General features: G+C 67.5%; 63 protein-coding genes (2 of these 63 running past the window's edge). 33 read left to right on the forward strand and 30 right to left on the reverse strand.

The window, feature by feature from the left end:
• From HQ314_RS18465 to HQ314_RS18505, 9 genes are all read left to right on the forward strand, one after another.
• Positions 1–168: the end of a molybdopterin-dependent oxidoreductase gene (locus tag HQ314_RS18465; RefSeq protein WP_222650877.1), read on the forward strand. Its footprint begins 1104 nt before the window's first position; 168 of the gene's 1272 nt are visible here — the last part of the coding sequence; its start codon lies beyond the left edge, outside the window; it ends in the stop codon at positions 166–168.
• On the forward strand, positions 165–677 hold the full coding sequence (locus tag HQ314_RS18470; RefSeq protein ID WP_307095905.1) for a hypothetical protein: 513 nt from the start codon (positions 165–167) through the stop codon (positions 675–677). The genes HQ314_RS18465 and HQ314_RS18470 overlap by 4 nt, the downstream gene beginning before the upstream one ends.
• A 164-nt stretch (positions 678–841) precedes the next feature.
• Positions 842–1531 carry a hypothetical protein gene (locus HQ314_RS18475; RefSeq protein ID WP_222650878.1) on the forward strand — a complete coding sequence of 230 codons (690 nt, stop codon included), beginning with the start codon at positions 842–844 and terminating at the stop codon, positions 1529–1531.
• 189 nt (positions 1532–1720) lie between these two features.
• Positions 1721–2422: a class I SAM-dependent methyltransferase gene (locus HQ314_RS18480; protein ID WP_197027722.1), complete on the forward strand. Its 702-nt coding sequence runs from the start codon at positions 1721–1723 to the stop codon at positions 2420–2422.
• Positions 2419–3798 carry a hypothetical protein gene (locus tag HQ314_RS18485; RefSeq protein ID WP_374197853.1) on the forward strand — a complete coding sequence of 460 codons (1380 nt, stop codon included), beginning with the start codon at positions 2419–2421 and terminating at the stop codon, positions 3796–3798. Before HQ314_RS18480 ends, HQ314_RS18485 begins: the two co-directional genes overlap by 4 nt.
• A 42-nt stretch (positions 3799–3840) precedes the next feature.
• Entirely contained in the window at positions 3841–4902 is a 1062-nt protein-coding gene (locus HQ314_RS18490) for an NAD(P)-dependent oxidoreductase (protein WP_222650879.1), read from the forward strand.
• A gap of 2 nt (positions 4903–4904) precedes the next feature.
• Positions 4905–5561 carry a glycosyltransferase family 2 protein gene (locus HQ314_RS18495; RefSeq protein WP_222650880.1) on the forward strand — a complete coding sequence of 219 codons (657 nt, stop codon included), beginning with the start codon at positions 4905–4907 and terminating at the stop codon, positions 5559–5561.
• Positions 5558–6238 carry a DUF2064 domain-containing protein gene (locus HQ314_RS18500; RefSeq protein WP_222650881.1) on the forward strand — a complete coding sequence of 227 codons (681 nt, stop codon included), beginning with the start codon at positions 5558–5560 and terminating at the stop codon, positions 6236–6238. Before HQ314_RS18495 ends, HQ314_RS18500 begins: the two co-directional genes overlap by 4 nt.
• A gap of 23 nt (positions 6239–6261) precedes the next feature.
• Positions 6262–6642, forward strand: coding sequence for a GtrA family protein (locus HQ314_RS18505; RefSeq protein ID WP_027504477.1), 381 nt, complete (start codon positions 6262–6264; stop codon positions 6640–6642).
• 18 nt (positions 6643–6660) lie between these two features.
• Here HQ314_RS18505 and HQ314_RS18510 read toward each other — a convergent pair whose 3' ends face one another.
• Positions 6661–7686: a YncE family protein gene (locus tag HQ314_RS18510; protein WP_222650882.1), complete on the reverse strand. Its 1026-nt coding sequence runs from the start codon at positions 7684–7686 to the stop codon at positions 6661–6663.
• 209 nt (positions 7687–7895) lie between these two features.
• Between HQ314_RS18510 and HQ314_RS18515 the strand changes: the two genes are divergently transcribed.
• Together HQ314_RS18515 and HQ314_RS18520 are read left to right on the forward strand one after the other, a co-directional pair.
• Entirely contained in the window at positions 7896–8837 is a 942-nt protein-coding gene (locus HQ314_RS18515) for an alpha/beta hydrolase (RefSeq protein WP_222650883.1), read from the forward strand.
• 144 nt (positions 8838–8981) lie between these two features.
• Positions 8982–9785, forward strand: coding sequence for an alpha/beta fold hydrolase (locus HQ314_RS18520; RefSeq protein WP_222650884.1), 804 nt, complete (start codon positions 8982–8984; stop codon positions 9783–9785).
• A gap of 34 nt (positions 9786–9819) precedes the next feature.
• On the opposite strand, the gene HQ314_RS18525 is transcribed toward HQ314_RS18520, so the two are convergent.
• Positions 9820–10683 carry an NAD(P)H-binding protein gene (locus HQ314_RS18525; protein WP_222650885.1) on the reverse strand — a complete coding sequence of 288 codons (864 nt, stop codon included), beginning with the start codon at positions 10681–10683 and terminating at the stop codon, positions 9820–9822.
• A 31-nt stretch (positions 10684–10714) separates the two neighbouring features.
• Between HQ314_RS18525 and HQ314_RS18530 the strand changes: the two genes are divergently transcribed.
• Positions 10715–11686, forward strand: a complete 972-nt coding sequence (locus tag HQ314_RS18530; RefSeq protein WP_374197854.1) for a cupin domain-containing protein — start codon at positions 10715–10717, stop codon at positions 11684–11686.
• A 358-nt stretch (positions 11687–12044) separates the two neighbouring features.
• Here HQ314_RS18530 and HQ314_RS18535 read toward each other — a convergent pair whose 3' ends face one another.
• On the reverse strand, positions 12045–12893 hold the full coding sequence (locus HQ314_RS18535; RefSeq protein WP_222650886.1) for an NAD(P)H-binding protein: 849 nt from the start codon (positions 12891–12893) through the stop codon (positions 12045–12047).
• A gap of 80 nt (positions 12894–12973) precedes the next feature.
• Here HQ314_RS18535 and HQ314_RS18540 point away from each other — a divergent pair, with 80 nt between their 5' ends.
• The 4 genes from HQ314_RS18540 (at position 12974) to HQ314_RS18555 (ending at position 15606) form a co-directional block, all read left to right on the forward strand.
• A complete protein-coding gene (locus HQ314_RS18540; protein WP_222650887.1) occupies positions 12974–13690 on the forward strand; it encodes a TetR/AcrR family transcriptional regulator in 717 nt (238 codons plus the stop codon).
• A 156-nt stretch (positions 13691–13846) separates the two neighbouring features.
• Positions 13847–14158 (forward strand): hypothetical protein, encoded by a 312-nt coding sequence (locus HQ314_RS18545; RefSeq protein ID WP_222650888.1) that lies wholly within the window; start codon positions 13847–13849, stop codon positions 14156–14158.
• Positions 14159–14263: 105 nt separating this feature from the next.
• Positions 14264–14416: a hypothetical protein gene (locus tag HQ314_RS18550; RefSeq protein ID WP_222640080.1), complete on the forward strand. Its 153-nt coding sequence runs from the start codon at positions 14264–14266 to the stop codon at positions 14414–14416.
• Positions 14413–15606 carry a PrsW family intramembrane metalloprotease gene (locus HQ314_RS18555; protein WP_222650889.1) on the forward strand — a complete coding sequence of 398 codons (1194 nt, stop codon included), beginning with the start codon at positions 14413–14415 and terminating at the stop codon, positions 15604–15606. Before HQ314_RS18550 ends, HQ314_RS18555 begins: the two co-directional genes overlap by 4 nt.
• A 128-nt stretch (positions 15607–15734) precedes the next feature.
• On the opposite strand, the gene HQ314_RS18560 is transcribed toward HQ314_RS18555, so the two are convergent.
• The 4 genes from HQ314_RS18560 to HQ314_RS18575 all read right to left on the reverse strand — a co-directional run bounded on the left by HQ314_RS18560 (position 15735) and on the right by HQ314_RS18575 (position 19209).
• Complete coding sequence (locus HQ314_RS18560; protein WP_222647870.1) at positions 15735–16460, reverse strand: TetR family transcriptional regulator; 726 nt, start codon at positions 16458–16460, stop codon at positions 15735–15737.
• Between the two features lie 52 nt (positions 16461–16512).
• The gene (locus tag HQ314_RS18565) at positions 16513–17298 is read right to left on the reverse strand and encodes an SDR family oxidoreductase (protein ID WP_222647872.1); all 786 of its coding nucleotides are present in this window, start codon (positions 17296–17298) and stop codon (positions 16513–16515) included.
• Complete coding sequence (locus HQ314_RS18570) at positions 17295–18287, reverse strand: NmrA family NAD(P)-binding protein (RefSeq protein WP_222650890.1); 993 nt, start codon at positions 18285–18287, stop codon at positions 17295–17297. Before HQ314_RS18570 ends, HQ314_RS18565 begins: the two co-directional genes overlap by 4 nt.
• 187 nt (positions 18288–18474) lie before the next feature.
• Positions 18475–19209, reverse strand: coding sequence for a GAF and ANTAR domain-containing protein (locus HQ314_RS18575; RefSeq protein ID WP_222647875.1), 735 nt, complete (start codon positions 19207–19209; stop codon positions 18475–18477).
• A 361-nt stretch (positions 19210–19570) separates the two neighbouring features.
• Between HQ314_RS18575 and HQ314_RS18580 the strand changes: the two genes are divergently transcribed.
• Both HQ314_RS18580 and HQ314_RS18585 read left to right on the forward strand, forming a co-directional pair.
• Positions 19571–19945: an Lsr2 family protein gene (locus HQ314_RS18580; protein ID WP_081821111.1), complete on the forward strand. Its 375-nt coding sequence runs from the start codon at positions 19571–19573 to the stop codon at positions 19943–19945.
• 49 nt (positions 19946–19994) lie between these two features.
• On the forward strand, positions 19995–20678 hold the full coding sequence (locus tag HQ314_RS18585; RefSeq protein WP_222640011.1) for a hypothetical protein: 684 nt from the start codon (positions 19995–19997) through the stop codon (positions 20676–20678).
• 39 nt (positions 20679–20717) lie between these two features.
• Here HQ314_RS18585 and HQ314_RS18590 read toward each other — a convergent pair whose 3' ends face one another.
• A complete protein-coding gene (locus HQ314_RS18590; protein WP_222628075.1) occupies positions 20718–22040 on the reverse strand; it encodes an FAD-binding protein in 1323 nt (440 codons plus the stop codon).
• Between the two features lie 37 nt (positions 22041–22077).
• Positions 22078–23079 (reverse strand): phosphotransferase family protein, encoded by a 1002-nt coding sequence (locus tag HQ314_RS18595; protein ID WP_222650891.1) that lies wholly within the window; start codon positions 23077–23079, stop codon positions 22078–22080.
• Positions 23080–23091: 12 nt separating this feature from the next.
• On the opposite strand from HQ314_RS18595, the gene HQ314_RS18600 reads away from it, so the two are divergent.
• Both HQ314_RS18600 and HQ314_RS18605 read left to right on the forward strand, forming a co-directional pair.
• Complete coding sequence (locus HQ314_RS18600) at positions 23092–23895, forward strand: MFS transporter (RefSeq protein ID WP_308119486.1); 804 nt, start codon at positions 23092–23094, stop codon at positions 23893–23895.
• 14 nt (positions 23896–23909) lie between these two features.
• Complete coding sequence (locus HQ314_RS18605; protein ID WP_222650893.1) at positions 23910–24794, forward strand: LysR family transcriptional regulator; 885 nt, start codon at positions 23910–23912, stop codon at positions 24792–24794.
• Positions 24795–24813: 19 nt separating this feature from the next.
• Here HQ314_RS18605 and HQ314_RS18610 read toward each other — a convergent pair whose 3' ends face one another.
• The gene (locus HQ314_RS18610) at positions 24814–25641 is read right to left on the reverse strand and encodes a helix-turn-helix transcriptional regulator (RefSeq protein ID WP_261781852.1); all 828 of its coding nucleotides are present in this window, start codon (positions 25639–25641) and stop codon (positions 24814–24816) included.
• Positions 25642–25727: 86 nt separating this feature from the next.
• On the opposite strand from HQ314_RS18610, the gene HQ314_RS18615 reads away from it, so the two are divergent.
• A complete protein-coding gene (locus HQ314_RS18615) occupies positions 25728–26408 on the forward strand; it encodes an SDR family NAD(P)-dependent oxidoreductase (protein ID WP_222650894.1) in 681 nt (226 codons plus the stop codon).
• A 53-nt stretch (positions 26409–26461) separates the two neighbouring features.
• On the opposite strand, the gene HQ314_RS18620 is transcribed toward HQ314_RS18615, so the two are convergent.
• Positions 26462–27316 (reverse strand): helix-turn-helix transcriptional regulator, encoded by an 855-nt coding sequence (locus tag HQ314_RS18620; protein ID WP_027504415.1) that lies wholly within the window; start codon positions 27314–27316, stop codon positions 26462–26464.
• A gap of 175 nt (positions 27317–27491) precedes the next feature.
• Between HQ314_RS18620 and HQ314_RS18625 the strand changes: the two genes are divergently transcribed.
• The 3 genes from HQ314_RS18625 to HQ314_RS18635 all read left to right on the forward strand — a co-directional run bounded on the left by HQ314_RS18625 (position 27492) and on the right by HQ314_RS18635 (position 30984).
• Positions 27492–28430 carry an SDR family oxidoreductase gene (locus HQ314_RS18625; RefSeq protein ID WP_222650895.1) on the forward strand — a complete coding sequence of 313 codons (939 nt, stop codon included), beginning with the start codon at positions 27492–27494 and terminating at the stop codon, positions 28428–28430.
• A gap of 80 nt (positions 28431–28510) precedes the next feature.
• A complete protein-coding gene (locus HQ314_RS18630) occupies positions 28511–28975 on the forward strand; it encodes a hypothetical protein (RefSeq protein ID WP_027504413.1) in 465 nt (154 codons plus the stop codon).
• Between the two features lie 113 nt (positions 28976–29088).
• Positions 29089–30984 (forward strand): bifunctional diguanylate cyclase/phosphodiesterase, encoded by a 1896-nt coding sequence (locus HQ314_RS18635; protein WP_222650896.1) that lies wholly within the window; start codon positions 29089–29091, stop codon positions 30982–30984.
• 5 nt (positions 30985–30989) lie between these two features.
• Here HQ314_RS18635 and HQ314_RS18640 read toward each other — a convergent pair whose 3' ends face one another.
• From HQ314_RS18640 to HQ314_RS18655, 4 genes are all read right to left on the reverse strand, one after another.
• Entirely contained in the window at positions 30990–32348 is a 1359-nt protein-coding gene (locus HQ314_RS18640) for an MFS transporter (RefSeq protein WP_222650897.1), read from the reverse strand.
• Between the two features lie 87 nt (positions 32349–32435).
• Positions 32436–33239, reverse strand: coding sequence for an alpha/beta fold hydrolase (locus HQ314_RS18645; RefSeq protein WP_222650898.1), 804 nt, complete (start codon positions 33237–33239; stop codon positions 32436–32438).
• A 22-nt stretch (positions 33240–33261) separates the two neighbouring features.
• Positions 33262–33846, reverse strand: a complete 585-nt coding sequence (locus tag HQ314_RS18650) for a dihydrofolate reductase family protein (RefSeq protein ID WP_222650899.1) — start codon at positions 33844–33846, stop codon at positions 33262–33264.
• Between the two features lie 68 nt (positions 33847–33914).
• The gene (locus tag HQ314_RS18655; RefSeq protein ID WP_261781853.1) at positions 33915–34319 is read right to left on the reverse strand and encodes a DUF6157 family protein; all 405 of its coding nucleotides are present in this window, start codon (positions 34317–34319) and stop codon (positions 33915–33917) included.
• A gap of 49 nt (positions 34320–34368) precedes the next feature.
• Between HQ314_RS18655 and HQ314_RS18660 the strand changes: the two genes are divergently transcribed.
• Positions 34369–35202, forward strand: a complete 834-nt coding sequence (locus tag HQ314_RS18660) for a helix-turn-helix transcriptional regulator (RefSeq protein WP_222650900.1) — start codon at positions 34369–34371, stop codon at positions 35200–35202.
• Positions 35199–35615, forward strand: coding sequence for a hypothetical protein (locus HQ314_RS18665; protein ID WP_222650901.1), 417 nt, complete (start codon positions 35199–35201; stop codon positions 35613–35615). Before HQ314_RS18660 ends, HQ314_RS18665 begins: the two co-directional genes overlap by 4 nt.
• 36 nt (positions 35616–35651) lie before the next feature.
• Here HQ314_RS18665 and HQ314_RS18670 read toward each other — a convergent pair whose 3' ends face one another.
• On the reverse strand, positions 35652–36002 hold the full coding sequence (locus tag HQ314_RS18670; protein ID WP_222646528.1) for a VOC family protein: 351 nt from the start codon (positions 36000–36002) through the stop codon (positions 35652–35654).
• Between the two features lie 226 nt (positions 36003–36228).
• Here HQ314_RS18670 and HQ314_RS18675 point away from each other — a divergent pair, with 226 nt between their 5' ends.
• Both HQ314_RS18675 and HQ314_RS18680 read left to right on the forward strand, forming a co-directional pair.
• A complete protein-coding gene (locus tag HQ314_RS18675) occupies positions 36229–36465 on the forward strand; it encodes a hypothetical protein (protein ID WP_037184052.1) in 237 nt (78 codons plus the stop codon).
• Between the two features lie 323 nt (positions 36466–36788).
• Complete coding sequence (locus HQ314_RS18680; protein ID WP_222650902.1) at positions 36789–37742, forward strand: ABC transporter substrate-binding protein; 954 nt, start codon at positions 36789–36791, stop codon at positions 37740–37742.
• A 52-nt stretch (positions 37743–37794) separates the two neighbouring features.
• Here the strand turns inward: HQ314_RS18680 and HQ314_RS18685 are convergent, their stop codons facing one another.
• The gene (locus HQ314_RS18685) at positions 37795–38754 is read right to left on the reverse strand and encodes a phosphoglycerate dehydrogenase (protein WP_222650903.1); all 960 of its coding nucleotides are present in this window, start codon (positions 38752–38754) and stop codon (positions 37795–37797) included.
• Between the two features lie 38 nt (positions 38755–38792).
• Positions 38793–39629 carry a helix-turn-helix transcriptional regulator gene (locus tag HQ314_RS18690; RefSeq protein ID WP_222650904.1) on the reverse strand — a complete coding sequence of 279 codons (837 nt, stop codon included), beginning with the start codon at positions 39627–39629 and terminating at the stop codon, positions 38793–38795.
• A 99-nt stretch (positions 39630–39728) separates the two neighbouring features.
• Here HQ314_RS18690 and ilvD point away from each other — a divergent pair, with 99 nt between their 5' ends.
• The gene (ilvD, locus tag HQ314_RS18695) at positions 39729–41567 is read left to right on the forward strand and encodes a dihydroxy-acid dehydratase (protein WP_222650905.1); all 1839 of its coding nucleotides are present in this window, start codon (positions 39729–39731) and stop codon (positions 41565–41567) included.
• A 13-nt stretch (positions 41568–41580) separates the two neighbouring features.
• On the opposite strand, the gene HQ314_RS18700 is transcribed toward ilvD, so the two are convergent.
• From HQ314_RS18700 to HQ314_RS18730, 7 genes are all read right to left on the reverse strand, one after another.
• Positions 41581–42630, reverse strand: coding sequence for an ABC transporter substrate-binding protein (locus tag HQ314_RS18700; RefSeq protein WP_261781856.1), 1050 nt, complete (start codon positions 42628–42630; stop codon positions 41581–41583).
• Positions 42631–42676: 46 nt separating this feature from the next.
• Positions 42677–43342, reverse strand: coding sequence for a hypothetical protein (locus HQ314_RS18705; protein ID WP_222650906.1), 666 nt, complete (start codon positions 43340–43342; stop codon positions 42677–42679).
• A gap of 105 nt (positions 43343–43447) precedes the next feature.
• Positions 43448–44632, reverse strand: coding sequence for an SGNH/GDSL hydrolase family protein (locus HQ314_RS18710; protein ID WP_222650907.1), 1185 nt, complete (start codon positions 44630–44632; stop codon positions 43448–43450).
• 53 nt (positions 44633–44685) lie between these two features.
• Positions 44686–45609: a class A beta-lactamase gene (bla, locus tag HQ314_RS18715; protein WP_222650908.1), complete on the reverse strand. Its 924-nt coding sequence runs from the start codon at positions 45607–45609 to the stop codon at positions 44686–44688.
• A complete protein-coding gene (locus HQ314_RS18720; protein WP_027504397.1) occupies positions 45606–45875 on the reverse strand; it encodes a metal-sensitive transcriptional regulator in 270 nt (89 codons plus the stop codon). Before HQ314_RS18720 ends, bla begins: the two co-directional genes overlap by 4 nt.
• Positions 45876–45935: 60 nt before the next feature.
• The gene (locus HQ314_RS18725; protein WP_222650909.1) at positions 45936–46355 is read right to left on the reverse strand and encodes a DUF302 domain-containing protein; all 420 of its coding nucleotides are present in this window, start codon (positions 46353–46355) and stop codon (positions 45936–45938) included.
• Positions 46356–46384: 29 nt separating this feature from the next.
• Entirely contained in the window at positions 46385–48451 is a 2067-nt protein-coding gene (locus HQ314_RS18730; RefSeq protein WP_222651020.1) for an MMPL family transporter, read from the reverse strand.
• A gap of 355 nt (positions 48452–48806) precedes the next feature.
• Between HQ314_RS18730 and HQ314_RS18735 the strand changes: the two genes are divergently transcribed.
• Together HQ314_RS18735 and HQ314_RS18740 are read left to right on the forward strand one after the other, a co-directional pair.
• Positions 48807–49238, forward strand: a complete 432-nt coding sequence (locus HQ314_RS18735; RefSeq protein WP_222650910.1) for a DUF6153 family protein — start codon at positions 48807–48809, stop codon at positions 49236–49238.
• Between the two features lie 85 nt (positions 49239–49323).
• A complete protein-coding gene (locus HQ314_RS18740) occupies positions 49324–49950 on the forward strand; it encodes a DUF305 domain-containing protein (protein WP_027504393.1) in 627 nt (208 codons plus the stop codon).
• A 57-nt stretch (positions 49951–50007) separates the two neighbouring features.
• Here the strand turns inward: HQ314_RS18740 and HQ314_RS18745 are convergent, their stop codons facing one another.
• Genes HQ314_RS18745 through HQ314_RS18755 form a run of 3 tightly spaced genes read right to left on the reverse strand, consistent with a single transcriptional unit; the run spans position 50008 to position 51865 of the window.
• Positions 50008–50418, reverse strand: coding sequence for a low molecular weight phosphatase family protein (locus HQ314_RS18745; RefSeq protein WP_222650911.1), 411 nt, complete (start codon positions 50416–50418; stop codon positions 50008–50010).
• Positions 50418–51506 carry an ACR3 family arsenite efflux transporter gene (gene arsB, locus HQ314_RS18750; protein WP_222628042.1) on the reverse strand — a complete coding sequence of 363 codons (1089 nt, stop codon included), beginning with the start codon at positions 51504–51506 and terminating at the stop codon, positions 50418–50420. Before arsB ends, HQ314_RS18745 begins: the two co-directional genes overlap by 1 nt.
• On the reverse strand, positions 51503–51865 hold the full coding sequence (locus HQ314_RS18755) for a helix-turn-helix transcriptional regulator (RefSeq protein ID WP_056446484.1): 363 nt from the start codon (positions 51863–51865) through the stop codon (positions 51503–51505). The genes arsB and HQ314_RS18755 overlap by 4 nt, the downstream gene beginning before the upstream one ends.
• 129 nt (positions 51866–51994) lie before the next feature.
• Between HQ314_RS18755 and HQ314_RS18760 the strand changes: the two genes are divergently transcribed.
• Both HQ314_RS18760 and HQ314_RS18765 read left to right on the forward strand, forming a co-directional pair.
• Positions 51995–53500: a SulP family inorganic anion transporter gene (locus tag HQ314_RS18760; protein ID WP_222646538.1), complete on the forward strand. Its 1506-nt coding sequence runs from the start codon at positions 51995–51997 to the stop codon at positions 53498–53500.
• A 79-nt stretch (positions 53501–53579) separates the two neighbouring features.
• On the forward strand, positions 53580–53963 hold the full coding sequence (locus HQ314_RS18765) for a MerR family transcriptional regulator (RefSeq protein WP_222646663.1): 384 nt from the start codon (positions 53580–53582) through the stop codon (positions 53961–53963).
• Between the two features lies 1 nt (position 53964).
• On the opposite strand, the gene nhaA is transcribed toward HQ314_RS18765, so the two are convergent.
• Both nhaA and HQ314_RS18775 read right to left on the reverse strand, forming a co-directional pair.
• On the reverse strand, positions 53965–55287 hold the full coding sequence (gene nhaA, locus HQ314_RS18770; protein ID WP_027504387.1) for a Na+/H+ antiporter NhaA: 1323 nt from the start codon (positions 55285–55287) through the stop codon (positions 53965–53967).
• Between the two features lie 25 nt (positions 55288–55312).
• Positions 55313–55356: the 3' end of a BCCT family transporter gene (locus HQ314_RS18775; RefSeq protein WP_235578789.1), read on the reverse strand. 1744 nt of this gene lie beyond the right edge of the window; only the last 44 of its 1788 coding nucleotides appear in the window; its start codon lies beyond the right edge, outside the window; its stop codon occupies positions 55313–55315.

A 55356-nucleotide genomic window follows, 5' to 3' on the forward strand; every position in this document is an offset into this window, starting at 1 on the left:
CAGAATCAGGTGTGGCATCCGGACTCGCTTCTCGCGTTGACCGTCAACGGTGAGGCGCTGTCGCTCGACCACGGCTATCCCGCGCGGGTGATCGTTCCCGGCCTTCCCGGTGTCCACAACACCAAGTGGGTGTCGCGTATCGACTTCGCACGCGGGGCCGATCGGTGAGGCGGCTCTACGGGGCGGGCGCCGCTCATGCGGCCGTCATGGTCGTGTCCTTCGTCCTCGCGGGTGCCGCCGTCCTGACTCTCGGGGTGGACGCACTGTGGAACCCGGACAGGTGGTGGCAGTCGATCGCCGTGTGGTTCATCGGCGCGGCGATCCTGCACGACCTCGTTCTGTACCCGCTGTACTCGCTGGCGGATCGGGCGACGCGCCCGACTCGCAACTGGACGGTTCGACAGGTTTCGGTGCGCCAGCACATCCGGGTGCCGGCTCTCGGCGCCGCGCTGACGCTGCTGGTCTTCTTCCCGGGCGTCCTGAACACCGACGACACTGCCATCGTCGCGGCCACGGGCCTGAACCGTGACCCGTATCTCGAGCGGTGGCTGTGGCTCGTGGCGGTCATGGTCGCGATCAGCGTCGCCGTGTTCCTGGTGCGGGTGCTCGCGGCGGTGAGGCGGCCGTCACCTGCGATGCCACGCGTCCACGACCGGACGGATACACAGGGCGCGTAGATGTGGCGCGAAAATGGCTGTGCTACAACGTTCTACGTCCGATCGGGTGAGGTTCCACCATCGCTGCCACGCAGGTGGCCGCGGGAACGATTGCGGTCGAACACCATCCATGGGCCGTGTCGCGGCGAATGTGGAGTAACCATTACCGACGACAAGGAGCTGATATGTTCACCATCCGTAAATCCGTGGCCGCTACTGCGATCGGCGTGATGTCCCTGATTCCGCTGGCCGCCTGCTCGTCCAGTGACGACGGCGGATCGGCAGCGACGACGTCCAGTTCGTCCTCCGCCGCCGCATCGACGTCCACTCAGCCCGAACCTGCCGCGCAGGTCGATGCTTTGACCGGCGTGGACACCGCCGTTGCGCTCGATACCGGCTTCACGGACGCTCTGACCACGCTCGGGTTGACCCCGGGAACCGTGGGCACGGCGACCCTCGCGGATGGATCACTTCGATTCCCGATCACCGGCGGCAACGTCAAGTACTGGACGCCGGGCACGGTCGATCCGTACGTGCAGGGCTCCATCGACCACGAAGGCAGCGGATTGTCCCTGACCGCCGGCGGCACCACGGTGGAGCTGACCAACTTCGTCATCGATCCGGGCACCTCACTGCTCATGGGTGATGTGACCGTCAACGGAGAGAGCGCCGCCACCGACGCCGTGCTGTTCGATCTCGACGGCCGCACCCTCGAGCCGCTGGCCACCGGCCCGAACAACACCGCGATTCTGCAGGGCACGACCGTGCATATCTCCGAGACCGCCGCCGGCCTGCTGAACGAGACGTTCAAGACCGACGCCGTCACCCCGGGACTGCTCGTGGGAGTCGCCACGATCACCGTCAACACGCAGTAACGAGGCACAGCCTCTTACCCGGCCCACATCGACACCGATGTGGGCCGGATCGTGTCGACGAGTCGGGCGATGGCCCCTGAACGTGGAAAACGACTGAACGCGACGTTTGTCGCCGACGTCCACCGGGAATGGACAATCATCCACATCGAGGAAGTGCCGGACCAGTCGGGGTCTGTAGAAGGGACAAGCGTGACAGCGACTTCGGCGGGCGAGGCCCCTGACAATTTCGATGTTCTGTTCGACACTGCCTCCACCGGTACCGCGTGGTGGGTGCGGCACCGGGACGGCCGACGGAACTTGTTGCCGGTCGGGCGTTGGCTCGGCGGCGAGCACGCAGACGCCGATGACCGCGCAGTGGACGAGACGTTGCTCGCCCTCTGCCGGGGGCGCACGATCGATCTCGCGTGCGGGCCGGGCCGGTTGGTCGAGGAACTGCGGCGACGGGGAGTATCGGCGATGGGTGTGGACACGTCCCCGGCAGCTGTCGCGCTGGTCCGCGAACGTGGTGCCAAAGCCGAGCTGGCCGACATCTTCGACATCGTTCCACACGAAGGGCATTGGGACACAGTGCTTCTCGTCGACGGGAACATCGGAATCGGTGGTGATCCCGGCCGTGTCATCGGTCGTGCGCACGACATCGCGTGCGAGAGCGGGACGGTGCACGTCGAAGTGGCAACGCCCGGAACGGGATTCGTCGCCGAATGTCTGCGTATCGAGAACGACGAGACTGCGGGGCCCTGGTACGACTGGGCGCGAATCGATGCGGACACGCTGGCGCCACTCGCCGCGGCACGAGGGCTGGTACCGGTCGGTGTGACCGCGATCGCCGGTCGGCACTTCGCTCACTTCGTCAAACCCCCGTACGGTTCGGCCCCCGAGACTTCCGAGTGAGCGGCCCGACCGCGACCGATCGGCGGCGCGGGTGGGTTCCTCGAGTTCACGAACTGATCGGCGCACTACTTGCGGCTGCATTGGTCGTCGCGGCAGTGGTCGTGGCGCGGCGGGAGAATGCCGTCGTCACTCCGCTGATCGACGGCATGGGCTTCGACTTCGACGATTTCGCGTCGCTCGCGCCGCTGTTCGGGCGGGTGGGCGCTCATGTGGGCCCGGGTACCCCGGTCGCGGTGATCGTCGGCGTCCTGGTGGTGATTTTCGGCCCGTCCGTGGCGGCACGCATGTCGTGGCGGCTCCTGCTCCTCGTGACCTGGGCGACGACCCTTGTCTGGACCGTCGGACTGGCTGCGGTCGACGGCTGGCAGAGAGGGTTCGTCGACAAGTTGACGTCCCGCGACGAGTATCTGTCCGAAGTCGGCGGGATCGACGACATCGGGGCCACGCTGCGTGGGTTTTCCGACCGGATCGTCGACGGCCAGGCGGACTCGTGGGCCACGCACGTCTCCGGCCATCCCCCCGGCGCCATCCTGACGTTCGTGTGGTTGGACCGCATCGGACTCGGGGGAGGCGCGGCCGCCGCATGGTTGTGTGTGATCGTCGGGTCATCGGCCGCCGTCGCCACCGCTGTCGCCGTGGCAGCGCTCGTCGGCCGCGACACCGCCCGACGGTTGATCCCGTTCTCCGTGATCGCGCCCAGCGCGATCTGGATCGGTGTCTCCGCGGACGGATTCTTCACCGGTGTGTCCGCCTGGGGCATCGCCCTCCTGACCGTCGCAGCAGCCGGTCGACGAGCGCGACACGACGTCGCGGCCGTCGCGGCGGGTCTCCTGCTCGGGTTCTCGGTCTACCTCAACTACGGCCTCGCCCTAATGGGACTGCCGGCCCTGGCGGTCCTGATCGCCTCTCGCCGCGTGCGGCCACTGGTACCGGCGATCGGCGGCGCCCTCGTCGTCGCCGGCCTCTTCACCGCGTCGGGCTTCTGGTGGTTCGACGGGTACGTCGCGGTCCAGGAACGGTATTGGCAGGGCATCGCGTCAGCGCGCCCGTTCCAGTACTGGAGTTGGGGCAACATCGCGGCTCTGGTGTGTGCGGTGGGACTCGCGGTGCCCGCTGCGCTGTCCCGCGTGGTGTCACTGCCGCGTGTGCGACGTGCCGAGCCTGTGACTCTGCTCGTGGTGGCCGCTCTGCTGGCGGTGGCTTTCGCGGACCTGAGCAGGCTGAGCAAGGCGGAGACGGAACGCATCTGGCTGCCGTTCCAAGTGTGGATGACGGTTGCCACTGTCGCGATCGGGGACCGCTCGGTGCGCTTCTGGCTGGCAGCGCAAGTCGTGCTGGCACTCGCGATCAACCATCTGACGTACACGAACTGGTGAGCGACCCGTCCCCCCCTCGATCGACACGACAAGGAGAAAACGATGCACGTGTTACTCACCGGCGCGGCCGGTTTCATCGGTGAACACATTCACGAAGCACTACTGGCGGCCGACCACGACGTGACGGCTGTCGACGCGTTCCTACCCTCGGCGCACGGCTCGACGCCACTGCACGCGCCGAACGTCACGACGGTCGACGTCCGCGACCCCGGCGCTCTGGACGATGTCATGGCGGGGGTCGACGTGGTGTGTCACCAGGCCGCCGTCGTCGGAGCCGGCGTCAGCACTGCGGACGCACCCGCATACGCCAGCCACAACGACCTGGGTACTGCCGAAGTACTTGCTGCGATGGCCCGAGCCGAGTGTCGGAAGCTGGTTCTCGCGTCATCGATGGTCGTCTACGGCGAAGGTCGCTACCGCTGCCCCGTGCACGGTGTCGTCCGTCCGCGCCCCCGGAACCCGTCGGATCTGCGGAACGGGGTCTTCGATGCGAAGTGCCCGGAGGGTGACGAGCCGGTGACGTGGGAGACGGTGGACGAGGACGCTCCGCTCGAGCCCCGAAGTCTCTATGCAGCAAGCAAACTCGCGCAGGAGAACTATGCACTCGCCTGGTCGCTGGCGACGGGCGGATCGGTCACGGCGCTGCGCTACCACAACGTCTACGGTGACCGAATGCCGCGTGACACACCGTATTCCGGTGTCGCCGCGATGTTCCGCTCATCGCTCGAGGGCGGTGAATCACCGACTGTGTACGAGGACGGTGGGCAGATGCGAGATTTCGTCGATGTCCGGGACGTCGCCGCCGCCAACCTTGCCGCCGTCGAGCACGACGGAGCGGGGTTCGTGGCCTGCAACGTCTGTTCGGGACACCCGATCTCGATCGGTGAGGTGGCCCGCATTCTGTGTCGTGCACACGGCGGCGGCATCGAGCCGAAGGTGACGGGTCAGTTCCGTCCCGGCGACGTGCGGCACATCGTTGCCGGTGCCGATCGGGCCGACAGAATTCTCGGATTCCGAGCTGCCGTCGGTCCGGACGAGGGCCTGACGCGGTTCGCGTCGGCACCGCTTCGGGCGGCATCCGATGGCTCGGCCCCGGTGGTGTGACGATGATCGATCCTTCCGATGTCACGGTCGTACTCCCGTGCCGCAACGAGGCGCAATCTCTTCCCGATGTTCTCGACGCCGTGCCCGACGGCTATCACCGTCTGGTCGTCGACAACGGCTCCACCGACGGCACTGCGGACGTGGCCCGCGCGCACGGGGCGCACGTGGTCATCGAGGCGATACCCGGATACGGCTCCGCCGTGCACGCCGGAATCACCGCTGCCCGAACGACCGTCGTGGCTGTCATGGACGGGGACGGGTCGATGGACCCGCGCGAGCTGCCCGGTCTCGTCGCAGCGTTGGACTCCGCCCAACTCGTCGTCGGTCGGCGCCGCCCGGTGCACCGCAGTGGCTCGCCGTGGCACGCCCGCCTCGGCAACAAGGCCATTGCCTGGCGTCTGCGCAGACGGCTGAAGATCGACGTCCACGACATCGGCGCTCTTCGGGTGGCACGCCGCGAGGATCTGCTCTCGCTCGACGTCCCGGACCGACGCTCCGGTTACCCGCTGCAGCTGCTGGTTCTCGCCGCTCGGGCAGGGTGGACAGTTGTCGAGCGCGACATCACCTACCGCCCGCGTACCGGGGGAGTGTCGAAGGTGTCGGGGTCGGTTCGCGGCACGGTGGTGGCCGTCTGGGATTTTGCGAAGGTGATTCCATGATCGACGCGACGCTGCTCGTCATCGCGAAAGCGCCGGTACCCGGCTTCGCCAAGACTCGATTGATGGCCGCCATGACCGCCGAGGACGCCGCGTCGGTGGCGGCCGCGGCGCTGCTCGACACACTCGCCGCGGCGAGGCAGGCTCCTTTCGCCCGGCGGGTGGTCGCGATGACCGGCGACCTGGCCGAGGCGATGCGCAGCGACGAGATCCGAGAGTCCCTGGCAAATTTTCTGGTAATCGACCAACGCGGGGGCGGATTTGCGGAACGCCTGATTCATGCGCATCACGACGCCGCCGGATCCGGTTCCGTCGTGCAGATAGGCATGGACACACCGCAGGTCGACCCCGCGATGCTCACCGACATCGGTGAGGCTCTGGCACCGTCGTCGGCGATCCTGGGCCGTGCCGAGGACGGAGGGTGGTGGGTGCTCGGACTGCACGACGCATCCGATGCAAACGCCCTGCGGGCAGTGGAGATGTCCACCGACCGCACCGGGGACGACACCCGGGACGCCCTGCAGCGCTGCAGCCTCGTCGTCGGTGCAGCACCGACTCTGCGTGACGCCGACGAACTCGTCGATCTCGACCCGATCGCACGACAGTGCCACCCGGACAGCGAGTTCGCTCGATGCGTGGCTGCACTCCCTGTTTCGAGGCCGACGGGGGAGACACTCTGACCGCGACTTCCGGCACCCGGAGTGTGCTGTTCCGCTTCTATCTGGTCGGCGGTGCGAGCGCCGCCGCGTACGTTCTGTTGTTTCTGGTGTTCCGAGTCGTCATGTCGTCCCAGGCCGCGAACGTGCTCGCGCTCCTGGTCTCTGCGCTCGCCAACACCGCGATCAACCGCCGGTTCACCTTCGGAATCCGTGGAACCGATGCGATCGTTCGCCAGTACGTGCAAGGGCTCGTCGTCTTCGCCCTCGGGCTGGCGGTCACCAGCGGCTCGTTGGTACTCCTCCACAGGTGGGTACCCGATGCATCGCGAGCAATCGAGGTGTCCGTCCTGGTGGCCGCGAACCTCGTGGCCACGGTCGTGCGCTTCGTCGGGTTGCGCCGGGTGTTCACTGAACACCGATCGTGAACGCCGCACGAGCACGTGTCACGACACGTCGACACTGTCGGCCGGGATGATCTGCAGGCTCGAGTCCGCGCCGGGATCACTGCCTGTCACCAACACGTTTCCCGTTCGTGGATCCACGGCAACGGAATTGGCCTGACGAACCGTCGGCAAGTCGACCACGATCCGCGGCGATGCCGGCTCGGCCACATCGACGACACGAAGGATGTTGCTCTCGGTCAGCGTGATCAGAAGGAGCTTCCGATCGGCGTCGTAGGCGAGCCCGTAAGGATTACCGGGTGCGTCGATGCGAGCGACCTCGCTGATGTCGGGAGTGATGCGTTCGAGGTATACCGCGCCACCGTCTGTGTCGGCGAAGGCAGCGAGGTCGGCGCCGAGGGATGTCGCATGCGTCAGTTTGGTTCCCAGTGGGGCCTGTGCAACCAGCTTCTGGTCCGGCCCGCTGTAGATCCAGATCCCGTTGCCCTGCACATCTGCGACAGCTGCGTAACTGCCGACGGCCGCAACGCCGCCCGGCTGTACGGGGCCGGCGGGGAGAGATGCTGTCACGACACCGTTGCGGACGAAGACGGCTCCGCCGCCCATCTCGTTGGTCACGACGGTCGTGCCGTCGGCCGTCACCACGGCATCGTGCGGTTGCCGTCCGACGCCCCGGGTGGTGGAGAGCGTCGCTCCGTTCGCCGGATCGACCAGGAGCAGTTCGTCACTGGACTCCAGGGGCGCGAGTACCGGTCCGTCCGGGCCGGCGAGGGAGAGGTGCCGCGGGGCGCCGACCGTCGGCACGAACGATCGCTCGACTCCGGTCGCCGCGTCGAGCAGCCTCAGGCCATCGGGTTCACGCACTGCGGCGACGGCGATGCCGGACGACGTGACGACGATTCCCTCGGGTGCGCCCGGAAGCGGAACGACGGTGCCGATCGGATCCTGCGCTGCGGGCGCCCTAGCCGGTTCGGCGGCGGGTGTCTGCGTCGGCGCAGGTGCAGTGTCGTCGGTGGAACAGCCGGCGACGAGAGCCAGTACCGACAGGGCGACGACGATGCGTTTCACGGTGAACCACCGAGCTTCTCTAGTGCGTCCAGGCACGTTCTGCGTCCAGGCACGTTCGTCGTATACGTACCCAGCACGTTCACGCGGGAAACCCGAGTCGAGCTCCCACGAGCACAACCGAGCTCGAGTCTGTCGGAATCGGTGCACGGAGCCGGGCTGATAGCGTCGATCGTCTCCACGCTTTATCGCACGAGGGGAACGACGAGACGATGACGGGCACACTCACCTGGCACGACGACGTCAGTCCGCAGGCACGCGTCCTGTCGGCGGCGATGAAGGCGGTCCTCAAGCCGACCCTGAGTATGTGGCCGCTCACCGACGGCGGCATCAAGGCCATCGGGCACCTCGATCGCGTCGTCGACCGACTGCCGAAGCCGCCTCGCGTCACCATCGACCAGGTGGTTCTCGGTGGTGTGCCCTGCGAGAAGACGACACATCCTCGGACGGCCACCGGCTCTCTGGCCGGTGCGACGGTTCTCTACTTTCACGGCGGCGGCTTCGTCTTCTGCGGACTGGCGACCCACCGCGGTGCATGTGCCATGATCGCCGCCCGTGCGGGTGTTCCGGTGTACTCCGTGGAGTACCGGCAGATTCCGTACGGCGGCATCGGTACGTCGATCTTCGATGCCATGGCCGCCTACCGCGCCGCGTCGGCGACGGTGGCCGATCCGTCGAAGATCATCGTGGCGGGAGACTCGGCCGGCGGTTACCTCGCGATGAAGGTCGCCGAACTGGCTGCGCTGGAAGGGTTGACACCACCCGCGGCCGTTCTGGGGTTCTCGCCGTTGCTCAATCTGGACCTGAGGAGCCATTCCCGTGCGTTCATGAAGCGGGACGCGTATCTGCCGATGAAACAGGTTCTCGCGCTGGAGGATCGTTGGATGAACGGGCCGGACGCCATCCCGGGCGCAGCGTCTCCGATCGATGCCGATCCATCGGTGTATCCGCCGGTGTTTCTCTCCTCGGCGCAGTACGAGTTGATGCGCCCGGACGTGGAGGCGATGACGCGGAAGCTCGAGGATGCCGGCCGGATCGTCGAGACCCATGTGTGGCGGGGTCAGGTGCACGCATTTCCCGTGTTGGCAGGCGTACTTCCGGAAGGCCGCGAGACGCTGCGGAGCGCGGTGGACTTCGCTGCGCGCCACCTCTGAGCCGTTCAGACGATTCCACCCGAGCTGGTCGTCGCTCCCGCGTGGTGCACGCGCACGGCTCGGTTGTCGAATGTCCCGACCCATCGCACGGATACTGTCCACACTCCACATCGGTGGTGCCCGTCTCGGACCGATACTTGTCCCGTGACCGACATCGATGTCTCCGCACTGCTTCGCTACAGCAGGACCGGCCGGGGAGCGCCCATGCTCCTGATTCACGGGATCGGGCATCGACATCAGGTGTGGGACCCCGTGATTCCGGCACTGGCAGATCACTTCGACACCGTCGCGATCGATCTCCCGGGCTTGAAAGAGAGCGATCCCCTCGGCGACGGTGACGCACCCACGCCGGCGCGACTGGCGGACCGGGTGGAGCTGGTGATGGACGAACTGGGCTGGGACAGTGCGCACCTCGTGGGCAATTCGCTCGGCGGGTGGCTCTCGTTGGAGCTCGCGCGCCGTGGCCGGGCGACGTCCGTGTGTGCACTCATGCCCGCCGGGCTGTGGCGCTCGACGGGCGGCACAGCCCGTGTGCGTCGGCAGGTGCTCTTCTCCGTGTGGGTGCACGGGTCTCGCGTTCCGGGTGCGGGGTTCCTTCTGCGCCGGCCACTGCCGCGGACCGTCGCCTTGTTCGGGCTGTTCGGCCGTCCGTGGCGCATCCCGTCGGTGGTGGCAGCCGACGATGCACGCAACCTCGCCACGTGCGACTTCGACCGCACGATGTCAGCCCTCGAAGGCACTCGCTTCGGCGGCGGAGCCGAGATCGATGTCCCGATCACCGTGGTCTACGGGGGCAGAGACCCGCTCATCCGTGCAGCGGAGACGGACCTCGACGGGCTGCCGTCCCTCGCCGCCGTCATCGTGCACGAGCATCTGGGGCACGTTCCCACGTGGGACGATCCTGATCTCGTGGCGGCTGTGATCCGGGGTTCGACCACGGCGTCGTGAGCAGACGTGGGAACGCCACGCTTTCGGTAGACGCTCACGCCCGCGACGCCAGGTAGTCGTCCACCGTCGTCGGGGCGCGGGGGTCGTCCCCCGTCGCGGCGACGCGTCCTGCAGAGAATGCATGGTGCATCTCGACCTGCAATCTCGCTGCATCGTCGGAGAATCCGACCTGGAGTAGCTGGGTCATCGTCTCCTCGTCGGGGAGCTGCTGGTAGGGGAGCTGGCCGATGCCCTGTGCTCGGCCGACCGCAGCGGCGAGGTCTGTCAGGGTGAGATCGACTGCGGTCCTGATCTCGCGGATGGTGGTGCCCTGGTGCTCGGGTTCCTCGACTGCCGCGGCCGCGGCTGCGCCGACGTCGCCGGCCGCCACCATCGGCAGGGGCACGTCGGGGGCGATGGAGTCCTGGAGTGCCCCGATGCGGCGGAGGTGGGGCAGGACGGGGTCGAGATTGTCGAAGAAGTAGCCGGGTCGGAGAAGGACGAGATCGGTCTCGAGGGCGGTTAGTCGCTGCTCCTGAGCGTGCAGTGCGGTGAGGAATCCGGTCCCGTGCTCGAGTTCGGCGCCCAGAGAACTGAGTGCGACGACGCGTGGCACCCGTGCTCGTCGGAGTGCGTCGGTGATGGAGGACCCGATGTCGTTCATGTGTGCTCGGACGTCGGGTGCTGTGGGGTCGAACGGGACGAGGACGTAGGCCGCGTCCACGCCGGTGAACGCGGTGGTGAGGAAGTCGGTGTCGGTCAGGTCGCCCGTGTGCGTGGTGGCAGCCGGGTGTGGGTGGGGCCGTGCGGTGCGCGCGACACGGCGTACTTTCCATCCGCGGCCGAGGAGCGTGTCGGTGAGGCGTCGTCCGGTTCGGCCGGTGGCGCCGAGAACAGTGATGGTTCGTTGTGTGGTCACGATGGTCACGGTGCCGGGTTCGTGGTGGACAATGAATACCGTGGAGTCCACCGTTGATGATCGATCGTCCAGGATGTGGCGCGGTGACGACGCGCTCGGCGACGCCCTGCACTCGCTGCGGATGCGTGGGGTGTTCTACGTTCGATCGGAACTGACGGCTCCCTGGGGTCTCGACATCCCCGCGATGGAGGACTGCCTGTGGTTTCACGCACCGGTGGTGGGATCGTGCCTGCTCGACCTGCCAGGGACGAAACCTCGGCTGGTGGGCGAGGGTGAGTGCGTGCTGGTCCCGCACGGTCGAGGCCACCGGGTGGTGGACGATCCGTCCTCCCTGTCGGTGTCGATGTACGACCCGCAGCCCGAGTGGATCTCGGACCGCTTCATCGTTCTGGAGCACGGCGGCGGGGGCGAGCGGGCCGTGTTGATCTGTGGCGCCGTGAAGTTCGATCATCCGATTTCCCGCTCACTCCTCGACGTGCTGCCCGACGTGCTGGTGGGTGATCGCGGGTCTGCGGTCTCGGCCGCGGTACTGGAACTGCTCGCGAACGAGGCCGCTGCCCGCCGGCCGGGTGGGGAGGCCGTGGTGACGCGGCTTGCCGACATCCTGATCATCGATCTCGTCCGAGCGTGGCTCCGAGAGGAGGGCGCTGAGATCGGCGGCTGGCTGGGGGCGTTGCGCGACAGACAGATCGGTGCCGCGGTCATCGCGATGCACCGGCATCCGGAGCGGCCGTGGACGGTGGCGGATCTGGCTCGGACGGCGGCGATGTCTCGATCCGCCTTCGCCGCGCGGTTCACCGCGCTGGTGGGTGAGGCCCCGCTGGTCCACCTGACCCGTCGGCGCATGCAGCTCGCGGCGGCGGAGCTCATGAGATCGAACGCCACCATCTCCTCGGTCGCGGCCTCGTTCGGATACGGGTCCGACGCGGCGTTCTCACGAGCATTCACCCGCATCATGGGTCGGTCCCCGTCGTCGATGCGGCACTCAGGGTCGGCGTCGTAGGGGCATCCTGTTGTCCGACAACCCCTCACATCGGACGAAGACTCGGAGCGGGACGAACGGAGGCTATGCCTCAGCCTTCCGCGCTGCCACACGGTGGGCGGCATCCTGCACGAACCAGTAGGCCACCAGGCCGACGTACACGCCGACGAGCCCGCCGGTCACCCGTACGCCGCGCCGACGAGACAGAGACTCCCACGACACAGACATCGCACACCCTCTCACCGAACACGTCACCGATCCGGTGATTGTCCTCCGAACATGCCGATCAGCACAACGGCTGCGGGTGACGGCGGAACGACCGGTCTGAGTCTCGCTGTCCTGGAGTGCCACCCTCGGGTTCTGACGGGCGCCGTGGAGGCTACGCGAGAGTGAGCGCGTCGCGCACGGTCGCGGGCGACCTGCCGAGCAACTGTCCCAGCAGTGGATCGACGCCGGCGAACCAACCGCCGGCTGCAGCGTCGAACATCCCGAGTGTGAAGCGAGCTGCGAATTCCGGCTGCCCCGAAGCGACCCGGGCTGCGATCCAGTCCTCGGGGTCCATCAGGACTCGCCGTACCGTCCGCCCGGCCACGTCGGAAGCGATCGCCGCCACCTCCTCGAAGGTGGGCGCGGACTCGGCGGTCACCGTGACCGGTCCGTCGTACGCGCCGTTCGATGCGATGATCGCCGCCGCAGCCTCCGCCGAATCCGCTCGGGACGTCCACGACACCGGACCGTCGGCCGGAACGGTGATGACGCCGGACTCGCGCCAGGGGCCCGTCGACCAGGCCAGGCTGTGGGCGTAGAAGCCGTTGCGCAGCGAGGTCCACGGCAGGCCGGAACCCGCCAGCAGCCGCTCCGTCGCCGCGTGGTCTCGACCCGGACCGAATGGCGTGTCGTCCGCGGCCCCCTGATGACTCGTGTACAGGATTCGCCCCACGCCCGCGGTGACGGCCGCGTCGATCGCGTTGCGGTGCAGGGAGACTGCGTCGGCCCTCGGATCACTGGACGAGACGAGCAGCAGCTGATCGGCATTCGCGAACGCGTCCGGCAGCGATGCCGGGTCTGCGTAGTCGCCGTGGCGCACCTCGATGCCGAGATCGGCGAAGCGTCGGGCCCTGGACGCGTCTCTGACCGCCACCGCGATCTCCGAAGCGGGGCGATGTCTGAGCAGGTGGTCGACAGTGGCGCCGTTCAGCGCGCCGGTGGCGCCGGTGATGACGATCATGAGTGCCTCAGTTTCGTTGGTATCGCACCGGTGTTATCGATGGAAACACAACGGTATCACGAGACTGTTATCGTTGGAACGTGATCAAGCCGACCAGCACTCGAGACGACGTCCGGGCGCGGATCATCGAGGTCGCGGCCGCCCTGCTGCGCGATCACGGCGTGGCCGCAGTGACCACTCGTGGGGTTGCCGAGGGTGCCGACGTACAGCCCCCGACGATCTATCGACTGTTCGGCGACAAGGACGGTCTCCTGGAGTCCGTCGCAGAACATGTTCTGGCCGAGCATGTCTCGATGAAGAGACGCATCACCGAGAAGGCCGCGTCGCAGGGCGTGGATCCCCTCGTGGACCTGCGCGACGGGTGGCTGACGCAGGTCGAGTTCGGCATCGCCAACCCGGAACTGTTCCGGATGATGAACGGCCCGCAGCACCTGACACGATCTCGCGCGGCGCAGGCCGGCATGGACGTCCTCCGGGCTCGGATACACAGGGTCGCCGAGACGGGCAGACTGCGGGTGAGCGAACAACGGGCGCTCGGACTCGTCCAGGCAGCGGGTGTGGGCACGATCTCGGTGCTTCTCGCGACTCCGGCCGAGGACCGCGACGACGAGTTGGCCGACGCGATGTTCGATGCCGTCATGCGGCAGATCCTCACCGACCCGCCCGACCGCCAGCAGGACGACCACGCCGCCGCCGCGGTCGCTTTTCGTGCGATCACGCCGGCGTTGGACACGTTGAGCGCCGCCGAGCGCGCGGTCATGGTCGAGTGGCTCGATCGGGTGATCGCCGGACTCTGACACTCGACTCGCCGTTCTCGTCGAGGTCGTTCACAGCGGACTGCACGGACCGCGTGGTTTGTGACAAAGTACGAACAACGACGAGTTCGAGGGGTATCCGTGACACCACTGTTGAACGCTCCTGCACATCGACATCGAGTACCGGTCGAACATCGTGTGCTGGGTCTCGACCGTCGAACGTGGCCACCGGCGCTCGTCGTGCTCGCTGTGTTCCTGGTCTTCACCGTGGTGGTTCCGCGCATCGACGCTGCCCTCGACTGGGACGACCCCGTTCTGGCAGGGCAGCAGCTTGCACTCACCGACACCCTCGTCTTCACCCCCGTCGCCGGTTACGACGTCGAGTCCGGCTTCCGTGTCGGAGACGGAGGCACGTTCGGCGATGCCACCCTCGCCGGGGCCGGCATCACCTTCCAGGTGTCGTCAGACTCGTACGACGGCACTCCCGATCAGCTGCTCGACCAGGTGTAGAAGGTCACGTCCCGGACGGACGACCCCACCTTCCGGGTCGACTGGAACAGGGCCACTCTCACCACGGCGGCCGGCGAGACCGGAGTCGCGCAGCCCTACAACAGCGTGCGAAGCGACGGGGTGATCGCGGCCTTCGTTCTCGGCGGCACAGGGGTCGACATCACTGCCTACGGGCCACCCACCCAGATGACCGCAGCCCTCGACGACGTCCGAGCGATGATCGCGAGCATCCGTACCGTGGATGGGGACGACGCATGAGCACTGTCGACCCCCGCACGTCTCCCGAGACGGTCGGCACGGAAGCTGGTCAGCGCCGAGCGGAAGCAGTCGAGATCTCCGGGTGGGGTGCGATATTCCACTTCGTGCAGCCTCACAACCTCTCCTTCTGGGTCTACCTGGCGCTGACCGTCATAGGTGCGTTCCAGGCGTGGGCGTTCTTCGCACCCGACGCCGGGTTCTACGCCGAAGGGTTCGCGGTCGCAGCGGTGCTGTGCGGGTTGTGCGGACTCGCGTGGCTCGCCTGGTTCCATCACATCGACCGGTGGGAGCGGCAACCAGGCGGGCTCGTGGTCGCTGCCCTCGTGTGGGGCGCTGTCCCGGCAACGTTTGCCTTCGCGATGACCGTCAATACGGCGATGCTCGGCATCTACCCCAAGCTGTTCGGTCAGGAATGGAGCGCGAACTGGGCGGCAGGTGCGACGGCACCGTTCACCGAGGAGGCGGCCAAACTCTGTGGTTTCCTGCTCCTGATGAGCCTTGCCCCGCGTCTCATCCGCACCGCGAACGACGGCCTCATCGTCGGAGCGTTCATCGGGCTCGGATTTGCCGTGTTCGAGGACTTCCTCTACGCGGCGAGTTCCACTGCTCGGGCATTCGGCACCGATTCCGTGGGCAACGCGGTGCACATGTCCGTCGTACGCATCGCCGTCAGTTTCGCCTCCCACCCTCTGTTCAGTGCCCTCGTCTGCACCGGAGCCGTCTATCTGATCGGGACGGCAGCGCAACCCCGGCGGGTCGGGCGTGGTGCGGCCTTCGTCGTCGCCGGCATGTTCCTCCACTTCACATGGGACGACGCCGGCGGTCTCGGTGGCGGCGGTCTGGGAAACTTCGTGGTCCTCCTGGCGTCGGTCGTCATCGGGTTCACGGTGCTGACCATCGCGTTCCGACGGGCCGCACCGCGTGAGTATCAGTTCGTGCGAGACATCCTCGCCCCGGAAGTCGATGCTGGTGCGGTGACCGAGGCGGAGGTCGACGGTGTGCTGGACACGAAGGCACGCAAGGCATTCGTGAAGTCCGCACCCACTCGGAATGCCCGACGAGCCCGCACACATCTGCGTCGTGCCGTTCTGGACCTGGCGCACGATGTCGCCCGCGAGAAGGGCGAGGACACCGAGTCCGTACGCCACTCTCGCAGCGAGATCGAGCGGTTACGGGCAGCGGCCGGCTGATCGGCTCGGGCCGGGTGAGATCGGTCGAGTCACCGCAGCGAGCTGGTGAAGCGTCCGTCGAGGCCTGCACGTTTCATGGCGCGTCTGTGCAGAGCATGCGGTGTGGAGGTCTATGTCACCGCTGCGAATCACGCTCGCCGGGGGCCGGGTATCAGCAGGGGAACGCGGTCCACCAGGTCGAGTGCGACATCGGGAGAGGCGCCGTCGAACACGGCGGTGTGGATCCCGCGCATGGCGCCGGTCACGAGTTGCGCTGCCGCGGCCACGTCGGTGTGGCGTTCGATCTGACCGGCATCGGCCGCTCTGTGCAGCAGTTGTTCGATCGCGACGACGAAGTCGGTGTGCCACCCCTCGGCGGTTCCTTCGCTGCGGGGAACACCGATGTTGCGGAACAGCACGTGGGTCGCCGGAGTGTCGTAGATGGTGGCCGCGGCGATGTGCAGGAACGATCGCAGCTGTCCCAGAGGATCGTCCGGCCACGTCGCCTGCTCGGAACGCGTTGCCATGCGGTCGATCAGCGTGGTGGCGGCATCGTTGACGGCTGCGTGGAACAGGTCGCGTTTGGTGGGGAAGTGGTGGAATGCGGTCCGGGCCGCGAGTCCGCAGTGCTGCGCCACGGCCTCCACGGTGATGTCGCCGTAGTCGGAGTGTTCGAGCAGCGTCTGGGTGGCGTGGACGAGCCGAGTCGGCGCCGGCCCCGGGTCGTCCGCCGTGTCGGACGCGGCCCACCGATAGAGAGTGGTCGGGTGGACACCCAGATCAGATGCGACGGCGGTGGGACTCTCTGTTCCCTCGAAGGCACGCTCCACAGCGGCGCGACGGTCGGCCGCAGTGAACTTCGAGGCCCTGGCCATGATCGTGACACTACAGTCCGTGTCGGCCGAGCGGGGACGGCAACTCGGGAGATCAGCGCAGCAGCCGCGCCACCGCCGGAAGCAGTACCCGAGGTGGCGTCAGCGCTGCCGTGGCGGCCGCGATGGCGTTCCTCCGTCCTGAGATGACTTGTGGACGTGAGATTCTGGCGTCGAGGGCGCGCATCGCGGTGGCGACGACCTCGGCGGGTGACTGGTACGAGCCGGTCGTCGCGGCGGACTCGCCGATGACATCGAAGAACTCGGTGCGCGTCGGACCCGGGGCGAGTGCGAACACTCGGACACCGTGGCGCCTGGACTCGTACCACAGCGACTGCGTGAAGCTCAGGACGAAGGCCTTGGCTGCGGCGTAGACGGCGAGGGTGGGAACGGGTTGGAACGCCGTCGTGCTGGCGACGTTGACGACGGATCCGGTGCCGCGGGAGATCATGTCGGGGAGGAAGGCAGAGCAGATGTCCACCACGGCAGCGACATCGACTGCCAGGAGCCGCGCGAGGTCGTCGGCATCGTTGTCGACGAACGGGCCCTGTACTGCGAAGCCGGCATTGTTGACGACGAGGTCCAGTCTCTCGGGAACCAGGGTCCGCAGTCGACGTCCGGCTGCGGGTTCCGACAGATCATGGGAGACCGTACGGCAGTGGATGCCGTGTGCACGTTCGAGTTCGGCCGCGAGAGCGGTCGACCGGTCCTCCCGTCGTGCCACCAACACCAGGTCGGAGCCGCGCGCGGCCAGGGCTCGGGCGAACTCGGCCCCGATGCCGGAACTCGCTCCGGTCACCATGGACCGCGCCGGTCGGAATGGATCCTGCGAGCGACTCATCCTCGGGAGTCCTTCGACCGATGCCCACGCTCGGAGGCGGACCGTCGGGCGAAATCCTCGTATGAGGTGGGTTCGCGTCCGAGCAGTGCGGGAAGCACGGTCAGATCACCGGCGGGAAGTCCGTGCCGGTCGTAGTGCGACATCATCGTGCGGTACGCCTCGCGCGCATCGTGCGGCCAGTCGTTCATGCCGCGGGGATTGGCGGCCGCGCCGACTCCCCGCACGAGGTGGCTCGCGGAGTGCATTCCGGTCGCCCGGACGGCCTCGACGAGGATCGGTCCCAGCGCGGGCAGGGCGGCTGTCCTGTGTCTGAGCGATGACGGCGGGATGCGAAGAGCAGTCACGCGATGGCCCAACACCGTCGACCAGATCGCCGCCATCTGGTGGCGAGTCAGTTCGACGGTGGACAGGTCGTAGGTACGCCCGGTGTGTGAGGCCGGATCGAGTGCGATGGTGGCGGCCACCTCGGCGGCATCGGCGACGTCGACCACTCCCATGACGCTGTCCGGTGAGACCGGGTACGGCATGACGCCCGCGTGCAGAAGGTCCCATACCTCGAGGTAGTTCTGCATGTAGTGCGACGGTCTCAGGACGGTGGTGGGGATCGCGCTGTCGAACAGCATCCCCTCCGCGATGTCCTTCTGCCGATGATGTGGCAGCTGGTGCAGTTCGGGATGGATCACCGAGTGGAACACGATGTGCTGCAGACCATGTGATGGTCCTGAAGCGATGAGGTGATCGATGATGGGTCGCTCGTCGATGATCTGGGTCGGAGCCGCGTGGTACAGGACGGTCGTGCCGGCGAGGGCCGTGTCGAGTGTCTGCGGGGCTCTCAGATCGCCCACGACGGCCTCGGTGGCCCCGTCCCGCCGAGTCGTACGGGCCTGGTCGTCATTCTTCACCACCGCTCGTATCGGAACACCCCGTGATGCCAGCTGTCGGACGAGCAGCCGTCCGACACCGCCTGCGGCACTGGTCACCGTGATCATGGAACCCCCTCCGGTCTTCGCACCCGGCCCGCCCACGTGCGTACTGCGAATATTGCATATGCAATGCATATTCTGCAAGAAGTGTGGGCTGATCACGCGTCGCGAGCAACTCCGCTGCTGCTCTCGCTCGGACGTCGGGGCGGTCCCACCGACTCTGTCTGCACCGCGACGGCGCCTCCGCCGACGGTCAGAGATCGCCGGTCGGCGCGGCGGCGCTGACGGACTCGACGAACTCGGTGGCGATGTCGCGCACCTTGCGATTGAGATGTTGGGAGCGGGTCGACAGCACAGTGAAGGCCGCATCCTCGTCGATGCCACGCAGTGCCATCAGAATGCCCTTGGCCTGTTCGATGGGAGCCCTGTGCACCAGCGCGTCCCGTAGTCCGGCGATGGTTCCGTGTAGTTCGCGGCGACGTCGAGCCCTCTCGAGAGCATCCGCTGTCACTCCCGCGAGCAGCTCGACGAGGCGGTGATCGAGATCGTCGAAACCCTGTGGTGCACGGGCGAACAGGGTCAGCGATCCGACCGGCCGATCGTCGCAGACGATCGGCGCACACAGCATGGTGTTGATGCCGACGCGGCGAGCAGCGGGTCCGAGATGCGGCCATCGATCGTCGTCGACCGTGCAATCGACGACGATGGTGGCGGCCGTGCGAGCCGCGTGCAGACAGGGACCGTCGTCGGCGGAGTACTGCTGGTCGTTGATCGGCGCGATCTCCGTGCTCGAGGCTGCGGCGGTGAAGGTGACATCGCCGATCGACAGCGTGATGCCGCAGTGGTCGGCGGCATCGACGAGGGTGCAGGCGACGTCGGTCAGTCGATCGAGCAGCTCGGCGACGTGGTCGTCGTCGGCGAGTGCGGCAAATGCCCGGACGGCCAGAGCGAGCCGCAGCTCGGGCGGTGTGGGGTCCGACGTGGTCACGGCGCTCTTTCCATCACTGTCTCAGGTCGCGCCGACCGGTGACGGGCCTCGCGAACACGGGAAGTCGGTGCCGACCGCCGTCGGTTCGACAGTCGAGCACCGAACTCCGGGTGCAGCGGGGCACCTGCGGAGAATTGTGCCCGGTGGGGGACCACCCTGAAACACCGCTCGAAGATCACCATGGAGTCGAGAGAAAATATCCCCTCACGGAAGGTTGAGTGGCACCGGACAGGGTATGGACACGCACAGACAGCGGCGTCCAGAGTGTGGCGGCTTCCTACTACCTACAGATACAACGTCAGATCGGCCCGTGCGGGGTCACCCTGCGTGGTCGTTCGTACGCGTGTCCGAGGAGCTCCGCGTGGTTCGCAAGGTTGACGTGACGCTGATCGACGACCTGGACGGGATGTCCGCGGACGACACCGTCGTGTTCGGTTACCGGGGAACATGGTTCGAGATCGACCTGTCGTCCGAGAACGCAGCGCAGATCCACGGCCTGCTCACGGAGTGGAGCACCCGAGGACGTCGGTCGGAGGACATCTCGACGGTGCGGCGTCGGACGGCAGCGGACCGCGCGGAGACCGCGGCGATCCGCACGTGGGCGCGTGGACATGGTTTCGCCATCGCCGACCGCGGGCGCATCGCCGATTCTGTCGTGGCGGCGTATCGGACGCGAGCACGTCCGCCGTCTCGTGAGGATGCGACCTGCCCCCGTCGTCGCGGACGGGAAAGCTGAACGAGGCGTGCGCGAGTCGATCTGCGAACGCCTGGTGGAGGGATGGACCATGAACGACCCCGGTGACGCGACCGCGTCCGACGGGCCTCGACTCGGCCCGGGGGAGCGGTTGTCGGATTTCGTCGACGTGTGCGTCGGGGTCGCCGGCGCGGACGGTGGCGCGGTGGTCGTGTCGTCCCCGCGTCACCCCGATACGCGACGCGTGCTGCACACCACCGACTCGTCGGCGGAGAGGATCGCCGACCTGCTGTACCTGCACGGCGCGGATGTCGATCTCGTGTCGAGTGACCGTGCGGTGGGCCGGACGATCATCGTGGACGACCGCCACGACGGGGCGCGGTGGCCGTTGCTGATCGACGACCTGGTGGCATTGGATGTCGGGTGGGTGAGGGTGCTCCCACTGGGCGCGGTGGACGCCCCCCTCGGGTGCGTGCAACTGCACCGGCGCTCGGTGTGGAGCGGGCCGTTGCCGGCAGGAACGGACGTCTTGATCGGACACCTGGTGCGGGTCATCGGGCCCGTGGTCGCAGGCGACGCCGCGCTGGCGACCGTGGACGGGGACGAGGCAACCGATCTCACGAGCGTGGCCATCGGCATCCTGGTCGCGCGGCATGCCGTGGCGGTCGATGTCGCGTCGGCGATGTTGCGGGCCGGAGCGGTCACTCGGGAGCATTCGTCGGTGGAGGAGGCGCAGCGCATCATCGCCACCCTCCACGGCCGCGAGGGGCCGTGACACGCGCAGCGCGGCGGCGGCATCATCCTTCCCGAGGGGTCACCCGGCAGTCTCCGCGGCGACGAGTCCGAGCACCAGAGCGGCCGCCAGACCGCCTGCGTACGCGCGGTTCCACAGGCCGCCCGTGTCGGAACCGGCTGCCAGCAGGCCCGGAATCGGCTCGCCGTTCGGTGTCAGAACACGGGCGTCGCCGTCGACTCTGACGCCGTGAAACGGGAAAGTGACGGCCGGGACGGCTTCGATGACGTAGTAAGGCGGTTCGTTCAGCGGGCTCGCATCCAGCGCTCGGCCCGGCACAGGGCCCTCCGCCGACGTGGTGGACTCGTTGAAGTCGGCGATCGCGGCCGCGATGGCGGCTCCGTCGTATCCCCAGTCCTCCGGTAGGTATTCGAGCTCCTCGAGCGTGTCTGCTCGTCCGACCCGACCCCCGCGCTTGCTCGCCAGTGCGAACTTGTCGACGGCCACGGCGCCCTCGACGTACGACGCCAGGACCCAGTCCCGGTGCACGCGAGCGTCCGCCACGAGAAGCCCGCGTGCCTCGCGCCGGTCGAGCAGAGCCATCGTCGTCAGGTGATCACCGAGTGTCTCGTCGACGAAGCGCGTCCCGTCGAGATCGAACAGGAGCGCGTGTTCGCTGTAGTACAGCGACATGTCGACGAAATCGGACGGGTCCGTCAGGGTCACCCCGCTGGGAATCAGGTGCCCGTAGAAGCCGGCGTTCATCGCACCGGCGGCAGCGCCGACGCTCTCGGCGAGTGTCAGGCCCACGCCCGTGCTGTGGGGGTTCGAGCGCAGTTGCATGCGCCCTGCATTCGGATGAACGTGCTTCTCGAGCAGCGCTGCGGACCCTTGGAAACCGCCCGTGGCGAGCACGGTGTGCGCCGCCCGCACGTCCTGTGGTTCCGCGGTGCCGGTCCGGATCACCGCGCCGGTGACGACGCCGTTCTCGAACGTAAGGCTCTCGGTGCACGTGTTCAGAAGGACCGATCCGCCGGACTCGAGGACGATCCGCCTGCACAGATCGACGTACTGGTTGGTGTCGAACTTGTGTCCTCGCCCGAAGGACAGGATTCGCTGCGCATCGCCCACCTCCACACCGGTGTCACGTAACCACTGCACGCCGTCCTGGAACCGGTCCACCAGCAGTCGCCTCAGGGCAGGGTTGCCGTGCGGGTTCTGTGCGTCCATGACGGTGTGATCCGGTGCCGTCCAGACGTATCCGGCATAGCGCGCGGATCCGCCGACATCCGCACCGACCTCCACCACGACGACGGATCTGCCTGCGGACGCGGCGCGGGCTCCGGCGGTCAGACCGGCCATCCCGCCGCCGATGACCAGTACGTCGCACTCGATGTCGTTCATTGCTGTCGGCCTCTCGATCAGAAGTGGTGTCTGCGGGTCACCGTGAGAACGCGCGCAGCCCGGCTGCGGCGAATTCGGCTGTGGCGTGGGCGGCTGCTGCGGCGGTGCCGTCCGTGTCGTCGGAGGTGGCGGCGCGGTGTGCGATGCCTTCGGCGATGACGGCGATCTTGAAGTCGGCGAGGGCGCGGTAGAAGTTCCAGTGGGCGAGGTCGCGTCCGGATACGGCGGCGTAGTGCTGGGCGAGGTCGTCGGCGTCGGGGTAGCGGGGGGAGGTCCAGGCGGCGTCGACGCCGAGGACGGTGTCGAACATGGGTTGCCGGTAGGCGCACATGAGGGCGATGTCGGTGAGGGGGTCGCCGAGGGTGGACATCTCCCAGTCGACGAGTGCGGCAACGGTTCCGGGTTCGCCGTGGGTGAGGATGGTGTTGTCGACGCGGTAGTCGCCGTGCACGATGGCGGCGGCGCAGTGGGTGGGGACGGCGTCGGTGAGGGCCCGGTGGAGTCGGTCGATGTCGTTGAGGTCGCGGGTCTTGACGCGGTGCCATTGCCGTCCCCAGGTGGCGACCTGTCGGGCGGTGAATCCGTCGGGTCTGCCGAAGTCGGCGAGTCCGACCTCGTGGTGGTCGACGGCGTGCAGCGCGGCGAGGACACGGACGAGTTCGCTGGTGTTGGCGGCGATGTCGTCGTCGGTGAGGGCGTCGAGGTCGGTGCGGGTGCGCACGACCTGTCCGGGGACGAACTCGACGACGGTCATCGGCGCTCCGAGGGTGGCGCCGTCGGCGTCGAAGGCGACAGCGGTGGCGACGGGGACGTCGGTGCCGGCCAGGGCGCGGGTGACGGTCCACTCGCGGGCCATGTCGTGGGCGGAGGGGGTCAGTCCGCTGACCGGGGGGCGCCGCACGATCCAGGATGTGGTGTCGTCGTGGGCGCGGTAGGTGAGGTTGGACCGGCCTCCTGCGATGCGGTCGACGCACAGTTTTCCGGTGATGTCGATGCCGTAGTCGCGCAGGAACGTCTCCGGGAGTCGCGCGCTCGCCACCCGATGCTGGACGTGCGGCTGTTCACGAACATGCGCTTCACGGCTGCCAGTGGGGCGGTCACCAGTGCGTTCTTCGCGCTGTTCGGGTTCATTTTCCTCGTCACCCAGTACTTCCAGTCCGTGCGCGGCTTCGGTGCCCTCGATACCGGCGTGCGCATGCTGCCCGTCGCGGGATCGCTGGCAGTGTTCTCGCTGGTGGGTCCTCGCCTGGCGGTACTGGTCGGTTCCAAGATCGTGGTGGCCGCCGGCCTGGCATCGTTGACGGCTGCGTTCCTGTGGATCTCGCAGATCGACACGGGCACGTCCTACCTGCAGATCGCGGGTCAGATGGTGCTGCTGGGCGCGGGCCTGGGTCTGACGAGTGCCCCTGCGACGGAGGCGATCATGGGAGTCGTTCCGACCGACAAGGCCGGGATGGGATCAGCGGTCAACGATGCCACCCGCGAGCTCGGCGGAACACTGGGTGTCGCCGTGATCGGGTCGGTCGCACTGTCGGTGTACCGGGACGGGCTGGACACGACCGAATTGCCCACCGTCCTGATGGAACCCGCGCAGGAGTCGGTGGGCGCCGCGCTCGAAGCCGCACGCCAGGCGGCGGACTCGCTGGGTGCCACCGGGGCACTGCTCGGGTCGCAACTGTCCGATCTCGCACGCGAACGCTTCGTCGACGGCTTCACCACCGGCAGTCTCGTCGCCGGGATGGTCACCGCCGTGGCGGGTGTGCTGACGCTGGTCTTTCTCCCCTCGCATCCCCTCCCGTCGCATACCGACGACGACGAGTCGCACGATCGCCCCGACGTGAGCGTGCGCCGCTGACATACGCTCCATCGGTGCCGACTCTGCGAGCCCTGGAATGCTTCGTGGCCGTCGTCGACGCCGGCTCTGTCACCGCGGGAGCAGCCCAGCTGCATCTGTCGCAACCCGCGCTCTCCCATCACCTCGCGTCGTTGGAGACGGAGATCGGGAGTCCTGTGCTGGAGCGGCTTCCGCGAGGCGTGCGTCCCACGCCCATCGGCCGTGCCGTTCTCGTCGATGCGCGGATCGCGTTGGCAGCGGCCGAGCGCGTTCTGCGAACCGGACACGCTGCGGCACAGGGTGATGCGGGCCGGCTACGCCTGGGGTGTGCGGAGAGCATGACCGTCCAGACCCTGGCACCGACGTTGCGCACCTGGACCCGGAAGCACCCGGACATCGGTCTGGATCTGACCGAGTACACCAGCGCCGACGCGATGGCGACGGCGATCACGGACGGCGACCTCGACATCGCAGTGGGGCCGGCGCCGTCGCGCGGGTCCGCAGCGATGACCGAGATCGGGACCGAGGAGATCCTGGTCGTGATTCCGGAAGGTCTCGATCTCGCCGACGAGGACGCCGTCTCCTGGCCGAACCTCGCCGGCAGGCCGATCGTGCACTACCACCCGTCGAACGGCCTTCGTGGATGGTTCGACACCGTGGCTGCGACGCACGGAGTCCAGCTCGACGCTGTCACGCACACTCGACATGCCACGACGGCAGCACAACTCGCTCACGCAGGGTTGGGGGTCGCGCTCGTGCCGGCCACCGCCGTTCCCGCTCGCTTCGCCGGGATCGTCAAGTCGATGACACCTCCACTGACGAGGGCGGTCGTCGTGATGGTCGGGGCGGAATCGGACGCGCTGACACAGAGGTTCGTGGCCGATCTCGTGTCGCGGGGCATCGGTACTCGCCGCTCCTGACCCGCTCCCCGCGACCGGCTCACACCAGAGTCTGCGTGCCGACGACGCGCAGCAACTCCAGACGTTGCTCGTCCTCGGAGCCGGGAACGGTGGTGTAGACCACGATGCGCAGATCGCTGCCCGGTGCCGTGAGCACATCGCAGTCGACGGCGATCGGTCCCACCGGCGTCGTCATCACCTTGCGGCTTGCCTTGTGCACCGACATGGTGGCGCGACCCCAGCGAGCGTCGAAGTCCGCACTCCTCGCCCGGAGTCGGGTGACGAGGGTGGTCAGATACGGGTCGTCGGGATAGCGGGCGTGTGCCGCTCGAAGATCGGCGACGAGGTCCTCGCCGAATTCCTCGTGATGGCGGTCGTCGTACCCGACGCCGGTGAAGTCGTCGGTGAAATGGCGCCACACCACATTGCGGTCGACACCGTGTCGCAGTGCGGGGTCCCCGCTGATGGCTGCCCAGAGGCCGTTGTGATGGACGATGTCCCACGCTGCCGTGAAGACCGCCAGTGGCACGTCGTCCAGGCGGTCGACCATGCGCCGCACGCCGGGCCCGATGTGGTGCGGGACGAGGCGCCCGTTCGGTGATGCCAGTCCGGCCACTCGATACAGGTGATCCACTTCCTCGTCGTTCAGTCGCAGCGCTCGCGCCAACGCGGCGATGGTCTGCGCCGACGGGTGCCGCGCCCGCCCCTGCTCGAGGCGGACGATGTAGTCGACGCTGATGGACGCCAACGTGGCGAGTTCCTCACGGCGCAGTCCGGGTGCTCGTCTGCCGGGGACGGCGGGCAGGCCGACCTCCTCCGGTCGAGTCCGGTCCCGCCAAGCCCGGAGCACCGTCGACAGTTCACTCATGCACACCATCGTGCACCGCGTCGCCGGAGCGCGGGTGGTACCGGCAGTACCTGGACCTGCACGCCACCGGGCCACAGGATCGAGACATGACAACAGCACTCATCACGGGAGCGAACAAGGGCCTCGGACTCGAGACGGCGCGACGACTCGTCGACTCCGGTGTCGACGTGTACGCCGGCGTCCGCGACCCCGGCAGGGCAGACGACGTCCGCGCACTCGGTGCACACGTGGTACGGCTGGACGTGACGGACACCGACTCGGTCACCGCGGCGGTGTCGTCACTTCCCCGACTGGACGTCCTGATCAACAACGCCGGCGTCATCGGACACGGCGGCGGTGTCGACGACCTGGACGCCGACTCCATGGCGGACACCCTCGACACCAACGTCGTCGGCATCGTCCGGGTGACGCAAGCAGCGCTGCCGCTGCTGCGGCAGTCGTCGAATCCGGTGATCGTCAACGTGGCCTCGGGTGCGGGAATGGGCCGATTCCTCCAGGATCCCGGCCGGGACGAGTTCCCTGTCGCCGCCATCCCGTACGCCGCCTCGAAGGCGGCCGTCATCACTCTCACCGTGCAGTACGCCAAGAACCTCCCCGAGATACGAATCAACGCCTCCGACCCCGGCTACACGGCCACCGACCTCAACGGGAACACCGGGCATCAGACTGTCGCGGAGGGAACCGACGCCACCGTTCGCCTGGCCCTGCTCGGCAGCGACGGACCCACGGGGGAGTTCCACGACCGCACCGGGCGGATCGAGTTGTGAGCAGGCGGTCGTTCGGCTGATGGCATCGATTCCTCGACGTGACTGTGTGTTCGTCACGGGCCCGGTGTCGTGGACGTTCGTGTTCCCAGTGCGGGGAGCAGCTGAAGCTTCTCGTGACTCGGGCTGCCGGGAACTGCGGTGTAGACCAGAAGGAAATGGGACTGCAGCGGATCGACGAGCGTCTGGCAGGACAGTTCGAGGCGGCCGAGATCCGGGTGGACGAATCGCTTCGTCTCGGCCGGCCGCACTCCCACTTCGTGCCGCTCCCAGACGGTGCGGAACTCGTCGCTCTCCTGAAGCAGCGTCGCCGCGAGACGCGCAGCGCGCGAGTCGGGTCCGCGAAGAGTGGCGACCTCGCGTAGGCCGGACACCCATGTTCGGGTGAGGTGCGCGTGATCCTCGGGGGCGTACAGGTTCCTGCTCGCCGGGTCGGCGAACCACCGATACCCGATGCTGCGTGAGGGCCCGGTCCGGCCGGACTGATCACCGGTGAGCGCGACACCGAGTGCCGTCTGCCGCAGCGTCTCTCCCAACTCTGTGACGATCTCGGCGGGAGTGTCGTGCAGTCGGTCGAATATGCGCAGCAGGCCCGGACCGATGTGATCGCCGACGGCCCCGCGTGTCGGTGGGGTGTGGCCGGCGAGCCGGAACAAGTGGTCGCGTTCGGGTAGCGAGAGATGCAGTCCCTGTGCGATCGAGGCGACCATCTGTTCGGACGGTTGGGGTCCTCGCTCCCGCTCGATACGGGCGTAGTAGTCGGTCGACATGTGGCTCAGTGCCGCGACCTCTTCGCGCCTCAACCCGTCGGTCCGACGTCGCAGCCCTCGTGGAAGACCCACGTCCTCGGGTTGCAGTGCGCTGCGGCGACCCCGGAGAAACTGGGCCAGCCCTGCTCTGTCGATCTCCATTGCATCTTCCTATCGCGTGGCGCGTGCGCCGACCAGGGTCTGTCGATCCCCCTCTCACTCGCAAGGGGTGACCCGCCATCGGGGGATCGACGAGTCCTGGTTGTCGGGGGAGGACCCCGGCACGGTGAGGTCACACGTCGTCGACACGACACCTCACACCCATCAGGAGCGACCCATGAGACACACCATCGACATCGCCGTCCCCGATCTCTCCGGTATCCGAGCTGTCGTCACCGGCGGCAGTGACGGCATCGGCCTCGTCCTCTCCCGTCGCCTCGCGGCAGCAGGGGCGGAGGTGGTCCTGCCCGTTCGCTCGCAGAGCAAGGGGGAGGCGGCGATCGACGCGATCAGGCAGGCTCATCCCAGCGCCGACGTCTCACTCCGGCGCCTCGATCTCTCGTCGCTCGACTCCGTGTCCGCACTCGCGGACACGCTGTCGTCGGAGGGCAGACCGATCGGCATCCTCGTGAACAATGCCGGCGTGATGACTCCACCGTCGCGACGGACGACGTCGGACGGATTCGAGCTGCAGTTCGGCACGAACCACCTCGGCCACGTCGCGCTCGTGGGCCGTCTGCTTCCCCTGCTGCGAGCAGGGCGCGCCCGCGTCGTCTCACAGATCAGCATTGCCGCGAACAGCGGATCGATCAACTGGGACGACCTGAACTGGGAACGGTCGTACGACGGAATGCGCGCCTACAGCCAGTCGAAGATCGCCTTCGGACTGTTCGGCCTCGAACTGGGACGGCTCAGCGCGCAGCGTGGCTGGGGTATCTCGAGTCATCTGTCGCACCCCGGAATCGCGCCGACAGGTCTGCTCGCCGCGCGACCCGAGCTCGACCGGACCTCGCAGACCACGAGCCGTCGCGTGATCGCGGCCCTGTCCCGTCGCGGAATACTGGTCGGCACCACCGAGACCGCTGCGCTGCCGGCTCTGTACGCGGCGACCGCCGTCGATATGACGTCCGGAAGTTTCCACGGGCCGGCGGGACCCGGGCACCTCGGTGGGCGTCCCGGACCGCAGAAGCTGTACTCGCGGCTGCGCGATCGTGCGGAGGCGCGACGGGTCTGGGAACTGTCGACCGAGCTCGCCGGAGTCGGGTTCCCGGACTGACTACCGGGGCGCCGGACCCTCACCACGCGTGGTGAGGAAGAGCACGCATCCCGATCGGCGATCGTGTGCGAATGTGTTTCATGGTTCATCGCACTCAACCGACGCCGCGCTCGTGTGACTTCCTCGAGGTGATGGGCACGTCCGACATCGAACCCTCGAGTCGGTTCCTGGTGTGGTTGATCGACGACCGCGACACCGTGGTGGTGCGGGCAGCGGCCGACGTGTCGTCGGCGGTGCGGACGGCTCGCGCGTACTGCGCGGCCTGGGGAGCACGGGTGCAGTACATCGAGGGTCCGGACGGCCGGATAGTCGACCGCGCGGACTGGGAACCATCGATGACCGGCCCCCATCCGTTGCCGTACGTGTACACGGTGGAACTGCGATCGCCGCGCGCGACGGGACGTGACGAACTGGTGTCGGCTCTGTGGACCAGTACCGACCTCGACGAGGCGCTGCGATGGCGTGACATGCTCCCCGACGACCTTCGGGGTCGCAGCCTGGTGGTCAGCAACGCACCCGACGGTCACTATCCGACCGCCCCCTGACACGAGTGCATTCGGCTCCGTCGGCGTTCGCACGGCCACGGAACGATCGACGTGCGATGCTGGACGGGTCATAAGCCGTGAATGTCGGGGTTTGTCGCTCGTGACGTGTGCCCGTGGTCGAACCGACCATCGACTCACAGACGCCGAACGGAGTGATGGTGACGATCCCCGCCCGTGTCCTCGCGGACGTTCGTGCATCCCGACGCTTCGCGCTGGCGCAGACCGCGCTCGCCAGGCTCAGTGGGCTCGCCGTCTCCGCCGACCTGGACGAGGTGTCCGCCGCAGCGACTTCCACCGCGGCGACCCTGGTGGGGGTGGCGTCCGCGGCGCTCGCTCGGCACGAGAGTCCGGAGGATCCGTTTCTGCGCATCGACGCGGTCACCCATGTGCTGCGCACCGATGTCGAGGTGCGGTCCGGCGCCGGCTCCCTGGCCGGATTCGCTCTGGCGCACGGTCGATTGACCGTCTGCTCGGACGGCGAGACAGAGACACGGTTCGACACGTCCACCATGTCGTCGGTCGGCTTTCGCAGCGGCGCCGCTGTGCCGATCACGACGAGCGCCGGGGTGTGGGGCGCGCTGATCGTGTTCGGGGCGGAACCGAATCTGTTCGACGACACGGACATCGCGTTCCTGTCGGCGGTGGCCGGAGTGTTCTCCGCAGCGCTCGAACGCGTCGACCTCTCGCGGCTTCTCCGGGAACAGACCGATCACGATCCACTCACGGGACTTCCGGACCGCACGCGGGCCTACTCGGCGGTGGGCGATGCGTTGACTCGCGCGCGTGCGCAGGGCGACGAGGTGGCGTTGCTCCTCCTCGACGTCGACGATTTCGCGATCATCAACGACAGCCTCGGACACGACACCGGCGACCGCGCGTTGGTCCGGTTCGCCGAGCGTCTCGTCGCTGCGGTCCGAACGCGGGACGCGGTGTATCGCTTCGGAGGTGACGAGTTTCTCGTCGTCTGCGGGGGCTTCGACGACGCCCGGAACGCCGAGGATCTCGCGTTCCGTGTCACCGCTGCGCTGGCCGCGCCGCCGTCCGCGGCCGATGCCCCCATTCCGATGAGTGCCTCGATAGGTATCGCGGTGTCCGAGCCCGGCGTCACGGTGCGGGAGTTGCTACGGCGCGTCGATCTGGCGCTGCACCGCGCCAAGGACGGCGGCGGCGGAGCGCATGCCGTCTTCGACGCCGAGGACGATCACTACGACGCCGACCGCGTCCGCTCCCTGTCGGTCGACCTGCGGGCTGCCCTGGCCGAGGACGAGTTGACCCTCGCGTACCAACCCTTGGTGCACATCGCGACAGGGGAGGTGGTGTCCGTCGAAGCACTCGCACGCTGGAATCACCCGACGCTCGGGCAGATCGAGCCGTCCGAGTTCGTAGCGGTGGCCGAGCGCACCGGTCTGGCTGCGGTACTGGGGGATTGGGCGCTACGCACTGCGTGCCGCCAGGCGGCGAGATGGCGCAGGGACTTCTCGATCACCGTGCGGGTGAACGTCAGCGCGCTCCAGTTGCGAGACCCTGCGTTCCCCGAGCGGGTGTCGTCGGTGCTTCGGGAGACAGGTCTGCCGCCACAGGCTCTGGGACTGGAGGTGACCGAGACGGTGTGGCTCGCCGACACCGGTCGCGTCGCTCGAAACGTCGCAGCGGTGAACGAGATGGGCGTCGCCCTGGTCCTCGACGATGTCGGCGCGGGCCACAGCAGTCTCGCCTACCTCGAGCGGTTCTCGGTGTTCGAGTGCTTCAAGATCGACAAGGGGTACATCGACGCTGTCGAGACCAGGCGGGGGCGGGCGGTCGTGTCGGCCATCGTCGCACTGGCCAAGGCGTACGAGATGACCGTCGTGGGGGAAGGTGTCGAGACCCGGGCGCAACTCGATGCACTCGCCGAGACGGGATGCGATCTGGCGCAGGGGTTCCTGCTCGGCAGACCCGTCGATGCCGAGCAGACCACCGCCGTGTTGGAGCTCCGTGCATCACCGGCCGAGGCGGTCGGCGGCATCTGACGGGTCTACGTCAGTGCGCTCGCTGTCTCCGTGTCGGAGCGCGGGTGTGACAGATGCAGATCGTCGTCGCGAATCAGCGCCGTGGCGACGACACTGACCACCGAGGTGCCGACGAGGAAGCCGCACGCGAGCCAGGGTGACCCGCTCGCCGCAGCGATCAGTGCGGTGAGAATCAGTGGTGTCACGCCGGAGGCGTAGATGCCGGAGAACTGGTAGACCACGGACAGGCCGGTGTAGCGGATCTCGGTCGGATACAGGCTCGCGTACAGCGTGCCCTGTGCTCCGTAGAAGGTGGCGTGAACGATGCCGAACACCAGGACTAGTCCGAGTCCGAAGAGCCACAGGCTGCCCGTGTCGAAGAGGGCGAACACGGGAAACACGGCCAGCCCAAAGGCCGCGATGCCGGTGATGTACACACGCTTGACGCCCACCCTGTCCACGAGCACCCCGGACACCGGGATGAGCACCGCCATCACCACTGCCGCCACGGTGACCACGAGCAGGACCGAGACCTTGTCGAACTTCAGTTGTGTTGTCGCGTAGGTGATGGCGAAGACACCCCACGTGTTGAAGGCGGCACCCTCACCCCATCGCGACAGCAGTCCGAGGACGGTGCTTCGCGCATGGCGCCGTGCGAACACCTCCTTGATCGGTGCGCTCGATCGCTGCTGGAGTTCCGACACCTCGCGGAACGCCGGCGTCTCCTCCACCTTCAGGCGCACGACCAGACCGACGATCACCAGAACGAGACTGACGAGGAACGCGATGCGCCAGCCGTAGGAGAGGAATTGCTCTTCGTCGAAGATCACCTGCAGCAGGGCGAACATTCCGGTGCCCAACGCGAGGCCGAGCGCGAGACCCACCTGCGGGATGCTTCCGAACAATCCACGCCGACGCGCCGGGCTGTGCTCGACGGCCAGAAGCACGGCACCGGCCCACTCGCCGCCGAGAGCGAAACCCTGTGCGATGCGCAACAGCAACAACAGAATCGGAGCCAGCAGACCGACGTCCTCGGTCGTCGGCAGGACGCCCATCAGGGTGGTCGCCACACCCATGATCAGCATCGACAACGCCAGTGTCTTCTTGCGGCCGATACGGTCTCCGAAGTATCCGAAGACGACTCCACCGATGGGGCGCACCACGAATCCGACGGCGAAGGTGGCGAAAGACAGCATGGTGCCGACGAAGGACGACTGATCCGGGAAGAACAGGCGATTGAACACCACACTCGCCGCCGTGGCGTAGAGGAAGAAGTCGTACCACTCGACGGTGGTGCCGAGGAGGCTCGACGCCACGACCGTGCGAAGGCGCTTGCGCCGGTCGGCATCGGGTTCGAACGAGGCCGAGTCGGTGAGGGCAGTCATGTACTCCGACACTGGCGTACGAGCTGTCCCGCGGTCACCCGTTGTGCTCGAGCTGATCCGAACGTCTCGCCCGCGTGGCGAGTTGGTTCACTCCGTGAAGAACCGACGGAGGACTCGGGCAAGCGCTTCGGCATCTGCCACATGTCCACCGACCTCGAGGGTGACCCGTCGGGCATCGGGCAGAGCGTCGGCTGCGGCGTCGGCCGCCCCTCCGAAGAAGTCGACGGGCAGTCCGGCCATCTGTGGGTCGATGCCGACAGTCGTCGTCAGCAGTACCGGTTGCCGAACGAGGGCGAGACGGTGGACTGGCGGAGGTCCGTCGCCGAGGCATTCCGCGTCGTATCGCAGTGTCGGCGCGAGCTCACGCAATGCAGACCACACAGGGGAGGCCTCGGCGCCCGCGATGTCGTCCTCCGAGGATCCGGCGAGTCGCATGAACAGGCGCAGTACGAGGTCGGGGTCGTCGGCGTCGAGTGCTGACTCGAGCTCACGCCTGTACGTATGCCAGGCGGAGATCATCGGGGCCTCCACCTGGTACGGCACCTCGTGAACGGCGACGCGGTCGACGGGAAGCCCTGCTGCGGCGGCTTCCAGCGCCAACGCACCTCCGGACGACGCACCGAACAGATGCGCGTGCCCTCCGGCAGTGTCGATCACGGCCGCGAGATCCTCGACCTCCCGCCCCACGGAATACGACGGAGCGTCACCGCTGTCACCTCTGCCGCGGCGCTGGTAGTTCACCACCGCGAAGTGATCGGCCAGGTGCGTGCCCAGCGGGTGGTTCTCGGCGCCGTCGTCCAGACCGCCCCCGACGAGCACCACCGCCGGCCCGTGAGTGCTCAGGCGGTCACAGGAGATCGGTGTGCCGTCGGCGGAACGGACATGCGGCATCAGACCCACGCTCCCTGCCGCGTCATCGACGGGCCACGTAGTGAGCGATGATCACACCCGTGGTCGTCGGAACGGACCTGACCAGCTCGAGATCGACCCGGTCGGCCGTCCCGAACAGTTGCGTGCCCGATCCCAACACGATCGGATGAATCTGCAGCACGTACTCGTCGATCAGGTTCGCCGCGTGCAGGCTACGCACCAGCTCGCCGCTTCCCATGATGGTCAGCGGCACGCTCGTGCGTTCTTTGAGTCTGCGCACCTCGTCCACCGCGTCACCGGCGACGAGGTGGGAGTCGGGAAACTCGAGAGTGGTGTCGGTGGACCTCGACACGACGTATTTCGTCGTTCGGACCAGCACATCGGTGAAGGGATTCGGCTCGGACGTCGTTGTCCAGAAGCCGAGTAGATCCTCGTACGTCCTCCGGCCGAACAGAAGCGCACCCTCGTCGCTCATGCCATCCGCCGCGAACGACATGGAGATCTCGTCCTGGTATCCCTGGCCCCAACCGCCGTGGACGAACCCTCCTCGGTCGTCCTCGTCGGGCCGTCCGAGGCCCTGTATGACTCCACCGGTGCTGATGCTCTGAAACGCGGTGATCGTCGCCATCGCTGCCAATCCTCGAATAGGTGGGCTGTCAGTCGTATCGACCCGGCGGGTGGCCGGAACTCATCGCGTCACCGCCGGGACCGCATCGCGCTCTTCTGCGTGATGCGGGGGTCCGAGCTGAGCGCGTCGTATTCCGCGGTGCCGACGGCGAGGAGCGCGACACGTTCGTTCTCGTCGTGGTGAATGCCCCAGCCGTACCGTTTCCCCAACGGAGACGCGCGCAAGCATGCCCGATCGGCGGCGAAGAAGCTCACACGATCAGTTGTGGGGCGGGTCTGTTCGAGCCCGGACCGCTCCACGTGTACGGCGTACAACACGTCGTCCGATGTGAGTGTGTAGGGGGCGTCGGCGATCATTCTGTACTGCAGTTCGGCAATGGTCGGCTTGTCGTTCTTCGTCGGTGGTTTCTCGCCCGAGGTGGCAGGGCAGTCGGGCGCCACTCCGATGAAGACGTTGCGGTAGTTGGTGGTCATGAGTACATGATGTCCGTCGTTCGAGGCGGTCGTATTGCACAATTACGACATGGGCGAACGGCCGATCGACGTGACGGAAAGGTCGGGCGTTCTGGTGCCGTCGAATCTCGAACGGTTCGCAGCACGGTGGTCGCCACCGGCCGGGTCGATCGCGGACGTGGTGGACACATACTGGGCTGTCGAGTGGAACTTGGCTTCGAACGAGCAAGTCACGCAAAGGATACTGGAATTCCCGGCCGTCACGGTGAGCATCGAGTCGGGTGATGTCCCGGCTCCGGTCATGGTCACCGGCGTGCAGCGATCCGCGTGGGTGCGCACGATCCGAGGCGCCGGAACGGTGTTCGCGATTCGTTTGCGGCCCGCGGGTCTGGCCGCGATATCGAGCCTCACGCCGTCGAAATTGTCTGCACAGACGCCACTCGAGCGCGGTATGGACGCGACTCTCTTCGACATGATGACCGAGATCGCACAAGCTGAGGATCCCGCGGCGCGCGCCGATGAGGTGATCGCGGAGGCCCGGGCCACCACACCGCCCTCGCACGAGCATCTTCTGGCCAACGCTGTGGTGGACACGCTGTCGCGGACGGTGCGTTCCCGAACCGGCTCGCGGCTGGCAGCCGAAGTGGGTGCGAGTGAGAGAGCCGTGCAACGGGCCCTGCAGTCCACGCTGGGTATGGGACCGAAAGCGGTGGCTCGCCGTATCCGGCTGCAGGAGGTCGTGCGACAACTGTCCATTCCTGGTGTCGATGTCTCCGACATCGCGGTATGCCTCGGCTACGCAGACCAGGCGCACCTCATCCGGGACTTTCGCGGCGTTGCCGGGGTGACGCCGGGGCAGTACGTACGTGAGAACAGCTCGTCGGAACGAGAGGATCGATCGTGAATGCACTCGGACCGTTGCTCCCCATTCTGGGGACCTGGAACACGAACGGGCGAGTTGTCGGAGACGGTGTCACCGTCGTCGGCACGGACACCTATCGAAGACTGCCTGGCGAATCCTGGATCGCCCACGACGTCGACGTCGTCATGGGCACCGACCACGTCGTCGCACATGAGCTGATCGGTGGAGAGCACTCTTCGGGTGGGTGGGCCATGTACGCGTTCGACAGCGCCGCGCAACCGACGCTCATGCGGTTGACCTTGCAGGACGACACCACACTTCTGCTCGAGGGCGACGGCGTGCGGAGCCGGCTGGACCTCCGCGCCGGTACCGGACGAATGCGTGCCGAGTGGGAACGTGTGGACGACGGGGCGTGGGCACCGTGGATGACTCTGACTTTCGATCGCATCGTGTGACTCGGCTGCACACATTCGTCCCGATCGTCGGGTCGGTCAGTACACCGTCCGGAAACCGCCTATCAGGGTGATGACGTTGCCGTCGGGATCGGTGATCGGCGCGAGCCGAACTCCGTTGGTGGCGTCCGTGGTGTCGCCGACGGCGAGTCCGCGGCCCGCGAGCTCGGTGGTGTGAGCGTCGAGGTCGTCGACGGCGAGGTTCGACCGCGTCCGGCCGGCCCGGTCGGCATCGAGGAACACCTGCATCCACGCCCCCGGCACGATCTGCCACTCGATCAGACCCGGCATGGGGTTGTTGTCGGGTTCGCGTCCCAGCAGGCGCGTGTACCACTCGCGTGCGACATCGATGTCGCGCACGGGTACGACGGTCAGTACGTGGTCGATCATGGGCTCGTCCTCTCGTCGGATGTCACTGATGTGGACCGGCGCGAGGTCGGCAACTCATCGACCACGCGACCGCTGTGCGTGATCCGGTGCAGCTGACCGTGCTGTACACGGTTCACTGCACCGGATCGTCCGGCACACGGGAGTGGTGAGGGGTGTGGCAGCAGGGGCGGCTCGCTATCGTGAGTGACTGGACCGGCACGGTCGATGACGATGGAGGCGAACCGGGGTGGCGGACGATTCGGACGTGGCGCAGGCGCGGGTGTTTCTCGCGGCGCTGGACGACGAGATCGCGACCGTATCGGTTCAACTCGAGGACGCGCGTCGGCTCGCCGCAGAAGCTCGGGCCAGGGGGAACGCGCCCACCGGTACGTGGCACGAGCAGCAGGCCGCGACACACAAGCGGACTCTGCGAGAGCTGCACCGGCAGACGCAGAATTTGCGCACCCGGTTCGCGCTGGCCTGAGATCCGCACTCTGGAACCTCCGCGAACGGGAACTCGATCCGGAGCGGTGGACTCGACGTCGTAGGGTCGACGTGTGAGGACACGACTCGGCGCTCTGGACCGTCGCACCCGCACAGCGCTCGGCGGCCCGGGCTCGGGGTGGTCGCGCTTGCTGCGCTCGTCGTTCTCGGTGCCGTGATCCTCGTCCACGCGGTGGCCCCGGATGGGTGGGTCGTGGCGGTAGTGCTGGCGCTCGTTGCGCTGGTCGTCAATCTCGGAGGCGCCCGCCGTTCACGCAGACGGTGACTCACTGAAGTGAGGTAAGCCTGCGCTAACATTCGGACATGTCGACCATCTCCGCCGGGCGCGCCGGCGCTCTCCTCGCTGCCCTGGCTCTGGCTGTCGCCGGGTGTTCCACCGAGTCCGGGAGCAGTTCCGGTGGGGAAGGGTGGTCTCACACCACTGCCTTCGGCAACACCGTGGCGCTGGACGCACCGCCGGACACGGTGGTCGTCGATGCGTATTCGGCTGCCGCACTGTGGGACTACGGTGTTCGCCCTGCCGGGGTCTACGGCTACGGCATCACCAACGGGCTGGGTCTCGGTGACGCGGACCTCGATTCCATGACCGTCGTGGGTACGGATGCGGTGTTCGAGACGGAGGTGGCGGCGAATATGGGCGCCGACCTCGTCGTCGGCTATTCCGCCGAGACCGATCCCACGTCCTGGATCTGGTGGGAGGCAGCGCAGGCCGAGCAGATCAACGTCGTCGCTCCCTTCCTTGGCATCGACCCGTCCTCGTCGCTCGACGGAACGCTGGATCAATACCGTTCGCTCGCAGCATCACTGGGCGCCGACGTGGACTCCCCGGAGATCGCATCCGACCGTGCGGACTACGACGCGGCGAAACAGCGGGTGCGCGATGCTGTCGCCGCGAATCCCGGCGTGACGGTGCTGCCCGTCAACGCGGCCGCCGACGCCGTGTACATCGGAACGGAACAGTTGTCGGTGCTGGGACTGCTCTCGGACCTCGGTGTGAGTCTCGCGGGTCCGGGATTCGACGGACCGTGGGCGACGGTGAGCTGGGAGAACGTGGCTCAGTACCCTGCCGACATCGTTCTCGAGTACCCCGCGAGCCGTGAGGTGCTGGACGCCTCACCCGTCTACGGTTCCATTCCTGCGATCACCTCGGGCGATGTTCTGGACTGGGACGACAAGCGTCCCAACACCTATGCCGAGTACGCGGACTGGCTCGACCGCCTTGCGGACGCCGTCGACCGCTCGAGCTCGTCGACCTGACGCCGACCGGGGGGTACTCCTGCATGATCCAGGGGCTCCGGCCGGCGGCGGCTCAGGGTCGTCTCGTCGCCACCGCCGACTCGTTGATCGCACCCGCAGCTGGCCGACCGGCCAGTGCTGCGATGACGGACTCGGCGGCGGCGGTACCCGCATCGGTGCGCGCCTCCCGGGTCTGACCGGCCAGGTGGGAGGTGGCGACGACCGTGGGCATGGCCAGGAGCGGATTGTCCGGGTCCGGTGGTTCGATGGCGAAGACGTCGAGTGCCGCCCCAGCGATGGTGTGGTCGCGGAGCGCGTCGACGAGGGCATCCTCGTCGACCATCGATCCGCGGGCCGTGTTGACCAGGTAGGCAGAGGGTTTCATCTCGGCGAGTGCCGCGGCGTCGATGACGGGTGCGCCGCCGGCACGGGCGTGGAGACTGACGAAGTCGGACCCGCGGAGCAGAGTGGTTCTGTCGACGTAGGTGACGTCGAGTGCGGGGTCGGGATGGCCGGTGGAGATCAGGACGGTCATGCCGAATGCGTGAGCGAGGTCCGCGACGGCCCGTCCGCTCGGCCCGAGACCGATGATGCCGAGAGTCGCGCCCCGTAGCTGCCGGGTGTCGTGGCGTGGCCACTCTCCGCGCCGCACGCCGTCGGTGGTCTCACCGATCCGCCTCGCGCACATCAGGAGCAGAGCGAGGGTCATCTCGGCCACCGCATGGCGGTTGGCTCCGGGGGTGTTACAGACGAGGACGCCGTGAGCGGTGGCGGCCTCGATGTCGATCGAGTCGTATCCGACTCCGCTACGCGCGATCACCCTGAGGGACGGGGCCGCGGCGAGCATGGCGGCGGTGACGGGTTCGCTGGCGATGACGGCAGCGTCACACCCGGCGAGGAGCGCGGCCATCTCACCGTCGGGACGGGGCCCGGCGGCGGGGGAGTGGACGGTCTCGTGACCGTGCGCCCGGAGCAGGGTGTCGACGTCGTCGCCGGGGTGGAGGTAGTCGGTGGTGATGAGGACGGTAGCCATGTGTCCCTCTTTCGTGTCCGTGCCGATCCGGGTCGGCGTCATTCGCCGATCAGGCGCTGCACCTTCTCGCGAGTGTCGGTCCCCGCGACAGGAAGGTAGACGACGATGTTCAGGTCCTTGTGATCGGTCGGCGCCAACTGGTGGTGCTCGAAGCGCAGCTCTCCGACGACAGGGTGCCGGAAGACGCGCTCACGTGAGGCGAATCCCTCGATGTCGCGGTTGTCCCACCCGTCGGCGAACGTGTCACTCGTCCTGCGGAGCCGATCGACCAGATCGGTGAAGGCGGCGGTGCCGAGGGCGGCGCCTCCGTCCGCCCGGAACTCCGCGAGGAAGCGTCTGCTGTCGGTCTCCCAGTGCGGGAGCAACTCACGCACGTACGGGTCGGTGAAGACCAGCCACAGGAGGTTTCGGTCCGCTGCCTCCACGGTCTCGATGCGGGGGAACAACGCACGGTACGCACGATTCCATCCGGCGATCGTCCACTCCGGACGGAGAGCGAACGCGGGGAAATCGGTGAGGGCATCGAGCAGACGTTGCACGGCCGGCGGCGTCGTCTCCGCGCTCGACGGTGTCGGCGTGGGCGGGTGTCCCGCGAGGTCGAGAACGTAATCGTGCTCGGCAGGCGTGAGGTGCAGCGTCGCAGCAATGGCATCGAGGACTTGGCGTGACGGGTGGATGTCGCGCCCTTGTTCGAGCCAGGTGTACCAGGTGACGCTGACGTGGGACAGCGACGAGACGTCCTCCCTACGTAAGCCTGTCGACCGGCCCCGCGGAACGGGCGGCAACCCGAGCCGCGACCGTGGCAGTGCCGAGCGGCGGGCGCGCAGGAAAGCTCCCAGCTCACGGCGCGCGGCGAAGTCCCGGTCGGTGGTCACACGGCAACTCTACGATCGTCCACGCGTGAAGGTGGTGGTGGTGATACCAGTACCGGAGCTGTCTTCCTGCGGCGGCACTCGACCGGCATCGTCGTCCCCATGCCTGCACTTCGATCGAGAACCGTCACGCACGGACGCAACATGGCGGGGGCCCGCGCGCTACTACGCGCCGCGGGGGTGAACGGCGACGATTTCGGTAAGCCGATCATCGCCGTCGCGAACAGCTTCACCGAGTTCGTTCCCGGCCACACCCATCTCCAGCCGGTCGGCCGCATCGTCTCGGACGCGATCACCGCAGCCGGCGGCATTCCGCGCGAGTTCAACACGATCGCGGTCGACGACGGCATCGCGATGGGACACGGCGGGATGCTCTACTCGCTGCCCTCCCGCGATCTCATCGCCGACTCCGTCGAGTACATGGTGAACGCACACTGCGCGGACGCTCTCGTGTGCATCTCGAACTGCGACAAGATCACCCCCGGGATGCTCATGGCCGCACTGCGACTGAACATCCCGGTGGTGTTCGTCTCGGGCGGTCCGATGGAGGGTGGCACCGCAGTGCTCGTCGACGGCACCGTGCGAACCCGACTCACCCTGGTGTCCGCCATGTCCGATGCCGCCGCCGGTGACGTCTCGGACGAGGACCTGGCACGCGTGGAGGAGTCAGCGTGCCCCACGTGCGGGAGCTGCTCGGGCATGTTCACGGCAAACTCGATGAACTGCCTGACCGAAGCGCTGGGGCTCGCTCTGCCGGGCAACGGAACCACGCTCGCCACGCACACGGCGCGTCGGGACCTCTACGAGAATGCCGGGCGCACCGTGGTCGATCTGTGCCGTCGGTGGTACGACCACGACGACGAGTCGGTCCTTCCTCGGCAGATCGCCTCACGCGCTGCGTTCGACAACGCCATGGCCCTCGACATCGCGATGGGTGGATCGACGAACACGATCCTGCATCTCCTGGCCGCGGCACGCGAGGCTGAACTCGACTACAGCCTCGACGATATCGAGAAGCGTTCGCGGATGGTCCCATGTCTGTGCAAGGTGGCACCCAACGGGCACTACCTCGTCGAGGACGTGCACCGCGCCGGTGGAGTGCCCGCCATTCTCGGTGAGCTCCGCAGGGGCGGGCATCTGCACGATCACGTGCACACGGTGCATTCGGAGTCTCTCGCCGACTGGCTCGACCGGTGGGACGTCCGGTCCGGGTGTGCCGACGAGGCCGCGATCGAGTTGTTCCACGCCGCACCGGGATGCGTGCGTTCCGCCACTGCGTTCTCGCAGTCCGAGCGTTGGGAGACGTTGGATCTCGACTCCGCCGGCGGATGCATCCGCGATGTGGAGCACGCGTACTCGGCCGACGGCGGCCTGGCGGTTCTGCGCGGCAACCTGTCCGCCGACGGATGTGTGGTGAAGACGGCGGGCGTCGACGACTCCATCCTCACCTTCACCGGCCCGGCCGTGGTCGTGGAGTCGCAGGAGGACGCATGTGACGCCATCCTGTCCGGACGGATCGTGGCCGGCGACGTGCTGGTCGTGCGGTACGAGGGTCCGCGCGGTGGGCCCGGAATGCAGGAGATGCTCTATCCGACAGCATTTCTCAAGGGTCGCGGCCTCGGGGCTTCGTGTGCGCTGATCACCGACGGCCGCTTCTCCGGCGGGACATCGGGTCTGTCGATCGGGCACGTGTCTCCGGAGGCGGCCGCGGGTGGCGTGATCGCTCTGGTCGAGGACGGGGACAGCATCACCATCGACATCCCGCACCGCTCGATCACACTGGACGTCGCCGACAGCGTGCTCGCGCAACGGCGTTCTGCCCTCGACGGCTTCCGGCCCCGCCACAGGCAGCGCGAGGTGAGCGTCGCTCTCTGTGCGTACGCCGCGCTCGCACTGTCCGCAGACAAGGGTGCGGTGCGCGACGTCGATTCGCTCCGGTGAGTCCCGTGGTTCGTCACTGCTCCGTTGCGTCGACCGCCGTCGCCAAGCCGTCGACGAGAGTCGGGAGGAAGTAGGGAATCGTCAGTGCCGTCGGGCCGATGGCGGCCCCGGCTTCCTGGCCGACGAATCCGGCGACGGCACCTGCCGCCACAGCGGGGATCTGCCGCGACACGTCGGATGACAGGAACTCCCGGAGTGCCGCGTCCGTGTCCACCTGTGTGAAGACGACAGAGGCATCGATTCGGGAGATTTCCTCGGACGACACCGCGGTCGAGAACGTGGAATCACCGGTCGCCAGTTCGGTGACGGACGGATCGGACGTGAATCCCAGGTTCTCGAGCAACTCGACGCGCGGGTCCGAGGGAAGCAGGAGGTAGTAGACGTCCTGCGCCTCGGACACGTAGGCGATGGTTCGGTCTCGGAACTCGGGGTGTCCTGCGCCGGCACCGACGACCTGCTGGTCCAGTTCTGACACGAGTTCCGTTGCCTCGACGCTCTTTCCGAGAACCTCACCGGTGACACCGATCGTGTCTCGCCACGGAGTCGACCAGAGCTCGGACGGCGGTGCGACCACGGGAATGCCGGCCGATGTGACCGCGTCGTACTCGCTCCGAGTGAGGCCGGAATGTGGTGCCAGCAGGACGTCGGGGTCGGCTGCGACGAGCTTCTCGACCGACAGGGGACCCAAAACGTCGTCCAGGAGAGCCGGTGCCTCACCGCCGTTCCGGGCGATCGACTCGGCGATCCACGGGTACGTCAGGTCGTCACCGCCGCCGTACGTGGTCGACGGCATGGCCACCGGCATCACCCCGAGAGCCAGCACGGCATCCGTGGCGCCGGCACCCCAGGTGGCCACGCGGGCGGGTGTCGAGTCGAGGACGGTCTCGCCGTACATGTGCCGCAACGTCTTCGGGAACGACGCATCGGCGGTCGTCGCCGAACCGGGGTCAGCGGGGTCCGACGAGCTGCAGCCGACGAGGTGCGCGGTCACCGCCACGGCGGCGATGAGAACTGTGATCGAGCGTCTCGTCCATCGTGGGACGCTGCCGGGAATACGCATCATGCCTTGATGCTAAGGGTAGGCTGCCCTTATGACGCAATCAACGAGGTCAGGTGCCGGTTCCCCGTCGCCCGACTGAATCGACGATGACCCGTGCCTGCGCCACCGACGAGCGCCCGTGAGAATCAGCGACCGCGCGCAGAAGTGCGGATGCGGCGGATACGGAAAGCTCGTGCCTGGCGGCCATCATTCCGATCGCCGTGTGCACCACGTCGGTGTCGGGGCCGGGCTGTGCACCGTTCTCGGCGGCGAAGTCGGTGGCGCACAGAGTGCCGAGAGAGTGCGCCAGTCGGCCGAGAGGGCCGTCGAGCTCCGTCGACCACCCTCGACCTCTCCAGGTGCGTCGGTGAAGTTGCAAGGTTCCCGACGGTCGGGCGCGGGGGCCCACAGGGAACACCCGTAGCCACCCGACGCCCAGGGCGCCGGTCACCTGCGGCCACCGCAGGCGATCGAGTGAATCCTCCACCGCGGCATCGTGGACCGCACCGTCGGCGAGAGCGTCGACGACCGGACCGAGCCCGATTGCCTGGAGTTCCCGTGCGACGCGGGCCGCCGTCGCGTCTGTCACGTGCGCGACATTCTGCACCGACCAGTCGCCGGGCGGGACCAGAACCAGGGCGGCGCCGTCGGCGCCCGTCAGATCGACACAGACATCCACGATGTCGGTGATGACCGACGTGCGAAGCCTGCCGTCGTGGTTCCCCGCGCTCACCATCGAGGGTTGTCCTCTCTCGGTGCGCGGGTGTCGCGCTTGACTCGGGACTACCCCCATTCTCGCCACCCCACGCGCATTCCGTGAGAATGCACCGACTGGTCACACTCACGTTCCCCGGTCGGGCCCAGGCCCCGTGATCACTCCCGGCGCGAACGGCCCTGACGGGCCGAAGGCGATGTCCGCGAAACGCTGTCCCATGACGGCGTGGGCGTCGGTGTCGGGATGCAGGTTGTCCGGAAGTGGGTGGCGCCGTTCGTCGTCCTCGCCGAGAAGCAGCAGTCCGTCGAGGTGGTGGAGGTTCGGGTCGTCCGATCGACTGTCGACGATCTGAGCGAGCGCGTCACGGATCACGCGAAGTGTCAGGCGTCCGAGCGCGATGTCGCCCTCCGTGCCCGTCGCGCGAAATCTCGCGGAGCCGGCGGCGAACGAGTCGGGATCGATCGCCCCGGGTCCCGGAGTGTTCTCGTGGATCGCGCAGTGGATCGGCGAGATCAGCAGCAGCGGTGTGGTCGGGTGCCCGTCGCGGACGGTGTCGAGGAACCCGTGAACTGCGGGAACGAACGAACGAAGGCGCATTGCATCGAGGTTGACGACGTTGATGCCCAGCTTGACGCTGATGACGTCCGCGGGGGAGTCCCGCACGACGCGAGCCATGAACGGATCGACGAAGGCGCTGCCCCCGAAACCCAGGTTGCGCAGCCGAACGCCGGCACGACGGGCCGCGACGACAGGCCAGATGCGCGTAGGGCTCGCGGCGTTGGATCCCTGGCTGATCGAGCTGCCGTGGTGCAGCCACCTCGGTCCGCTCGTCGGCGCCGGGTGCAGAACGGCATCAGCGGACAGCGAGACCAGATCCACCTGTTCGTTGTGGGGTAGCCAGATCTCGACCGTCTTCTCCCCGGCCGGCAGATCGGTGAGGGTGATGCGCTCCGTCGTTCCCGGGTGGACCGTGCTCGTCCCGGTGGTCGGATCGATCTCGACGGTGTCACCGCCCGACAGCACGTGCGACTGAAGCACCGAGTCGTTCACCACCACGTCGACGGCGCCCCGGTCGCGCATCACACCCCGGTAGGTCATGCGCGTGGTGTGGACCTCGAGGACCATCTGGACGGCGGTCGTGCGCGCGGCGATACGCACTCCGGACGGTTGCGCCTCCATCATCGCGAGCTGCGGGTCCGCATCGCGTTGCCGGACGGCACGGGGGAGCCGGTGTGGGCGCACGCCCCGATCCACGCGTTCGAGCTCGGCTGCACCGAGGACGATGTCGTCGTTGAGTGGTGCGGTGATCATACTTTCCGAGACTACCTAACGGTGTTCAGGGGCTACCTAACGGTGTTCAGGGGCTACCGAACGGTGTTCAGGACGACCGCGGCGCTCTCGCTCACCGCGGCGTCCTCGTACGGTGCCGAGGCGTCGTTCTTCCGTGTCAGCACCGTCAGTACCAGCGGGGGACGGCCGGGTGGTGTGACGACGGCGATGTCGTTCCGCACGACCCCGGCGCCACCCGACTTGTCGGCCACCGTCCATCCGCTCGGCGCCCCCGCGCGGACGAGTGCGTCGCCCGTGGCGTTCCCGCTCATCCACTCGGCCAGGATCGCTGCGTCGGCATCGGTCGACGAGCCGGCACCCCGCAGTGCGGCCAGACTCGTCGTGAACGCGTCGGCGGTGGTGGTGTTTCCGGTGCTGTCGGGTCCAACCGTGTTGAGGCCCGGCTCCACGTCGACGATGTCCGTGACATCGTCGCCGAGTCGGGACAGAGCCGCATCGAGCTCTGCGGGACCGCCGATTTGGTCGAACACGAGGTTGGTCGCCGTGTTGTCGCTCTCCCGCACGGCCGCTTCCGCCAACTCGGCCGCCGTGAGTCCGGTGTCCAGACGTGCCGTGGTCACCGGTGAATATCCCGCGCGCTCGATGTCGGCCGCGGTCCACCTCACGAGGTCGTCCCGAGCGTCCTCAGGGGTTCGTCGCAGGAACTCGGCTGCCAGGAACACCTTCACTGTCGAAGCGAAACCGAAACGTTCGGCTCCGCGATAGCTGATCGTCTCGCCGGTCCCGGTGTTCAGGAGGCTGACACCCACCGTCACGTCGTAGCGCTCCTCGACAGCCTGCAGTCCGGTCGAGACGTCGTCGCGCTCTGCTCGACTCGACGTGGGAGCCGGCGAGACGGGCACACCGCCCGACGGAGCGCACGCGGTGAGGGCCAGGGCGACGACAGCGAGCGCGACGCGCGGTCGGGCCGCCGTGTGCAGGAGTGCTCGTCTCGTCACGCGAGTGCGAGGAACAGCTTCTCGAGTTCCGCCTCGGTCATGGGTTCCTTGTTGTCGGCGGTGGCACCGGTCATACATTCGCGCAGGCCGGTGGCGACGATCTTGAACCCTGCCCTGTCGAGCGCGCGCGAGACGGCGGCGAGCTGGGTGACGACCTCCTTGCAGTCGCGGCCGTTCTCGATCATCGAGATGACCCCGGTGAGTTGGCCGTTGGCGCGCCGGAGTCGGTTGAGTACCAGTGCGATGCTGTCGTCGTCGCCGACCATGATGAACTCCTGTCAGAACTGCCGTGAGCTGTCGATGGTACCCCCGGGGGCATCAGAGTCTCAGTGTCCGGGTGCCGGTTCGTCGGCGAGCGTGGCGATGGCAGCGCGGAGCTTGGTCGCTGCGTCGCGGGCGACGTCGCCGAGCGCCGGCACTCCGGTCGACTGGACCATGATGTCGGGGTTCATGGCGTCGACGATGATCACGTCGGCGTTGTCCGGGTCCTCGCGGACGACGACGTTGCAGGGGAGCAGCAGGCCGATCTGTCGCATGACGCCGACGGCGCGGTGGGCCAGGGGCGGGTTGCACGCGCCGAGAATCAGGTAGCGCTCCATGTCCTCACCGAGCTTGGCTTTCAGGGTGGCCTGCATGTCGATCTCGGTGAGCACACCGAAACCCTGCTCTGCCAGGGCGTCTCGGGTGCGCTGGACGGCGGTGTCGAAGTCGGTGCCGGTCAGAGTGGTGGTCAGAGCGATATTCATGAGTGGTCCTTCGGTGGTGGGTGAACGGATCAGTGAGAGAAGCTGATCGACGGGAGAGCCTTGCGGAGCCAGGCGGGTGACCACCAGGCGGCGGAGCCGGTGAGTCGGAGCAGGACGGGTAGCAGGATCAACCGGATGAGCACCGCGTCGAGAAGCACGGCGACGCCGAGAATGATGCCCATCTCTTTCGGCGGGAGCGGGTCGGCGAGGGCGAAGGTGAAGAACACCGCCACCATAACCGCGGCCGCGGCGAAGATGACCCGACCCGAGTGGGCGAGACCGTCGATCATCGCCGTCGTCGCGTCGCCGGTGCGCTCGTAGTGCTCCTTGGCGGTGGCGAGGAGGAACACGGTGTAGTCCATGGCGATGGCGAAGATCATCGCGAAGAAGAACACCGGCCCCCACCCGTTCAGGAAGCCCTGCGGGGTGAATCCGAGCAGCGAGGCGCCGTGTCCGTCCTGGAAGATCAGCTTCGCGACGCCGAACGCGGCGGCGGTGGAGAGCAGGCTGACCGCGGTGCCCAGGAACGCGATCAAGGGTGCTTGCAGTGCGACGAGGAGCAGCACGAATCCGAGGATCAGGATGATCGTGACGACGAGCGGCAGGTAGTCGTTCAGGGCCTGCTGCAGGTCGAGGTTCTCCGCGGGGGCGCCGCCGACCAGTGCCGACTCCGGGAGTTCGCCACGGAGGTCGGCAAGAATGGTGCCCATCGACTCGTCGGACGGGTCGACAGCCGGAATCGCCTGCAGTAGTGCATAGCCGGAGCCGTCAGCGGCGGGTTGCGGCGGGGTGACCATCGCGATACCGGGCACCTCCGAAGCGGCAGAGGCTGTGTCGGCGGCGTCGGTGTCGGGGACGACGATCTGCAGTGCGCCGGGGGCGCCGTCACCGAACTGCTGCTGGACGAGGGCGTAGCCCTGCCGCACCGGTGCGTCCTCGGGGACCACGGAGATCGACGGCATCGCGACCTTCAGGCCGAGAACAGGAAGTGCGAGTGCGACGAGGACGCCGATCGAGGCGAGCGCGAACGGCCACGGGTGCTTGTGCAGGAGAGCGCCCCACGCGGCGAACATCGGCGAGCGGTGCTGCTGACGCTTCGCGTAGGGGAGGGACGCGGCGTTGACCTTCGATCCGAGCGCGCCGAGGGCGGCGGGGAGCAGGGTGAGGGTGGCGAGCAGGACGAAGGTGACGGCGAGCATGATGCCGACGGCCATGGTCCGCACTGCGGGGGCGGGGACGATCAGCACGGCGGACAGGCTGACGAGGACGGTGAGTCCGGACAGGACCACGGCTTTGCCGGCGGTGTCCATGGTCTCGGCGACGGCCGCGCGGGGATCGCGGGAGCGCAGGGCGTCGCGGAAGCGGGCGACGAGGAACAGTGCGTAGTCGATGCCGAGTGCGAGGGCGAACATCATGGCGAAGTTCATGGCCCACACCGAGATCGGGGTGATCTCGTTGAGCAGGACCAGCCCGCCGGCGGAGGCGACGAGACCGGCGATGGTCAAGAGCAGCGGGAGTCCGGCGGCGACGAGCGAGCCGAACGCGAGGACCATGATGGCGAGGGTGACGGGCCAGGAGATGAGTTCGGCCTGGATCATCGCGTCGTGGTTGGCCTTGTTGAAGTCCGACCACAGCGCCGACGCTCCGGTGGGGTAGACCTCGACACCGTCGCCGGAGAGTGCGGTGAGCTGGTCCTTGACGTCGTCGACGGCGGTGACCATCTCGTCGGTGGTGCCGTCAGCGCCGGCGATGAGGATGCCGGTGCGTCCGTCCGGGCTGATCGTCATCCCCGGCTGCGGGGGCACGATCTCACCGAAACGCGGGTCCGCGTTCAGGATGTCGGTCGCGCCGGTGAGCGCGGCGGTCGCTGCCGGGTCGCTCAGCGCACCGGAGTCGCTGTGGACGACGACCTGCACCGCGGCGGAGGAGTTGCCGCCGAAGTGCTCCTCGGCGAGCTCGCGGACCTGCACCGATTCCGATCCGTTCGCCTGCCACCCGGCGCCGGCGAGGGACGCGAACACCGACGGTGCAGCGGATCCGAGGGCGATCAGCAGAATCAGCCAGGTGCCGAAGACCCAGCGGCGGCGGGTGACCATGGCTGCGCCCCACCGGCCGAGGGCACTGTCGTGGTGGTCGCCTGGCAGGGATTCGGCGACGGTGTCGGACTGGGACACGGTGGACTCCTATACGGGTGGGGGTATCTGAGCGGCCTGGATCGGCCATCGTCGAGAAGTGGTGTGAGGGTGTGCTCAGCGGTGGAACTGTGAGCATTCGGCAAGGGGGCCCACAGGACACCCCTTCCGCGTTCGATCCGCTGTACTGCGCACACCGTGTCACATACGAGGGGGGGTATGCAAGTACCCCCTGGGGTATCTGACCGAGGTTGCCGGGTTTCGGTGCGACGACCGCCCGACGTACCCCCAGGGGGTACTCGTCGGTACGCTGGGGCCCGTGTTGCACAGTCTTCGGCAGCGACGTTCGCTGACCCTCGCTGTGCCGATGGCCTGGTGGGCCGTCTCGATCGCACTGGGCGTGGTGCTGATGCACATGGTGGTGCCCGTCCAGACCGCCGCGGCCCATGAAGCGATGCCGAACCACCACGCGTCGATGGACGCGGAGGTCCACGCTGACGCCGCCACGCACATCGCGGAGCCCGGTCCGGCGGCGGAGCGACTGCCGTGTCCCGACGGTCACGACATGATGCATCCGTGCATCGGGACGGTCACCTCGTTCCCGCCGATGTCGGTCCCGATCGGGGCCGTCGAGTGCCTGCCGGCGCTCGATGACGCATCCGACCGTGTCGTCGTGATCGTCGCCCGCGCAGGTCGAGCTCCACCATGGGCGCTGTCCTCGCTGGACGACTCGGTACTTCTGCGCGTGTGACGGGGAGCCCGGGGCAGTGATGCCCCGGCGGATCGCACGTCGATTCAGACCCCTTTTCCGTTCGACACACCTCAGGAGTACGCCCATGCATGTCAAGAACACGACAGTCACCACACTCGCCGCTGCCGCGATCGGAGTCGCCCTCGTCGCCGGTTGTGGCGACGACGGGTCGTCCGCGTCGATGGAGGGCCACTCGATGGGTTCCTCGTCCATGGAGTCCGCGCCGTCTCAGGATCCCGCTGCGGACTTCGCCGACGCCGACGTCGCGTTCGCATCGATGATGTACCCGCACCATGCTCAGGCTGTCGAGATGGCCTCCATGGTCGACGGGCGTTCCACGAACCCGGACGTGGTCACGCTCGCCGACGAGATCGCGGACGCGCAGGGACCCGAGATGGACCAGTTGGCCTCATGGCTGGCGGAGTGGGGTCAGCCGTCTCCGTCGGCAACGCCCGACGACATGCAGGGCATGGACCACGGGTCAGGGAGCGGAATGATGAGTTCGCAGGACATGGCCTCCCTGACGGCCTTGTCCGGCGACGAGTTCGACCAGCGGTGGCTGACGATGATGATCGACCATCATCGAGGTGCGGTCGCCATGGCGGAGACGGAGATCGAAGAGGGCTCGAACGACGACGCGGTCGCGATGGCTCGCACGATCGTCGACACGCAGAACGCCGAGATCGCCAGGATGGAACAACTTCTCGGTTGACCTCCGGCCGACGGCCGCCACTCCGACGGGAGTGCCGGCCGTCGGGTGCGGCCCGTGTCAGATCCGCAGTCGCGCCGCGAGTTCGTCGACGCGCGTGGCGATGTCGTCGCGCACCAGGCGCATCCGCTCGATGCCCTCGATACCTCGCGTCGACGGCTCGTCGGTGTCCCACTTCAGGTAGGTCGGTCCCTCGACCGGGTCGACGGTCGCCTCGGTGCCGAGGGTGACGACGAAGTCCATCCGGGACATCAGATCCGGATCGATCGGCTTGGGGTGCTCACCGGTGAGATCGACTCCGACCTCACGCAGCGACTCGGCCGACAGAGCATTGACTGCACTGCCGGGGGCAGTCCCGGCGGAATGCACCTCGACATCGTCACCGGCGACCGTGCGCATCAGCCCTGCGGCCATCTGCGACTTGCCGCCGTTCTTCACGCAGACGAACAACACACTCGGCTTGCGGTACATCAGGATTCCTTCGTCTGTCGGGCGGGTGAAAATCGTCTGCGCAGTGCCAGCGAGACGTAGACGAGTCCCACGAGCACGGGGACTTCGATGAGGGGTCCGACGACGCCGGCGAGGGCTTGGCCGGACGTGGCTCCGTAGGTGGCGATCGCGACGGCAATGGCGAGTTCGAAGTTGTTGCCCGCCGCGGTGAACGCCAGGGTGGTCGTGCGTTCGTAGCCCAGGCCCATGGCGGCGCCGAGGGCGTATCCGCCGCCCCACATCACGGCGAAGTACACCAGCAGCGGGAGCGCGATGCGGACGACGTCCAGGGGCTGGGAGGTGATGCGGTCGCCCTGCAGGGCGAACAGGACGACGATGGTGAACAGCAGTCCGTAGAGCGCCCACGGCCCGATCTTGGGGATGAACGAGGTCTCGTACCAGTCGCGGCCCTTGGCGCGTTCGCCGAAGTACCGGGAGGCGAATCCGGCGATCAACGGGATGCCCAGGAAGATCAGCACGGACTTCGCGATCTGCCACGGTGATGCCTCGATGGTGGTCTGGTCGAGGCCGAGCCAGCCGGGGAGCACGGAGAGGTAGAACCAGCCGAGGACGGCGAACATGATCACCTGGAACACAGAATTGATCGCCACGAGTACGGCTGCGGCTTCGCGGTCGCCGCAGGCGAGGTCGTTCCAGATGATGACCATCGCGATGCAGCGGGCGAGTCCGACGATGATCAGTCCGGTGCGGTACTCCGGTAGGTCGGGGAGGAACAGCCAGGCCAGAGCGAACATCAAGGCGGGGCCCAGGATCCAATTCAGAGCGAGAGAACCGAGCAGGAGCTTCTTGTCACCGGTGACGGTGTCGAGCCGGTCGTAACGCACCTTGGCCAGCACCGGGTACATCATGATCAGCAGGCCGATCGCGATCGGCAGGGAGACGCCGTCGACGGAGATGGACGACAGGGCGTCGTTCATCCCGGGGATCAGTCGTCCGAGCAGGAGCCCGACGACCATCGCGACGCCGATCCACACCGGCAGGAAGCGGTCGAGGGTGGAGAGCTTGCCGACGACGGCGGGGTGGTCGCTGGTGTTCGCCGCGGTGCTCATGCGGTCACCAGCGTCGGGTCGACGGTGGCCATGACGGCCGACAACTGCTGCAGCGCATCGGGAACCACGCGGTAGTAGACCCAGGTTCCACGCCGCTCGGAGCCGAGCAGGCCGGCCTGGCGAAGCACCTTGAGGTGGTGGGAGATGGTCGGCTGCGACAGGTCGAAGGATCCGGAGATGTCGCACACGCACGCCTCACCACCGTCATGACTCGCGATGAGACTGAGCAGGCGCAACCGGACCGGGTCGCCCAGCGCCTTGAACATCGACGCGAGGATGTGCGACTGCTGCTCGGTCAGAGGTTCACGAACCAGGGGCGAGCATCGGACGCCCGTGTCGGGCTCTGACTGATTCGACATTCTTCTATATTGACGGTTGTCGATGGTCTCGGTCAATTCGCACTCTACTCTCCGGTGAGAGTAGAGTTCCGCCCCAGCGGAGGGCCGTGCTCGGCCTCCGGCAGTCCCGCACCGTGAAAGAGGCTCGTCATGTCCCACGCCGGCTCGACCGTCGCCCCACCCGAGGACACCTCGGTGCTGGCCGCGCTGCGCTCACCTCGTCGACTGAAGACCGAGGTGCTGGCGGGCCTGGTCGTCGCGCTGGCGCTGATCCCGGAGGCGATCTCGTTCTCCATCATCGCCGGTGTCGATCCCCGCGTCGGACTGTTCGCGTCCTTCACGATGGCGGTCACCATCTCGATCGTCGGCGGTCGTCCGGCCATGATCTCGGCCGCCACCGGAGCGATCGCCCTCGTCGTCGCGCCACTGTCACGCGAGTACGGCCTCGACTACCTCATCGCCGCCGTGATCCTCGGTGGCGTCCTGCAGATCGTGCTCAGCGTCGTCGGAGTGGCGAAGCTGATGCGCTTCATTCCGCGCAGCGTGATGATCGGGTTCGTCAACGCGCTCGCCATCCTCATCTTCACGTCGCAGTTGCCCTACCTCATCGGCGTGCCCGCCCTGGTGTATCCCCTCGTGGCAGTGGGTCTCGTGGTCATGGTGTTCCTTCCCAAGCTGACGACCGTAGTGCCCGCACCGTTGATCGCCATCGTGATGCTCACCGCCGCCACCCTCGTGTTCGCGCTGCAGGTTCCCGATGTCGGCGACGAGGGCGAGCTGCCGTCCTCGCTTCCGACGCTGCTGCTCCCGAACGTGCCGTTCACCCTCGACACCCTGTCGATCATCGCGCCGTTCTCGCTCGCCATCGCACTGGTGGGTCTGCTCGAATCACTCATGACCGCGAAGCTGGTGGACGACATCACCGATTCGCGCTCGAACAAGACCCGCGAGGGTTGGGGCCAGGGTGTCGCCAACCTCGTCACGGGCTTCACCGGCGGCATGGGCGGCTGCGCGATGATCGGCCAGACCATGATCAACGTGAAGGTCTCCGGCGCACGTACCCGGATCTCGACCTTCCTCGCCGGAACGTTCCTGCTGATCCTCGTGGTGGGACTCGGCGACATCGTGGCACTCATCCCGATGGCCGCGTTGGTCGCGGTCATGATCATGGTCTCGGTGGGCACGTTCGACTGGCACAGCATCCGTCCGTCGACCCTGCGGCGCATGCCCAAGAGCGAGACGCTGGTCATGATCGCCACGGTGGCCGTGACCGTCGCGACCCACAACCTGGCCTACGGCGTCGTCGTCGGTGTCGTCACCGCGATGGTGCTCTTCGCGCGGCGGGTCGCGCACCTCACCGAGGTGGTCGACGTGGCGCACCCGGACGAGAACACGCGCGTCTACAAGGTCCTGGGAGAGCTGTTCTTCGCCTCCAGCAACGATCTGATCCACCAGTTCGACTACGTCGGTGACCCCGAGAACATCGTCATCGACATGTCGGAGTCCCACATCTGGGACGCCTCCACGGTCGCGACGCTCGATGCCGTCACCACGAAGTACGCGGCGAGGGGCAAGAAGGTCGAGATCGTGGGGCTGAACGCGTCGTCCGTGGAACGACGGGACCGGCTCAGCGGAAACCTCGGCGCAGGACACTGATCGGGCCCGGTCTCCGGGTCGGAACTAGAGTCGACGCACACTCGACGTACGACGAAGGAGCGGGACAGTGGGCGAGAGCATGCAGATCGGTGAGGTCGCCGAGCGCACGGCACTGTCCATTCGCACACTGCGCCACTACGACTCGGTGGGTCTCGTCGTCCCGTCGGCGCGATCGGCCGGCGGATTCCGGCTCTACACCGAGGCCGACGTCGAGCGGTTGTTGGTGATCCGGCGGATGAAGCCGCTGGAGTTCACGCTGGCCGAGATGGGCGAGCTGCTCGCAGCCCTCGACGTCCTCGGGAACGGCGATGCCGACGACGAGGACCGAACTGCCGCAACACAATTCGTCGACCAGTGCCACGACAAGGCGCTGGACCGGTGCGAGACGTTGCGACGCCATCTCGCCTACGGCGAGGAGTTCGCAGCTCTGCTCGCGGCCCGCAGGCCGGTCACCGAACTCTGAGTCAGCTCTCCTCGCGGCGCTGATACACGTCGGGGATGCCGTCGTGATCGTCGTCGCGGGTCTCCTCCTCGTGGATCAGCTTGTACGCGCGGTTGCGGCTGCGCAGAATCGCGGCGGCGATGCACGCCGAGATCACCGATCCGGTCAGCACTCCGACCTTGACGTGATCGTCTCGCTCGGTGCTCTCACCGAAGGCGAGGTCGCCGATCAACAGCGAGACGGTGAAACCGATGCCGGCGAGAACGGCGACGCCGAACACGTCACGCCACGCGAGTCCGGCATCGAGAGTGGCACGGGTGAAGCGGGACACGAGATACGTGGTGCCCAGCACGCCGATGGTCTTGCCGACCACCAGTCCCGCGACGATGCCGATGGCGATCGGGTCGCCGAGCGCCTCGAAGAAGCCCGACACGCCGCCGACGGTCACGCCGGCGGCGCAGAATGCGAAGAGCGGCACTGCGACACCGGCAGAGAGAGGTCGGATGCGATGTTCGAAGTGTTCGGCCATACCGGGACCGGCCTCCGGACCGCCGGCGGCGCGGCTGCGGATCACCGGCACCGCGAATCCGAGCAGCACGCCGGCGACCGTGGCGTGAACGCCGGACTCGTGCATGAGAACCCAGGTGACGACCGCGAGGGGAATGAGAATCCACCACGACCGGATCCGTCGCTGCACGGCGACGGCGAAGAGGGCGAGCGGGATCATCGCGGCGCCGAGCGCCACGAAGTTCAGGTCGGCGGTGTAGAAGATCGCGATCACCGTCACCGCGAGGAGATCGTCGACGACGGCCAGCGTGAGCAGAAAGGTGCGCAATGCGAGCGGTAGGTGCGTGCTGACGACGGCGAGAACGGCGACCGCGAAGGCGATGTCGGTCGCGGTGGGAATGGCCCACCCCAGCAGTGCGCCGTCACCGGTGCGCAGATTGACGACGACGAAGATCAGTGCGGGCACGGCCATGCCGCCGATCGCGGCCGCGATGGGCAGGGCCGCACGCGCCGGGTCGCGGAGGTCGCCGGCGACGAACTCGCGCTTGAGTTCGAGGCCCACGACGAAGAAGAAGATCGCGAGCAGGCCGTCCGCGGCCCACGTGGAGAGAGTGAGATCGAGGTGGAGCGCGGACGGGCCCACTCGTGTCGCCATGAGCGTGTCGTAGGCGGCCGACCACGGGGAGTTGGCCCAGACGAGAGCGATCACCGTGGCGACCAGCAACAGGGCACCCCCGACGGTCTCCTTGCGCAGCACGTCGGTGATGCGCGAGGCTTCGGACCACGACCCCCGCGAGAGCAGACTGCGACGCGTGGGAGGTGGCGAGGATGACGTCATGGGGTGCCCTTCGGTGCTCTGACGATCAGGAGTTGTCGTACGCGGTGGCGTCGGTACGGCGTTGGTGGG

Source organism: Rhodococcus sp. BP-332 (assembly GCF_019836065.1).
Taxonomy (GTDB): Bacteria; Actinomycetota; Actinomycetes; order Mycobacteriales; family Mycobacteriaceae; genus Rhodococcoides.

What these genes read in the sequence shown, in the direction of transcription:
- HQ314_RS18475 (WP_222650878.1), top strand. Translation starts at nt 842, where the DNA reads ATGTTCACCATCCGTAAATCCGTGGCCGCTACTGCGATCGGCGTGATG.
- HQ314_RS18490 (WP_222650879.1), top strand. Translation starts at nt 3,841, where the DNA reads ATGCACGTGTTACTCACCGGCGCGGCCGGTTTCATCGGTGAACACATT.
- HQ314_RS18495 (WP_222650880.1), top strand. Translation starts at nt 4,905, where the DNA reads ATGATCGATCCTTCCGATGTCACGGTCGTACTCCCGTGCCGCAACGAG.
- HQ314_RS18500 (WP_222650881.1), top strand. Translation starts at nt 5,558, where the DNA reads ATGATCGACGCGACGCTGCTCGTCATCGCGAAAGCGCCGGTACCCGGC.
- HQ314_RS18515 (WP_222650883.1), top strand. Translation starts at nt 7,896, where the DNA reads ATGACGGGCACACTCACCTGGCACGACGACGTCAGTCCGCAGGCACGC.
- HQ314_RS18530 (WP_374197854.1), top strand. Translation starts at nt 10,715, where the DNA reads ATGAATACCGTGGAGTCCACCGTTGATGATCGATCGTCCAGGATGTGG.
- HQ314_RS18535 (WP_222650886.1), bottom strand. Translation starts at nt 12,893, where the DNA reads ATGATCGTCATCACCGGCGCCACCGGCGCGCTGAACGGCGCCACTGTC.
- HQ314_RS18555 (WP_222650889.1), top strand. Translation starts at nt 14,413, where the DNA reads ATGAGCACTGTCGACCCCCGCACGTCTCCCGAGACGGTCGGCACGGAA.
- HQ314_RS18560 (WP_222647870.1), bottom strand. Translation starts at nt 16,460, where the DNA reads ATGGCCAGGGCCTCGAAGTTCACTGCGGCCGACCGTCGCGCCGCTGTG.
- HQ314_RS18565 (WP_222647872.1), bottom strand. Translation starts at nt 17,298, where the DNA reads ATGAGTCGCTCGCAGGATCCATTCCGACCGGCGCGGTCCATGGTGACC.
- HQ314_RS18570 (WP_222650890.1), bottom strand. Translation starts at nt 18,287, where the DNA reads ATGATCACGGTGACCAGTGCCGCAGGCGGTGTCGGACGGCTGCTCGTC.
- HQ314_RS18585 (WP_222640011.1), top strand. Translation starts at nt 19,995, where the DNA reads ATGAACGACCCCGGTGACGCGACCGCGTCCGACGGGCCTCGACTCGGC.
- HQ314_RS18590 (WP_222628075.1), bottom strand. Translation starts at nt 22,040, where the DNA reads ATGAACGACATCGAGTGCGACGTACTGGTCATCGGCGGCGGGATGGCC.
- HQ314_RS18610 (WP_261781852.1), bottom strand. Translation starts at nt 25,641, where the DNA reads ATGAGTGAACTGTCGACGGTGCTCCGGGCTTGGCGGGACCGGACTCGA.
- HQ314_RS18615 (WP_222650894.1), top strand. Translation starts at nt 25,728, where the DNA reads ATGACAACAGCACTCATCACGGGAGCGAACAAGGGCCTCGGACTCGAG.
- HQ314_RS18620 (WP_027504415.1), bottom strand. Translation starts at nt 27,316, where the DNA reads ATGGAGATCGACAGAGCAGGGCTGGCCCAGTTTCTCCGGGGTCGCCGC.
- HQ314_RS18625 (WP_222650895.1), top strand. Translation starts at nt 27,492, where the DNA reads ATGAGACACACCATCGACATCGCCGTCCCCGATCTCTCCGGTATCCGA.
- HQ314_RS18630 (WP_027504413.1), top strand. Translation starts at nt 28,511, where the DNA reads ATGGTTCATCGCACTCAACCGACGCCGCGCTCGTGTGACTTCCTCGAG.
- HQ314_RS18640 (WP_222650897.1), bottom strand. Translation starts at nt 32,348, where the DNA reads ATGACTGCCCTCACCGACTCGGCCTCGTTCGAACCCGATGCCGACCGG.
- HQ314_RS18645 (WP_222650898.1), bottom strand. Translation starts at nt 33,239, where the DNA reads ATGCCGCATGTCCGTTCCGCCGACGGCACACCGATCTCCTGTGACCGC.
- HQ314_RS18650 (WP_222650899.1), bottom strand. Translation starts at nt 33,846, where the DNA reads ATGGCGACGATCACCGCGTTTCAGAGCATCAGCACCGGTGGAGTCATA.
- HQ314_RS18655 (WP_261781853.1), bottom strand. Translation starts at nt 34,319, where the DNA reads ATGACCACCAACTACCGCAACGTCTTCATCGGAGTGGCGCCCGACTGC.
- HQ314_RS18660 (WP_222650900.1), top strand. Translation starts at nt 34,369, where the DNA reads ATGGGCGAACGGCCGATCGACGTGACGGAAAGGTCGGGCGTTCTGGTG.
- HQ314_RS18670 (WP_222646528.1), bottom strand. Translation starts at nt 36,002, where the DNA reads ATGATCGACCACGTACTGACCGTCGTACCCGTGCGCGACATCGATGTC.
- HQ314_RS18680 (WP_222650902.1), top strand. Translation starts at nt 36,789, where the DNA reads ATGTCGACCATCTCCGCCGGGCGCGCCGGCGCTCTCCTCGCTGCCCTG.
- HQ314_RS18685 (WP_222650903.1), bottom strand. Translation starts at nt 38,754, where the DNA reads ATGGCTACCGTCCTCATCACCACCGACTACCTCCACCCCGGCGACGAC.
- ilvD (WP_222650905.1), top strand. Translation starts at nt 39,729, where the DNA reads ATGCCTGCACTTCGATCGAGAACCGTCACGCACGGACGCAACATGGCG.
- HQ314_RS18700 (WP_261781856.1), bottom strand. Translation starts at nt 42,630, where the DNA reads ATGATGCGTATTCCCGGCAGCGTCCCACGATGGACGAGACGCTCGATC.
- HQ314_RS18705 (WP_222650906.1), bottom strand. Translation starts at nt 43,342, where the DNA reads ATGGTGAGCGCGGGGAACCACGACGGCAGGCTTCGCACGTCGGTCATC.
- HQ314_RS18710 (WP_222650907.1), bottom strand. Translation starts at nt 44,632, where the DNA reads ATGATCACCGCACCACTCAACGACGACATCGTCCTCGGTGCAGCCGAG.
- HQ314_RS18720 (WP_027504397.1), bottom strand. Translation starts at nt 45,875, where the DNA reads ATGGTCGGCGACGACGACAGCATCGCACTGGTACTCAACCGACTCCGG.
- HQ314_RS18725 (WP_222650909.1), bottom strand. Translation starts at nt 46,355, where the DNA reads ATGAATATCGCTCTGACCACCACTCTGACCGGCACCGACTTCGACACC.
- HQ314_RS18730 (WP_222651020.1), bottom strand. Translation starts at nt 48,451, where the DNA reads ATGGTCACCCGCCGCCGCTGGGTCTTCGGCACCTGGCTGATTCTGCTG.
- HQ314_RS18740 (WP_027504393.1), top strand. Translation starts at nt 49,324, where the DNA reads ATGCATGTCAAGAACACGACAGTCACCACACTCGCCGCTGCCGCGATC.
- HQ314_RS18745 (WP_222650911.1), bottom strand. Translation starts at nt 50,418, where the DNA reads ATGTACCGCAAGCCGAGTGTGTTGTTCGTCTGCGTGAAGAACGGCGGC.
- arsB (WP_222628042.1), bottom strand. Translation starts at nt 51,506, where the DNA reads ATGAGCACCGCGGCGAACACCAGCGACCACCCCGCCGTCGTCGGCAAG.
- HQ314_RS18755 (WP_056446484.1), bottom strand. Translation starts at nt 51,865, where the DNA reads ATGTCGAATCAGTCAGAGCCCGACACGGGCGTCCGATGCTCGCCCCTG.
- HQ314_RS18760 (WP_222646538.1), top strand. Translation starts at nt 51,995, where the DNA reads ATGTCCCACGCCGGCTCGACCGTCGCCCCACCCGAGGACACCTCGGTG.
- HQ314_RS18765 (WP_222646663.1), top strand. Translation starts at nt 53,580, where the DNA reads ATGCAGATCGGTGAGGTCGCCGAGCGCACGGCACTGTCCATTCGCACA.
- nhaA (WP_027504387.1), bottom strand. Translation starts at nt 55,287, where the DNA reads ATGACGTCATCCTCGCCACCTCCCACGCGTCGCAGTCTGCTCTCGCGG.